Annotated in this window: 28 protein-coding genes and 1 pseudogene; 15 read left to right on the top strand and 14 right to left on the bottom strand. The window is 72.5% G+C overall.

The window, feature by feature from the left end; translation table 11 throughout:
* Positions 1-48: 48 nt before the first annotated feature.
* The 4 genes from JGS39_RS16695 to JGS39_RS16680 are packed head-to-tail and all read left to right on the top strand — an operon-like array spanning position 49 to position 10068.
* A complete protein-coding gene (locus JGS39_RS16695; RefSeq protein WP_219569894.1) occupies positions 49-1041 on the top strand; it encodes an acyl-ACP desaturase in 993 nt (330 codons plus the stop codon).
* 50 nt (positions 1042-1091) lie between these two features.
* Positions 1092-8396: a non-ribosomal peptide synthetase gene (locus JGS39_RS16690; protein ID WP_308120465.1), complete on the top strand. Its 7305-nt coding sequence runs from the start codon at positions 1092-1094 to the stop codon at positions 8394-8396.
* A 1-nt stretch (position 8397) separates the two neighbouring features.
* Entirely contained in the window at positions 8398-9582 is a 1185-nt protein-coding gene (locus tag JGS39_RS16685) for an FAD-dependent monooxygenase (RefSeq protein ID WP_219569893.1), read from the top strand.
* Positions 9583-9633: 51 nt separating this feature from the next.
* A complete protein-coding gene (locus tag JGS39_RS16680) occupies positions 9634-10068 on the top strand; it encodes a nuclear transport factor 2 family protein (RefSeq protein ID WP_219569892.1) in 435 nt (144 codons plus the stop codon).
* Between the two features lie 69 nt (positions 10069-10137).
* Here JGS39_RS16680 and JGS39_RS16675 read toward each other — a convergent pair whose 3' ends face one another.
* The 9 genes from JGS39_RS16675 to JGS39_RS16635 form a co-directional block, all read right to left on the bottom strand.
* On the bottom strand, positions 10138-12525 hold the full coding sequence (locus JGS39_RS16675; protein ID WP_308120463.1) for an acyl-CoA dehydrogenase family protein: 2388 nt from the start codon (positions 12523-12525) through the stop codon (positions 10138-10140).
* On the bottom strand, positions 12522-12749 hold the full coding sequence (locus JGS39_RS40915; RefSeq protein WP_264302716.1) for an acyl carrier protein: 228 nt from the start codon (positions 12747-12749) through the stop codon (positions 12522-12524). The genes JGS39_RS16675 and JGS39_RS40915 overlap by 4 nt, the downstream gene beginning before the upstream one ends.
* Before the next feature lie 399 nt (positions 12750-13148).
* On the bottom strand, positions 13149-14876 hold the full coding sequence (locus tag JGS39_RS16665) for an acyl-CoA dehydrogenase family protein (protein WP_219569891.1): 1728 nt from the start codon (positions 14874-14876) through the stop codon (positions 13149-13151).
* Positions 14873-15727: an acyl-CoA thioesterase family protein gene (locus tag JGS39_RS16660; protein WP_219569890.1), complete on the bottom strand. Its 855-nt coding sequence runs from the start codon at positions 15725-15727 to the stop codon at positions 14873-14875. The genes JGS39_RS16665 and JGS39_RS16660 overlap by 4 nt, the downstream gene beginning before the upstream one ends.
* A gap of 7 nt (positions 15728-15734) precedes the next feature.
* Positions 15735-16001 (bottom strand): MoaD/ThiS family protein, encoded by a 267-nt coding sequence (locus tag JGS39_RS16655; protein ID WP_219569889.1) that lies wholly within the window; start codon positions 15999-16001, stop codon positions 15735-15737.
* The gene (locus JGS39_RS16650; RefSeq protein ID WP_219569888.1) at positions 15998-17782 is read right to left on the bottom strand and encodes a fatty acyl-AMP ligase; all 1785 of its coding nucleotides are present in this window, start codon (positions 17780-17782) and stop codon (positions 15998-16000) included. Before JGS39_RS16650 ends, JGS39_RS16655 begins: the two co-directional genes overlap by 4 nt.
* Entirely contained in the window at positions 17766-18116 is a 351-nt protein-coding gene (locus JGS39_RS40910) for a ferredoxin family protein (RefSeq protein ID WP_219569887.1), read from the bottom strand. The genes JGS39_RS16650 and JGS39_RS40910 overlap by 17 nt, the downstream gene beginning before the upstream one ends.
* On the bottom strand, positions 18113-19063 hold the full coding sequence (locus tag JGS39_RS16640; protein WP_219569886.1) for a hypothetical protein: 951 nt from the start codon (positions 19061-19063) through the stop codon (positions 18113-18115). Before JGS39_RS16640 ends, JGS39_RS40910 begins: the two co-directional genes overlap by 4 nt.
* Positions 19060-19233, bottom strand: a complete 174-nt coding sequence (locus JGS39_RS16635; protein WP_219569885.1) for a hypothetical protein — start codon at positions 19231-19233, stop codon at positions 19060-19062. Before JGS39_RS16635 ends, JGS39_RS16640 begins: the two co-directional genes overlap by 4 nt.
* A gap of 148 nt (positions 19234-19381) precedes the next feature.
* On the opposite strand from JGS39_RS16635, the gene JGS39_RS16630 reads away from it, so the two are divergent.
* A complete protein-coding gene (locus JGS39_RS16630) occupies positions 19382-20239 on the top strand; it encodes an alpha/beta hydrolase (RefSeq protein ID WP_219569884.1) in 858 nt (285 codons plus the stop codon).
* Positions 20236-21015, top strand: coding sequence for an enoyl-ACP reductase FabI (gene fabI / locus JGS39_RS16625; protein WP_219569883.1), 780 nt, complete (start codon positions 20236-20238; stop codon positions 21013-21015). The genes JGS39_RS16630 and fabI overlap by 4 nt, the downstream gene beginning before the upstream one ends.
* Positions 21016-21079: 64 nt before the next feature.
* Here fabI and JGS39_RS16620 read toward each other — a convergent pair whose 3' ends face one another.
* Positions 21080-21721, bottom strand: a complete 642-nt coding sequence (locus tag JGS39_RS16620; protein ID WP_219569882.1) for a TetR/AcrR family transcriptional regulator — start codon at positions 21719-21721, stop codon at positions 21080-21082.
* 170 nt (positions 21722-21891) lie between these two features.
* Between JGS39_RS16620 and JGS39_RS16615 the strand changes: the two genes are divergently transcribed.
* The 4 genes from JGS39_RS16615 (at position 21892) to JGS39_RS16600 (ending at position 36354) form a co-directional block, all read left to right on the top strand.
* Positions 21892-23739: a fatty acyl-AMP ligase gene (locus JGS39_RS16615; protein ID WP_219569881.1), complete on the top strand. Its 1848-nt coding sequence runs from the start codon at positions 21892-21894 to the stop codon at positions 23737-23739.
* Between the two features lie 186 nt (positions 23740-23925).
* Positions 23926-32847, top strand: coding sequence for an HAD-IIIC family phosphatase (locus tag JGS39_RS16610; protein ID WP_308120461.1), 8922 nt, complete (start codon positions 23926-23928; stop codon positions 32845-32847).
* A 34-nt stretch (positions 32848-32881) separates the two neighbouring features.
* Positions 32882-35281, top strand: coding sequence for a thioester reductase domain-containing protein (locus tag JGS39_RS16605; protein ID WP_219569879.1), 2400 nt, complete (start codon positions 32882-32884; stop codon positions 35279-35281).
* Positions 35278-36354 (top strand): alpha/beta hydrolase, encoded by a 1077-nt coding sequence (locus tag JGS39_RS16600; protein ID WP_219569878.1) that lies wholly within the window; start codon positions 35278-35280, stop codon positions 36352-36354. The genes JGS39_RS16605 and JGS39_RS16600 overlap by 4 nt, the downstream gene beginning before the upstream one ends.
* 83 nt (positions 36355-36437) lie before the next feature.
* Here JGS39_RS16600 and JGS39_RS16595 read toward each other — a convergent pair whose 3' ends face one another.
* The gene (locus JGS39_RS16595; RefSeq protein WP_219569877.1) at positions 36438-37373 is read right to left on the bottom strand and encodes an alpha/beta hydrolase; all 936 of its coding nucleotides are present in this window, start codon (positions 37371-37373) and stop codon (positions 36438-36440) included.
* Between the two features lie 107 nt (positions 37374-37480).
* On the opposite strand from JGS39_RS16595, the gene JGS39_RS16590 reads away from it, so the two are divergent.
* Positions 37481-37960 (top strand): hypothetical protein, encoded by a 480-nt coding sequence (locus tag JGS39_RS16590; RefSeq protein ID WP_219569876.1) that lies wholly within the window; start codon positions 37481-37483, stop codon positions 37958-37960.
* 36 nt (positions 37961-37996) lie between these two features.
* Here JGS39_RS16590 and JGS39_RS16585 read toward each other — a convergent pair whose 3' ends face one another.
* Positions 37997-38620, bottom strand: coding sequence for a VOC family protein (locus JGS39_RS16585; protein WP_219569875.1), 624 nt, complete (start codon positions 38618-38620; stop codon positions 37997-37999).
* 334 nt (positions 38621-38954) lie between these two features.
* On the opposite strand from JGS39_RS16585, the pseudogene JGS39_RS16580 reads away from it, so the two are divergent.
* Positions 38955-40424: pseudogene (locus JGS39_RS16580) on the top strand (class I adenylate-forming enzyme family protein); the annotation flags it as partial.
* A 109-nt stretch (positions 40425-40533) separates the two neighbouring features.
* On the opposite strand, the gene JGS39_RS16575 reads toward JGS39_RS16580, so the two are convergent.
* Positions 40534-41811: a M6 family metalloprotease domain-containing protein gene (locus tag JGS39_RS16575; RefSeq protein ID WP_219569873.1), complete on the bottom strand. Its 1278-nt coding sequence runs from the start codon at positions 41809-41811 to the stop codon at positions 40534-40536.
* 269 nt (positions 41812-42080) lie between these two features.
* Here JGS39_RS16575 and JGS39_RS16570 point away from each other — a divergent pair, with 269 nt between their 5' ends.
* Together JGS39_RS16570 and JGS39_RS16565 are read left to right on the top strand one after the other, a co-directional pair.
* Entirely contained in the window at positions 42081-42743 is a 663-nt protein-coding gene (locus tag JGS39_RS16570; protein WP_219569872.1) for a TetR/AcrR family transcriptional regulator, read from the top strand.
* Positions 42744-42967: 224 nt separating this feature from the next.
* Positions 42968-44500 (top strand): MFS transporter, encoded by a 1533-nt coding sequence (locus JGS39_RS16565; RefSeq protein WP_219569871.1) that lies wholly within the window; start codon positions 42968-42970, stop codon positions 44498-44500.
* Positions 44501-44615: 115 nt separating this feature from the next.
* On the opposite strand, the gene JGS39_RS16560 is transcribed toward JGS39_RS16565, so the two are convergent.
* The gene (locus JGS39_RS16560) at positions 44616-45128 is read right to left on the bottom strand and encodes a MarR family winged helix-turn-helix transcriptional regulator (protein ID WP_219569870.1); all 513 of its coding nucleotides are present in this window, start codon (positions 45126-45128) and stop codon (positions 44616-44618) included.
* A 135-nt stretch (positions 45129-45263) separates the two neighbouring features.
* Between JGS39_RS16560 and JGS39_RS16555 the strand changes: the two genes are divergently transcribed.
* Positions 45264-46046 (top strand): dioxygenase family protein, encoded by a 783-nt coding sequence (locus tag JGS39_RS16555; protein WP_219569869.1) that lies wholly within the window; start codon positions 45264-45266, stop codon positions 46044-46046.
* Positions 46047-46215: the final 169 nt, after the last annotated feature.

Raw genomic sequence — 46215 nt, 5'->3', positions numbered from 1 at the left:
CGCCCGGCCTCCATCCCTTCCTGACTGACGAGACGAACAGAGAGCGCAATGCCATCCAGCGACCTTTCCGCCCGTCCCGACCCTTCGGACCGTTCCGCAGCTCGGGCCGAGAGCTCCCTGCTGGCCGAGCTCCAGCCCGTGGTGGAAAGCAATCTCCACCGCCACCTGGACGTCGCCAAGGAGTGGTTCCCGCACGAGTACATCCCGTGGGGCGAAGGCCGGGACTTCGAGGGGCCGCTCGGCGGTGAGGCATGGACCCAGGACGAGGCGAAGCTCCCGGAGGTGGCCCGGACCTCGCTCGTGGTCAACCTCCTGACCGAGGACAACCTGCCCGGCTACCACTTCGCGGTGGCCGAGTTCGGCAAGGACGGGGCCTGGGGCAACTGGGTCAACCGCTGGACGGCCGAGGAGGCCAGGCACGGCATCGCCCTGCGCGACTACCTCCTCGCAACCCGGGCCGTCGACCCCAGGGCCCTGGAGCGGGCCCGGATGGCACACATGTCGGCGGGATACGACCGCCCCGACGGCTTCAGTGCCCTGCACGCGATCGCGTACGCCTCCTTCCAGGAGCTCGCCACCCGGATCTCGCACCGCAACACCGGACATGTGAGCGCCGATCCGGTCTGCGACGCACTGCTCGCACGGATCGCGGCGGACGAGAACCTGCACATGGTCTTCTACCGGAACCTGGTCGACGCCGCGTTCGAGCTCGCTCCCGACAAGGCGATGGAAGCCGTACGCGATGTCGTGACCGGGTTCGAGATGCCCGGCTCGACGATCAAGGACTTCGGGCGCAAGTCCGCGGAGATCGCCATCGCGGGCATCTACGACCTGCGGCTGCACCACGACAGCGTGGTGATGCCGATCCTGCGCAATCTGCGTGTGTTCGAGCGCGGCGGGTTCGGCCCGGCCGGCGAGGCGGCACGCGAGGTACTCGCCGCGTTCGTGGCCCGGCTGGACAGCCAGGCCACGTCCTTCACGGACCGGCGCGAAGGCATCCGTGCCTCACGGGCCAAGCGAGCGGCCGCCGTCGCTGTCTGACGGACAAGATCCGGGACCGGTCGCGCCCGGAAGGTGTCGGTGTGCCCTGCGTGGCACCCGTACAGGACCAGGGGGAAGTCATCAGTACCGAGAACGTGCGGCTGTCGCCGTACCAGCGTGACATCTGGCTTGCGGAGTCCCGGACGCCGGGCACCCCGCAGTTCAACGGGGCCGTCTTCGAGCGGTTCACGGGCGCCGTCGACGGCGAGCTGCTGAGAGCGTGCTTCACCCGCGCCCTGGAGCGGCACGACGCCTTCCGGCTCAGATTCGACGAGTTCGACGGCGTGCCACGGCAGTGGATGGCCGACGCGCTGACCGACGACGGGGCGCCCGCTGTCGACCTGGTCGACCTCTCCGCCGGGCCCGACCCGGCCGCGGCATGCCGGGCCTGGCGCGAGGAGGCCATGGCCACCCCGTTCGAGCTCCGGCGCCGCAAGCTCTTCCGCGCGGCGCTGCTGCGGGAGGGCGCGGATGCGCTCCACCTGTTCCTGATGGGGCACCACCTGCTCGTCGACGGCCGGGGCGCGGAGATCCTGCACACCGAGGTGATGGAGGACTACGCCCGCCGGTCCCGCGGCCAGGAACCCCGCGACCGGGGCGCCGCCCCGTCGGTGCTCACCGCGGTCACCGGCCGGGACGCCTACTTCGGCTCCCCGGAGCAGGAGGACGACCGGGCCTTCCACCGCGCCGAACTCGCGGCGGCGGAACCCCGCTTCTTCACCCGGCGCACCAAGGACGGCGGGCCCGCCACCGGACTCCACACGTTCACCCTGCCGGGAGCGGTGGCCGACCGCATCAAGGAGAGCGGCAGCACCCCCTTCGCCTTCTTCGCCGCCGCGCTCGGCACCTGGCTCGCCCGGGTGCACCGCACCGAGCAAGCGGTGATCGGTGTGCCCCTGCTCAACCGGCGCAGCAGAACGGAGCTGACCGCGGTCGCCCAGTACGCCAACACGCTGCCCCTGCGCGTCGAGGTCCCCGACGGGAAGCCCCTGGCCGCGATAGCCACCGGCGTCCAGGACGCGGTGGGCCTGCTGCAGCAGCACCAGCGGCTGCCGATCGGGGACGTCCTGCGGGAGCTGCCGGCCGACGGCTCCCGGGAGCGCCGGCTCTTCGACGTCACGCTGACCTACATGACCCTGCGCAAGCCGCTGGACCTCGACGGCGTGGTACGCGGGGGAGCGGCGTTCACCGCGCCTCCGCACGACGACGAGGCGCTGGTCGTCAGCGTCGTGGGCACCCGCGGCCGGTCGGAGCTCCACGTCGAACTGCGCTACGCCACCGATGTGTTCGACGCCGACCTGCCCGTCGAGTCCTTCGTCGAGCACCTCACCTCGCTGATCGCCCACGGGCTCGACAAACCCGAACGGCCCGCCGGTGAGTTGCTGATGCTCAGCGAGCGCGAGCAGGACGAGATCCAGGGCTTCACCCGCGGCCCGCGCATCCCGTTCGCCGACGACACGACCCTGCACACCCTGTTCGAGGAGCAGGCCGCCCGGTACCCCGGCAGGGCCGCCGTACACGGAGCGGAGGGCGGGGAAGCGCTCGGCTACGCCGGACTCGACGCCATGGCCAACCAGGTGGCGCGGTCACTGCGGGCGCGGGGGACAGGCGTCGGCCACCGGGTCGCCGTACTGATGGAGCGCGGCCCCCGGATGCTCGCCGCCGTCCTCGGAATCCTCAAGTCGGGTGCGGCGTACGTCCCGGTGGACCCGGGACATCCCGCGCGGCGTATCGCCTTCATCCTGGAGGACAGCGCCGCCAGGGCCGTGGTGACGGACTCCGCCGACAGCGGGGTACCGGTGCCCGAGGGAACCGAGGTGTGCCCGGTCGGTGAGCTGCTGCAAGGCCCGTCGGACGCGGTGGCGGCCGGGGCCGGCGCCCGCGATCTCGCCTACGTCATCTACACCTCGGGCTCGACGGGACGCCCCAAGGGCGTGATGGTCGAGCACCGTTCGGTGATCAACCGGCTGGCGTGGATGCAGCGCGCGTTCCCGCTCGGCGCGGACGACGTCCTGCTGCAGAAGACGCCCGTCTCCTTCGACGTATCGGTGTGGGAGCTTTTCTGGTGGGCCGTCGAAGGCGCCTCCGTGGCGCTGCTGCCGCCGGACGGCGAGAAGGACCCGCGGCAGATCCTGCACACGGTCGAACAGCAGCGGGTCACCGTCGCGCACTTCGTGCCCTCGATGCTGGGACCCTTCCTCGACCTGCTGGAGGAGTCGGACGGGCTGCGCGCCCGGGCCGGTTCGCTGCGCCATGTCTTCTGCAGCGGCGAGGCCCTGACCCCCGGCCACGTGGAGCAGTTCCACCGGGTCTTCGGCGGCGAGGGCGCACCCGTCCTGGTCAATCTGTACGGGCCCACCGAAGCCACCGTCGACGTCTCCGCGCAGGTCTGTCCCGCGCCGGACGGGCCCGCCGTCCCACGGGTTCCCATCGGGCGGCCGATCGACAACATCGAGCTGCACGTCCTGGACCGGGGCGGCGAGCCGCAGCCCGTGGGCGTGCCGGGCGAGCTGTGCGTCAGCGGCGTCGGCCTGGCCCGCGGATACCTCGGCCGGCCCGAACTGACCCGGGAGAAGTTCGTCGAGGCGCCCTTCGTCGACGGCGGCCGGATGTACCGCACCGGCGACCTCGCCCGCTGGCTGGGCGACGGCACCCTGGAGTACCTCGGCCGGATCGACGGGCAGGTGAAGATCCGCGGCAACCGCATCGAGCTGGGCGAGGTCCAGGACGCCCTGTCCCGCATACCCGGCGTGCGGTACGCCGCCGTCACGGACCACACGGCCCCGGGGCGAGGCACGTTCCTGGTCGGCCACTACGTGTCCGGGAACGAGCTGGAGACGGCGTTCCTGCGCGGCCGGCTGGCCGAGGAACTCCCCGAGGTCATGATCCCGGGGCGGTTCCGGCGGATCGACGCGATCCCCCTGACGCCCAACGGCAAGCTGGACCGGCGCAGGCTCGCCGCCCCGGACGCCGAGCCCGCCGGAGAGCCGGGCGCGGCGCCCCGTAACGGGAATGAGGCGGTGCTCGCCGCGGTCTGGGCCGAGGTGCTCGGGGTGCGGCAGGTCGGGATCCACGACGACTACTACGCCCTCGGCGGCGACTCCCTCCTGATGCTCCGCATCCGCGCGCTGGCCGAGCGCCAGGGCGTCCACTTCTCCCTGAGCGACCTCGTGCGGAACCCGACGGTTGCCGGCCTCGCGGCGCACTCCAGCGAGGCGTCCGGGCCCGCGGCCGGCCCGGTCCCCTTCGCGCTCGTCCCGCACGTGGACCGGGCGCGCCTCGGGGACGCGGCCGACGCCTGGCCGCTGACCCGGCTGCAGCTGGGGCTCGTCTACCACAGCCGCCGGGACGAGCGCTCCGCCGTCTACCACGACGTCTTCCGGTACCGCCTGGCCATGGAGTGGGACGAGGCACGCTTCCAGGACGCCTTCGCGCGTCTGGTCGCCCGCCATCCCGCGCTGCGCTCCTCCTTCGACCTCGGCGGGCTCACCGAGCCGCTCCAGATCGTGCACACGAGCGCGCCGGGCGGCCTGGAGATCGCCGACCTGCGGGGGCGCGAGGACGCCGAAGCGGAGGCGGAGATCCGCCGGCACATCGAGGAACGGCGGTTCCACCCGTACACGTTCAACCGGCCGCCGCTCTACCTCTTCCGCGCCCATGTGCACGACGACGGCGTCGACCTGGTCCTCAGCTTCCACCACGCGCTGCTCGACGGAGGAAGCGTCGCGAACCTGCTGCGGGAGCTCCTCCAGGACTACCTGCACACGCTCGGCGCGGACATCGCCCCGGTCCCGGACGGCGAACTGCCCACCGCGGCCCACCATGTGCGCGGCGAACGCGAGGCGGAGGCGGACCCCGCCGCCCGCGCGTACTGGCAGCAGCGCCTGGCGGGAGCGGAGGTGCTCCGGCTCGACGGCTTCGCACCGTCCGAAGCGCCGCGCGGCGAGGCACAGGTGGTCCATCAGCTCGTGCTGCCCGACGGGCTGACCCGGCAGGTCCGTGCCCTGGCCAGGGAGCACGCCCTGCCGCTGAAGTCCGTGCTGCTGGCCGCCCACTGCCTGACGCTGCGGCTGTTCTCCGGGCTCGACGACTTCACCACCGGCGTGATCACGCACGGGCGGCCGGAGTACGCGGACGCCGAACGCATGGTGGGCCTCTTCCTCAACACCGTCCCGGTACGCCTCGGCGCCGACGGGGCCGGGGGCAGCCGGCTCGACGTGGTCCGGGAGCTCCACCGCCAGGAGTCCGAGGGCCAGGCCCATCAGCGCTACCCGCTGAGCGCCATGCAGGCGGACCACGGCGGAGGCCCGGTCCTGCACACCGCGTTCAACTACGTGCACTTCCATGTGCTCTCCGACGTGCTGCGTCTTCCCGACGTGCGTCTGGAGGAGTTCACGACGTGGGAGGAGACCGACTTCCAGCTCCTGGTCAACGCCTTCCTCCATCCGCAGGACGGCACGATCGGCCTGCGCATCGACGGCGACGGCCACAGCATCACCCCGGCCCAGGCCGAACTGTTCGGGGACACCTACACCGAGGTGCTGCGCAGCCTCGTCACCGGCCCCGGCGAGCCACCCGACTTCGCGTTCATGGCCGGTACGCAGCAGAGCGCGACCCCCACCGCCGACGCATTCACCGACGACGTCGTACGGCTCTTCGACCGGCAGGCGGACCGGAACCCCGACGCACCCGCCGTCACCACGGGCGACCGCACCTGGACCTACCGCGAACTGCGGGCGTCCGCCGAGCGGGTGGCCCGCCGGCTGACCGCCCTCGGGGCCCGGCCCGGCGCCCGGATCGGCATCGCGATGGACCGCTCACCGGAGACCGTCGCCGCCATTCTCGGCACCGCCAGGGCCGGCGCCGCCTGTGTGCCGCTGGACACCGCCTACCCCGAGGCGCGGATCGCCGCCATGGTGGAGCAGGCCGAGCCGTTCCGGATCATCGCCCGCACGGCGGACGCGGCACTCCTGCCGGACCCGGAACTGCTGCTGGCCGCGGAGTCGCTCTTCGGCCCGGAGCCGGCAGCCACCACCGACGGGCAGGCGGGAGTGCTGCCGGACGCGATCGGCCCCGACAGCACCGCGTACATCCTGTTCACCTCGGGCTCCACGGGCCGCCCCAAGGGCGTGGTGATGCCCCACCGCTCCCTGGCCGCCCTGATCGGCTGGCAGATCCGGGCGGAGAGCGCCTCCGCCGGCCGGACCACCGTGCAGTACGCGCCGCTCAGCTTCGACGTCTCCTTCCAGGAGATCTACTCCACGCTCTGCGCGGGCGGCACGCTGCGCCTGGTCACGGAGGAGGAACGGCGCGACATGCCGGCGCTGCTGCGCCTGCTCGACGAGGCCGGCGTCGAACGGATCTTCCTGCCGTACGTGGCGCTGCAGCAGCTCGCCGAGGCGTCCGGGGCCCTCGGCATCGTCCCGCGAGCGCTGCGTGTGATCGTGTCCTCCGGTGAGCAGCTGAGGGTCACCGACGAGATCCGGGCCTTCGTCGCCGCGCTGCCGGGAGCGATCCTGGAGAACCAGTACGGGCCCACCGAGTCGCACGTGGTGACCCGCCACACCATGACCGGGGACCCGGCAGGCTTTCCCGCACTCGTCCCGATCGGCACCCCCGTCACCGGCGCCGGGGTACGGGTCCTCGACCCGCTGGGCCGCCCCGTTCCGACGGGTGTGAAGGGCGAGCTGTACCTGACCGGAGCGGCGCTCGCCGACGGCTATCTCGGGGCCGCCCCGCTGACTGCCGAACGGTTCGTGCGCATCTCCGGGCCCGACGGCGAGGTCACCGCCTACCGAACCGGTGACCTGGGACGCGTCCTGCCCGGCGGCGTCCTCGCCTACGCGGGCCGGGCCGACACCCAGGTGAAGATCCGCGGCTACCGCGTCGAGCCCGCCGAGGCCGAGGTCGCCCTCATCGGCCTCGCGGCACGCCACCCGGGCCTCGACGTCCGGCAGGCCGCGGTGGTCGCCCGGAGCGGGGCGGACGGACGCACCGGACTGGTGGCCTTCCTCTCCGGCGACGCCGAGCGGACGGACCTGAACGTCCTGCGTACCGAACTGCGTTCGCTGCTGCCCGAGTTCATGGTCCCGCAGCACTTCGAGTGGCTGGACGCGCTGCCGCTGACCCCGAGCGGCAAGCGTGACGACAAGGCGCTGCGGGCCCGGCCGCTGACCAGGCCGACCGCCGGCGACGGCGACGAACCCCGGGACGCGTACGAACGAACCCTGGTGGAGATGCTCGGTGAACTCCTCGGCCTCGAACGGATCGGTGTCCATGACGACATCTTCACGCTGGGCGCCACCTCCCTCACCACGATGCGGCTCGTCGTGCTGATCGAGCAGCGGTACGGCGTCCCGATCCCGATATCCGCCTTCATCACGGCGCCGACGGTGGCCGCGGTGGCGGGGCTGCTGCGCAAGGGCGGCGCCACGCCCGGCTTCGACCCGCTGGTGCCGATCCGCCGGGCCGGCAGCAGGCCGCCGGTCTTCCTGGTCCACCCCATGGGCGGCAACGTGCTCTGCTACGTACCCTTCGCCCGTCATCTGCCGGACGACCAGCCGCTCTACGCCTTCCAGGCGTCCGGCGGCGACCCGGGCACCGAGCCCCTGCGCACGATGCAGGCGATCGCCGCGCACTACGTCGCCGCCATGCGCCGGGTCCAGCCCGAGGGTCCGTACGTCATCGGCGGCTGGTCCTTCGGCGGCTTCGTGGCCTTCGAGATGGCGCGACAGCTGCGGGCCGCGGGGCATGAGGTCGCCAGGGTGATCCTCCTGGACACCGTGGCCCTCGGCCCGGCGGATCAGCACAGGGCGTTCACCGACGAGGCGCTGCTCGGCTGGTTCTTCTGGGAACTGCTGCTGCTCGGCCGTGGCGGCGACTCTCCCCTGGAGGCCATTCCCGCCGAACTCACCACCCTTGAGGAGAAGTTCGACTTCATCGCCACAGTCGCCGCCGACGAGGGCATCCTGCCCGCCGACAGCAAGGGCTCGCTCGTCGGGCGCCTCTTCGGGGTGTACGAGGCCAACTGGCGCGCGACACAGCACTACCGGCCCGGACCGGTGGCGGACGACGTCACCCTGATCCGGGCCGTCGAGCCGCTGCCGCAGGTCCTCCACGCGATGCACGGCGCGGGCAGTACGCAGCACAAGGACCCCGCCAACGGGTGGCACAGCATGACCACCGGCCGGGTCGAGGTCATTCAGGTGCCGGGCGACCACCTCTCCCTCATGGAGGAGCCGCACGTGGCCGAAGTCGCAAACATCGTAGGCAAGTTGGCGCGGACCGGGAGCGGCGGCGATCCGCACCCCGCGGGCCAGGTGCCCGCTCCCCGTACCGCAGAGAAGGGACACTGACGTGGCACAGCGAACCAGCCCCCGGGCCATAGTGATCGGAGCCGGCATCGGAGGGCTCGCGACCGCCGTGGCCCTGCGCCGGGTCGGCGTCGACGTGGAGGTGTACGAGCGCGCACCCGATCTGCGCCCCGCCGGATTCGGTATCTCCGTGATGAGCAACGCCGTGGCTGCCCTGCGCGCCCTCGGGATCGACCTCGGTCTGGAGAAGCGCGGGCAGACGATCCTGCACACCGGGATCATGACGGACAAGGGCCGGACCCTGCGGTCCCTGCCGGTCGAGACCGCCGGCGACCGGCTCGGCGCGCCCAGCGTCGCGATGTACCGGGGCGACCTGCAGGCCGCCCTGCTCGACGCCCTCGGAGGAATGCCCATCGAGGTGGGCGCGGCCGCCACCGGGTACGAGATCACCGGGGACGGCGTACGGGTCCGCTTCGAGGACGGCAGGGAAGCCACCGGTGACCTCCTGATCGGCGCCGACGGCATCAACTCCGCGGTGCGCCGCCGGCGTACCGGTGACGACAGCGGCCCCCGGTACGGCGGATTCCTCTGCTGGCTCTCCGTCACCCCCTTCGCCCACCCGAAGATCACGAAGGGGTTCAACGCCCACTACTGGGGCCTCGGCAAGCGCTTCGGCATCCACGACGTGGGCCAGGGGCGGGCCTACTGGTGGGGCACCCTGAACATGTCGGCCGAAGCGGCCGGCGGCTGGGACGGCGACAAGGACCCCATCGTGCGCGCCTACGCCGGATGGGCCGACGAGGTGTGCGAGGCCATCTCGACCACCCCGGCCGAGGACATCGTCGCCGTACCGGCACAGGACCGCCCGTTCCTCGAGAACTGGGGCGAGGGCCCGGTGACCCTCCTGGGCGATGCCGCACACCCGATGCTCCCCAGCCTGGGCCAGGGCGGCAGCACGGCCATCGAGGACGCCGTGGTCCTCGCCCAGTGCCTGGCCGCGGGCACGGACACCGTCGCCTCGCTGCGCAGGTACGAGAACCTGCGGCGTGAGCGCACCCGGGAGATGGTCGAGGTCTCCCGCAAGTTCGGCGGCTTCGAGCAGCTGGAGAACCCCGCCCTGCGCGTCGTGCGCGACCTGTATCTGCGCCACGCACCCCAGTCCGTGCTGTTCAAGCCCTTCCAGCGGGCCCTGACGCCCCAGTTGCTGGATGACGCCCCGGCGAACTGACGAAGCACTCGCCGCCCGCACGACCGATCAGCGACAACCCGAGGAGAACCGATGACCCAGGCCGCCGAACGAACCCAGGAAGCCCTCGACGCCAAGAGCGTGGTGCACCGCTACCTCCAGGGCCTGCGTGAGCGCGACGCGGCGGTGATCTCCGGCGTCGTCGCCGCCGACGCCGTCTACCGCATACCCGGCAGCCATCCGGTGGCGGGGACCTGGACCGGGCTGGGCGAGATCGCCGAGAAGTTCCTGATCCCCATGGGAGAGCGCTTCGACCCGACGGCCGAGTACGCGGTCGACATCCTCCACGTGATCGCCGAGGGCGACGAGGTCTCGGTCGAGTGCGTCACCCGGGCCACGACCCGCGACGGTGCCCCGTACGTCCTGGACATCAGTGCGCAGTTCACCGTCAGGGAGGGAAAGATCCGGAGCATGCGGGAGTACTTCGACACCGAGTACTTCGGACGGACCCTCTTCGGCCGGGCCTGAGACGGACCCGCTCCGGCCCGGCCGGGCCGGAGCGGACTCCTTCTGCCATCCGCCGCCCCGGCGGCGGTGTCACGGGCGGCGGGCCGCGATCAGCCTGATACCGAGGGCATGGTCCTCCCAGGCCGTACGGACATGGCCCAGGCCCGCAGCCCGCAGCAGGCCCTCGACCTCACCGTCCGCGGGCGCCGTCCCGCCCGTGACGGCGAGGCCGAGGTGTACCGCCGCTGCCCCCAGAGGCCGCTTCGGCAGGAGCGGGCACGGCAGGACGATCCACCCGCCGCGCATCAGCGCGGCAGCGCCGGCGGCGACGGCCGGGCGCAGACCGTCGCCGGGCAGCCCGGCGACGGGAAGCCAGACGAGCGCGAGCCGGTCGTCCTCCTCGAAGCCGGCCGGATCACCGACCCGTACCCGTACCTGCCCGCAGGGTGTGGGAGCGGGCAACTGCTGGGGCTCCAGCGCGAGTACCGGAAGTCCGGGAATCTGGCGCGACAGCTCGACGGCGGACCGGCCTCCGTCACCGGCCGCACAGCCGACCCGCGCACCGGGCAGATCCAGCATCGCGGGCAGTCCTTCCAGCTGTCCCAGCAGGGAGTCGACCAGGGCCTCCGCGAGCGCCGGTGCCTCGCCGCCGCACCCGGGAGCCGGCTCGTCCTGCGGGGTCCCCGCCCCGGACCGGAGCCGGGCGCCCCCGGTCACCGCGCGCCGCAGCCGTGCGGCGAACGCGGAGGCGCGCGGGCCGCCTATGAGCACGCGCTCCAGGCCCTCGGCGGCCACATAGCGGCCCTCGCCGTCCCGCCGTACCAGCGCCGCGTCCGCGAGAACCTCCAGCAGCCCCTCGGCAAGGCCCACGGGCAGGGTCCCGGCGGCCTCCTTCGCCGTGCACGGCCTGAGCAGCCGGGCCAGCAGCCCGGTCCGTTCCGCGACGGCACACGCCAGCAGCGCCCACGCCTGCGCGGCCGGCTCCGCGAGCCGCCCGCCGAGGAGGTCCGAGGGTCCCTGCGGCAGGGCGTCGGGCGCCGCCCCGGAACACACCGCGGCCCACAGCGTGTGGGCGCGGCCGAGCAGTGCGGCCGCCTCGGCACGGGGGCCCGGACCGACGGCTTCGAGGCCCGCCGCCGACAGCACCTCGCGCAAGGGGCCGGCCGGTTCGCCGGGCCCGTCGAACGCGACGGCGGCGTGCAGCGCCCACCACGAGTCAGCCAGCCGGGCGACCATGCGCTCGGCGGCCTCCTGACGCACCCGCTTTCCCTCCAGGCCGACGATCGAACGCTGGCCCAGCTGGATGAGGAGCGTCTCCTGGGAACCCTGACCGGAGACCAGACCCAGGACGTCACGCATGAAGCGTTCCCACGGGAACGTGGCCATGTACGCCTCGCCGCCCTGGAGCCCCATCACCAACTGGCCGACACGCAAAGCGCTTTCGGCGGTCCGGTGCTTGGCGACGGTGGCGAGTTCGTCGAAGTGCGGGTCGCGGGCGGCCGAGCGGGTGCCGTCCAGCGCCCGGTAGACGCTCGCCCGTGCGCTCTGCAGCAGCATGTGCATCTCGCCGACCGAGCGCTCCACATTGGTGTAGTCGAGGACCGGGCGCCCGCCGCGCCTGCGCGCGGCCAGTGACTCCACACAGTTCTCCACCACCGCGTCCAGGGCGCCGAGCACCCCGCACGCACTCATCGTGCGGCGGATGCGCGCGTACGTGTTGAGTTCGCTGAGCGCGTCGGCCCGCCACACGAGCCGCCACGGCGGCAGCCGCACGTCGTGCAGGAGTACCTGGCCCAGGCCCATCGTGTGCAGGCCCATGGTGTCGAGCGGGACCGGGGTGACACCCGGATCGTCCTTCTCGACCACGAAGGCGAGCATGTCGTTGGACGCCTCGTCGCGCAGGAACAGGATGAACAGGTCGGCGAACGCGGCCCCGGCGAGGAACCGCTTGGCGCCGTTGAGCACCCAGGTGTCGCCTTCGAGGCGCGCGGTGGACGTGTAGTCGTACGGGTCCCGGTTCTCGTAGGCGCCCTGCACGCCGAAGCGCCGGCCGGCCACGAGGTCGGGCACATAGCGCTCGATCAGTTCGGGGGTTCCGCTGGACAGGATCAGCTCGGTGATCTCGACGGTGATGTCGAGCAGCACGGCGAATCCCGGATCGCGCGAGAGACGGGCGATCTCCTCGACCACCACACCCCAGGCGAGCTTGTCCCGTCCGTCGCCCCCGGCCTCGGCCGGCAACGAGAACCGCATCAGGCCGAGCTCGCCCGCCTGCTCGAACACGCGGTTGTCGAGCGGCCGGCGGGCGTGGTTACGGAAGTGCGAGCCTGGGTTGGCGACGTCCAGCACGAATCCGGCGAACCTGCGCCGGGCCTCGGACCGGACCTCCTCCACCTGTGCGTCGAGGGTGCGGTGCGGTCCGTGGCGGTTCTCGCCACCCCGGTTCATGACATCGGCGGCGCGGGCCCGGGCCGTCACGCGGTCGCCCCGGCCGCCGGGCCGGGGACCGGGGCGTCCGCCAGGGCCCGGACGATGTCGTCGAGGGTCTCGTCGCCGAGGAAACGGGTCAGCGGCACATGGACACCGGTGTGTTCCTCGGCCTCCACGGAGAGCTGGGCCGCGGTGAGGGAGTCGATGCCCAGTTCGCCCAGCGGCAGGCCGGCCGGGAACGGTTCGTCGAGGCCCAGCAGATCGGCGATCAGCGACGACAGCCAGGTGGAGAGGGGCTCGGTCGCGGGGTCCGCAGGGTCGGTGCGCGCGGTGGTGATGGCTTACTCCTAGGGTCTCTTGTTTGGGTCGGGCCGGATCAGGGAGCGGGGTCCGGTGCGTGCAGCCGCAAGGCGGAGGGGAGTCACTGCGGAGCATCGGCGACCGACGACAACGCCGCAGATGCGCGAGCCGGGGCCCGCGAGCCCGGCATGACCCGAACGACAGGCCCTAAGGGCTGTCCCGCAATTCCTGGCGGGCGCACGACGACAGCTACGGCACCTCGCCGCGTTGTCGAAACGCCCGAATACATCCAGTATGCGGGCGCCTCTCCGCCTTGCGATGCACCGCATCTGACGCCGTGCGCTGATCCACCAGGAATTGCGGGACAGCCCTTAGCTTCGGTCGGGCGTGGGATCACGGTGCTGCGGTGCGAGCCGCATCGGTACGAGGGAGAACGCCCGGTCCTCGTCGTCGAGTTCTTCGAGCCGGCGCACCAGCACGTCCTCGGCCTCCGGGTCGGGCGGGACCGGCAGGCCGAGCCGCGCCACGACGCGGCGCAGCGCGAGCGAGAGCCAGGCCCGCTCGGTGGCCAGGCCGCCGAGCGCCGCACGGCGCTGGAGCCAGGTGTGGACGCAGCAGGCCGCCGCGTGGACCAGGCAGTGCCGGCGGGCGGCCTCGTAGGCCTCGGCCGTCCGCAGGGTGCCGAGCCCGGCGAACTCCTCCCGGGTCTCGTCACGGACCCGCAGGATCGTTCGCGCCAGGGCGGCGAGCCGGGGATCGTCGGCCAGCTCCTCGACCGCCTCGTCCAGGAGGTCGACGACCTCGTCGGCGCCGCCGAAGGTGAGCGAGGGGCGCAGCTCCCGCGGCGCGGGCGACACCACCGGCTCGCCGAACCCGAAGAGCAGCGGAAGCGGCAGCGTCGCGGGTGACCGGCGGCGCCGGGCCGCACCGCTCAACTGGGCCCGGACCGTGTCCAGCTGGACCAGTTCGGTGCCCTCGAACACCGGGGTGACCGCGATATCGCGCAGCAGCTTCTGGAAGGCGCCGCCCGCGGCTCCCTGGCGCAGGTGGGCGCGTGCGCTGAGCACCTCCGCGCACGCGGTCACGGTGTCCACGCACAGCTGCGGCACGACGTACTTGGCCACCGCGGACCAGAGCGCCATGCGCTGCCGCGCGACGTCGAGACCGCGCGCGGCGGACAGCTCGGTGCACTCCGCGACCAGCAGATCGGCGAAGCCCCGGGCGAGCAGGGAGCGGACCGGCGCCATGGCGAGGGCCGGGCGGCCGTAGAGCATCCGCCCACGGGCGTGGCGCAGCGCGATCCGCAGTGCCGTGTCGGCCGCGCCGAGGCTGCTCGCGCCGACCAGGGTCCGGGTGAACTGCAGCATTCCGGAGACCATCTCGATGCCGCGGCCGGGCCGGCCGAGCACGGCCCCGGCGCCGACCTGGCAGCCGCTGAGGGCGAAGCCGCTCAGGTCATGGCCGCGCAGCCCGTGGGTGCGTACCTTGTCGAGCCGCTTCACGGTGGTGGCGTCGAGGGCGTCGAAGTCGAGCAGGAACAGCCCGTACGACGGATCGGATGCGGCGAGGACGGTGGCGAACGAGGAGCACCGGCCGTTGCCGACCAGCCACTTCTCTCCGTCGAGCACATACCCGCCGGGGGCGGGGACCGCGCGCGTGCCGGTGGCGAGCAGGTCGCTGCCGGCCGCCTCCTCGCTGATGCCGGCGGTGCCCCGGGCGCGGCCGAGGACGAGCTCGGCGACCCTGCTCCGCTGGGTGTCGTCGCCCCAGGCCCATACCGGGGTCGCGGCGAGGAGCGTCGAGCCGAGACCGACGGAGACCGCCAGATCGCGCCGCGAGGTCGCGCGCACCACGCCCATCAGGGACTCGAACGAGCCGAGCCGGCCGCCTTCGGACACGGGGACCAGCTGCTCGTGCAGGCCGGCCGACCAGGCGGCCTCGTAGGACGCGGTGGGTTCCGCCTCCAGCTCGTCGGCCCGGACACCTTCGGCGAGCGAGATGCCGCTGCCCGGGTCGAAGGGGCAGCCGAGCGCCTGCTCCAGGTGTGCCGCGGCGTCGAACGTGGACAGTGCGTCCGTGGGTCCGGCCGACGAGGTCATATGCGCTCCACCACGACGGCGTACGGTCCGCCGTCCTCGATCCCGCTCCCGATCCCGCCCTCGTCATCCGCGAGCCACAGTTCATGGACGAACGCGAGCTCATCCCCGACCTGGTGGGCGGTCGTGCGGAGCTCGAACAGATCCCGGAACTGGCCGGCGCGCAGCCATGTCACGTCCACCCGGCGCAGCGGCGCGGCCAGCGCGCGTCGCAGCCCGGGAAGCGCCTTGCCGTGCCGCATCACGAGCTCCTCGCGGGCACCGGCGGCGAACCCGAGCGTCTCGGCCCAGTACCACTGGTCGGCGACTTCGCAGTGGTGCCGGTGCACCCGGAAGTGCGTTCTCCCCGAGGCGAGTTGCTCGCCGTCCCGCGCGAACCCGGCGCGCATGGCGCGGATCCGCGAACGGTGCGGGGTGCGCTCGGTCTCGTCGTCGTGGAAGGCGCCGGCGAGAGCGTCGGGCAGCAGCCGGGGCGCGCCGGAGAGCGCCTCGTCGCCGCTGAGCCGCAGCGGCACCGAAGCGGCCCGCGTGCGCACCGCGACACCGGACGGGCCTTCGAGGGTCATCTCCACCTCCAGCTGCGAGGCGCGCGGGCCGCGGACACGCGCGGTCACCTCGACGCGCGCCTCGTCGGCGTCGAGGAACCGCAGCGGGTGGACGTACTCCAACTGCCATGACCACAGCACGAATCCGACCCGGTGCTCATGCACCAGGGTGCGGTGGCTGCACACGTGGTCGCGCATCCAGCGGGTGCCCGCCTGGAAGGCGAGCCGTCCGACGGCGGTGGGCTGCAACTGGGCCGGGGTGAAGAGGCTCGCGTCGAGAACGGCCTCGTACGTGGAGCTGCGTGGCATCGCGGTCTCAGCCGCCGGAGACCGCGGTGACGATGTCGACCCGGTCGTCCTCGGCGGCGGCGCGCTCCAACTCGTTCTTCGTGAGCCGTTCGCCGTTGAGGGCGATCAGATGCGTCGGGCGCACCTCGCCCGTCCGGTCGAGCAGCACCTCGCCCAGGCGGGGATAGCGCTCGGTCAGCGCGGTCAGACCGGCCCGCACGGTCCCGCCGCCGACCTCGATCTCGTTCTCGTACTCCGTGAAGCGGAGCAGTACGCCCCTGACCTTGATGATCACCGGCCGGTCCCTTCGTCGGTGCCGTTGCTGTTGCGGGTGGGTGCCTGCCAGCGGGCGAGTTCCTGGAGTTCACCGGCGAGGTAGGCCCGGCGCGCCAGCCAGCGCTGCACCTTGCCGCTGGAGGTCTTGGGGATGCTCCGCGGCGCCGTCAGGACGACGGCGTGCGGCGGGACGCTCAACTCCCGTGACACCGCCCGCCGGATGCCGTCGACGGCCGCCCGGTACCGTTCCTCGTCGCCGGCGTCGGCCTCGTAGACCACCACCAGCCGCTCGGTTCCTCCCGCGGTGTCCTCCACCGCGAACGCGGCTCCGCAGTTGCGGCGGATTCCGGGGACCCCGGCCTCGCAGACCCGCTCGATGTCGACCGGGTCGAGGTTGCGGCCGTTGACGATGACCAGGTCCTTCAGGCGTCCCGCCACGAAGAGCTCGCCGCTGCGGACGAACCCGAGGTCGCCGGTGCGCAGGTACGGGCCGTCCCCGGTCACCGTCGTCGCGCCGAACGTCTCGGCGCTCTCCTGCGGGCGCCGCCAGTAGCCGTCGGCGACACCGGGCGAGTCGACCCAGATCTCGCCGACCGTGCCGTCCGCCAGCGGCTCACGGGTGTCCGGGTCGGCGATCAGCAGCCGGGTGCCGGGGCCGGGGTGGCCGCAGCCGACCAGCGAACGGGAGCTCTGTGCCGGTCCGGCGGGTGCGGCCGTGCCCTGTGTCTCCAGCGCGTCCCGGGCTACCTCCACCGAGCGCCAGCCGTCCAGCGGTTTGCCGCCGGTCACGAACAGCGTGGCCTCGGCGAGGCCGTAGCAGGGATAGAAGGACTCGCCCCGGAAGCCGCTCGGTCCGAAGCGCTCCGTGAACCGTGCCATCGTCTCGGGGCGCACCGGCTCGGCACCCGTGAAGGAGAGCTCGACGCCGGACAGGTCGAGGCCCGCCACATCGTCGTCCGTCGCCCGCCGGACACAGAGGTCGTACGCGAAGTTCGGGGCTCCGGTGATCGTCGCGCCGTACCGGGACAGCATGCGCAGCCAGGACAGCGGGCGGCGCAGAAAGGTCACCGGCGACATGAGCGTCACCGGTATCCCGGCGTACAGCGGGGTGAGGAGGCCGCCGATCAGTCCCATGTCGTGGTACGGCGGCAGCCAGAGGCCTCCCGAGCTGCCCGGGTGGATTCCGAACCCGCGCTCGATCTCCCGGCAGTTGGCCAGCAGCTGGGCGTGGCTGAGCATGACGCCACGTGGGAGCGCCGTCGAGCCGGAGGTGTACTGGAGCAGCGCGAGGCGGTCCGGAGGGATCGCCGGAGACGGCCCTTCGGCGCCGATCCCGGCGTCCGCCCCGGCCGGGGCGTCGGTCGTGATCAGGCGGGGAGCGCGGCCGTCGAGCGTCGTCGCCAGCCAGTCCGTCATCAGGGGCGCGATGTCCGAGGTGGTCAGGACGACATCGGATCCGGTGTCCCGGATGATCGCGGCGAGCCGCGGCAGCGTACGTGTCAGGCGGGCCGGGTCCGGCGGGAACGCGGGCACCGCGGGCACGCCCGCGCAGAAGCAGCCGAACAGGCCCGCGAGGTAGTCGAGGCCCGGCGCGAAGAGCAGCAGCGCCGGGTCGGGCCGCCCCCGGGTGGCTTCCAGAAGGCTCGCCGAGACCGCCAGGGCCCGCCGGTGGAGCTCGCCGTAGGTGATCTCCTCGGCCGATCCGTCCTCGCCGACGAACCGGTAGGCGACGACATCGGGCTGCCGCTGTGCCCGCTCACGCAGCAGCGAGGCGAGGCTGTGGTCACCGGCTGGGAACACCGGGAGCCTGTTCCGCCGGAAGCGATGCCCACTTGCCGGGCATCCCCAGCCACTTCTCGCCGTCGGGCAGCGGTTGCACGCGCGTGGTGGCCAGGGGGAGTCCGGCCGAGAGCCGGGCGTTCCACTCCAGGGCCGGCATGAGCTCGGGGGGCAGTTCGTCCTCCGGGTAGATCGCGTCGGCGGGGCACGCCTCGACGCAGTTCCCGCAGTCGATGCACTCCTCGGGATCGATGACGAGGAACGTCCCGCCCTCACGGAAGCAGGCGACGGGACAGTAGGTGATGCACTCCGTGAACTTGCAGTGGACGCACTGCTCGGTGACCACATGTGTCACGGCAGGTCCTTCACGGCCGTGTCCGGTATGACGGTCTGCCCCGCGGCGGCCGCGGTGAGCAGTCCGGCGTGCCGGTCCAGGAAGAGGTGTCCGGCGTCGAGACCGAGTTCGTAGGCCTTGACCAGGCCCTCCGGGGTCGCCGCGGCGTAGTCGACGCCCAGCAGCTTGAGGTCGTCGTCCGGTTTGATCACCAGGACCCGGGCCTCGTCCAGGACGGAGCCGTCGGCGATCTCCTCGGAGGCGTACAGGTCGCGGAAGAGCGGGAAGGGGTCGCTGCCGATCGCGATGAGCACGTCGACGCCCTTGGCCGCGACCTCCCGCGCCGGACAGGCGCAGGTGTACGACGCGTCCACGTAGGCCTCCCCGTCGACCTCGGCGGGCACGGCCCAGGCGTGCAGCATGCGCGTCGAGGCGTAGGAGACCGCTTCGTAGTTGTCCGCCGTCAGCCGGAGCTCCGCGCCACCGGCCGCGGCGTGGGAGGAGAACACGGCAGCGGACAGGTTCTTCTCGACCCAGCTCCGGTCCCCGGTGAAGATGTTGCGCAGGAGCTGCTTGCCGAGCGCCTTGGCCTCCGGGCCCTGGGTGACCTCCGCCGCCTCCGCGTTGGTGACCTTGCTGGTGGCGAGGAGGAACTCGGGGGCCCCGGGGCGGAAGAGCCCCTCGCGCATCGCGGGACCGTGCTCCTTGATGCTGTCGAGCGCGACGCTGCTCATGCCCTTCTCGGTCGCGGCCCGGGCGGCGCCGATCCAGTAGTCCACGCCGACCTCCACCGCCCGGCCGGTCGCGGCGAGACCACCGGACAGGCCGGAGGACGAGGCGGTGCCGTACACGTCCGCGCGCAGCCCGCGTGCCTCGAAGGCCGACAGCACTCCGTGGCTGTACACGCCCTTGAGCATGCCCGAGGCGACGGCGATGCCGATGCGCTCCGTGGTGTCCGCGTCGGTCATGGCAGCAGCCCCTTCTCGAGCTCCGGTGTGGTGGCGGGGACGGGCGCGGGGCAGTCCGTCAGGAGCTGCGCGTCGATCAGGCCGTCCAGATGGTCCTTGATCCACTGGTTCGGGCCGGGGCCCGTGTCGATCACTTCGCCCGTGCGGGGAGAGGGGTGCGGGAGCGTCATACCGACCTCCAAGGGGGAGAGTGGACTGGGCAGACGTTAGCACGACCGTCCGTGCAGTTTTCTAGTCCCGTGAGCGTGCCGGCTGTAAATATGAGCGAACGATCGTGCTAACATCTCGCCGCATGATGATCGATCTGGAGGGCGTGGAATGGATCCCGCTACGGCAGTCGTAGGTGCGGCCCTGAGTGACAGGGGCGAGGAGGTCTTCGATCTCTTCCGGCGGCCGAAAGGCCGCAGCAGGACCCGGCCCGACGAGCGCGCGGCCATCGAGAGCGCGCGGACGAGCGAGCTGACCGTCAACGGCAAGGTGGCGGTCGTCTACCGCTGGGGCAGCGGCGAGCGCCCGGTGCTCCTCGTCCACGGCTGGGAGTCGCGGGCATCGCGCTACGCGAAGGCCGTCGCCCGGCTGCTGGAGCTGGGCTACAGCCCGGTGTCCTTCGACGCGCCGGGCCACGGAGAGGCCACCGGAGACTCCACGACCCTGCTGGAGTACCGCGACATCATCACCGAACTCCACCGTGTGCACGGGGATTTCGAGGCTGTCGTGGCGCACTCCTTCGGTGTCACCGCGACCTTCTTCTCCCTGCGTCACGGGGTGCGCGCCGGCCGGATCGTGGCGATCAGCACGGTCCCCGACTTCACGTACCTCGTCGACGCGTTCAGCACCGGGATGGGGCTCGAGCCGCATCTCAAGGAGGAGCTCCGGGGGCGTATCGAACGGGATGTGTACCCGGGCGAGGCGGACATGTGGACCCGCTTCTCGGTCTTCCACGAGGCCGCGAGCGTGCGGATCCCGCTTCTCGTCATCCATGACGAGGAGGACGGCATGGTCGACGCCGGCCAGGGGAGGCGGGTCGCCGAGGCTTTCGGTGCCCGCCTGGTCACGACCCGCAGGTTCGGGCACCGGCGCATTCTCGGCGCGCCCCAAGTCGTCGACGAAATAGCGAACTTCATGACCTCCGACGTCACGGAGGCCGGACGGAAGACCGAGGTGGCAACGGGATGAGCGGAATACTCGCCGGCAAGCGCGTTCTGGTGACCGGGGTCCTGATGGAGTCCTCGATCGCCTTTCACACCGCCCGGCTCGCCCAGGAGCAGGGCGCCGAGGTGGTCCTCACCGGGTACGGCCGGCTCAGCCTGGTCGAACGCATCGCCAAGCGCCTGCCCCGGCCGGCGCCCCTGATCGAGCTCGACGTCCAGGACAAGGGGCACCTCGACAGCCTCGCGGACCGGATCCGGGAGAGCGTCGGCCAGGACGCCCGCCTCGACGGTGTGGTGCACTCCATCGCCTTCGCGCCGCAGGACGCGCTCGGGGGCAACTTCCTGGAGACCGGCTGGGATTCCGTCGCGACCGCCGTCGAGGTGTCCGCGTACTCGCTGAAGGCCCTGGCCGTGGCCTGTCTGCCCCTGATGGAGGAGCGGGGCGGGTCGATCGTGGGGCTGGACTTCGACGCGCAGACCGCCTGGCCCGCGTACGACTGGATGGGGGTGGCCAAGGCGGCCCTGGAGTCCACCTCGCGCTATGTCGCCCGGGATCTCGGGCCGCGGGGCATCCGCTGCAACCTGGTCGCGGCGGGGCCGGTCAAGACGATGGCGGCCAAGTCCATCCCGGGGTTCGAGACGTTCCGCGAAGTGTGGAACACGCGCTCGCCCATCGGCTGGGACCTGTCCGACCCCGAGCCGGCGGCCCGTGGAGTCGTCGCGCTGCTCTCGGACTGGTTCCCCCGGACGACGGGCGAGATCGTGCACGTCGACGGAGGGGTGCACGCCATCGGGGCATGAGGCCGTCCGCGGCGGCCCCTCCACGCCCCGCTGCCGCCATGGCGGGGGGAGGGTCGTCGTGGGGTCAGGAGGCGGGGAGCATCGATGCGTCGGTCGCCACGGCGCGCAGGCGGTTCAGGATGCCCTTGGATGCCTTGTCGTAGCAGGTGAACTCGTTGTGCAGGACGGATTCGGCGTTCGCCATCTCCATCAGCGCGACGAGCTCGAACGTGAGCTGGGCCGCGTCGGCCTCCTTCTCGACCTCGCCCGACTGCTGCGCTTCGCCCACGGTCTGTTCGACGAAGGTGAACCAGTTGGCGCGGGCCGAGGCGAGCGTGTCGTGGACCTTGCCCTCGCGGGCGTCGTACTCGGCCGTGACCGAGTAGAAGAAGCAGCCGCCGGGGAAGACCCGCCGCCGCGAGTAGTCGAGCCAGCCGGTGCACACCTGCCACAGGCGGTCGAGCCCCGGGGGCAGGTCGCGGGCCGGCTGCACGACGTGCTCCAGGTAGACCTTGATGGCCGCCCGGACCGTGGCGAGCTGCAGGTCCTCCTTGGAGCCGAACAGGGCGAACACGCCGCTCTTGCTGAGCTTCAGCTCGGTCGAGAGGCGTCCCAGCGAGAGCCCCTCCAGACCTTCGACGGAGGCGATCTCCACAGCACGTTTGAGGACCAGCTGCCGCGTCTGGTTCCCGCGTGCGATCCGCCCGTCGGTGTGTGTCTCTGCCATGCCCTCTGCCAATCCCCTGGGCCAGACCCTCTTGGTGCCGCCGCGGAGTCCATTGTACCGATTAAGTAGACGACCGTGCGGTCAGTATGTAAGGGTGTAGATGGACGAACGATCGTGCTGTCAGTTCGCTGTCCGCTGTTCATGTGTCGTGCCGGGGGGAAGGACAAAGGATGGCCGGGCCGTTCCGTTCCATGGTCGACGTGCTGCTGGCGCAGGCGTCGGCGCAGCCCGACAGGGTCGCCTTTCGCTTTCTGACCGACGGGGACTGCGACGGCGGGGCCGAGGAGTGGACCTATGGCCGGCTGGCCCGGCGTTCCCGGGCGATCGGCGGCCACCTGCAGGAGCGTGGCCTCGCCGGATCCCGGGCCGTCCTGCTCTACCCGCCGGGCCTCGAGTTCATCGCCGCCTACCTGGGCTGCCTGTCGGCCGGGATCGTCGCGGTGCCGGGGCTGCCCCCGCAGGGCCGGTCGCAGAGCCGGCGCGCCCTCGGGCGGATACGGCGCCTGATCGCCGACGCGGACGCCAAGGCGGTCCTGGGCACCGGACAGATCCTCTCCGCGCTCGAAGCCATGGCCGACCAACTGCCGGAACTCGACACCGCGTTCCGCATCGCGACGGAGGACATCCCGGACGAGGCCGAGGCCTCCTGGCGGGAGAGCGACATCGCGCCCGACTCGGTGGCCTTCCTGCAGTACACGTCGGGCTCCACCTCCGCGCCGCGCGGGGTGATGGTGACCCACCGGAACCTGATGGACAACCAGCGCGTCCTGTCCCGGGGCATGGGGCACACGCCCGAGACGGTCGAGGAGTGGGGAGGCGAGCTCTATGTCAGCTGGCTTCCCGTCTACCACGACCTCGGGCTCATCGCGCCCGTACTGAACAACCTCTACATGGGCGGGACTTCCACGCTCTTCTCCCCGCTGCACTTCCTCCAGCAGCCCGAGCGCTGGCTGACCGCGGTGTCGCGGTACCGGGCGCACACCAGCGGAGGCCCCAACTTCGCGTACGAACTGTGTCTGCGCGATGCCACCCCCGAGCTCCTCGACCGCCTCGATCTGAGCCGGTGGCGGGTGGCGCTGAACGCGGCCGAGCCGATACGGGCCGCGGCGAAGGTGTCGGCGAACCGCCCGAGGGTGTCGCTGAACAGCCGGTGGCGGGTGGCGCTGAACGCGGCCGAGCCGATACGGGCCGCGACACTCGGGCGGTTCGCCGACACCTTCGCCGCGGCCGGGTTCCGCCGTGAGGCGCTGCACCCGGGCTACGGGCTCGCCGAGGCGACCCTGATGGTGAGCGGCGGGCCGGTGGGACGGGAGCCGAGGACGGCCGGGCGGCCCGGGTCCGAAGCGCGGTCGGGCGGTGCGGCGGGCGGGGACCTGGTGAGCTGCGGCCCGCCGGGCGCGGGTCTGACGGTCGTCATCGCCGACGGCGAGCGGCAACAGGAGTGCCCCGAGGGTGAGATCGGTGAGATCTGGGTCGCCGGGGAGAGCGTCACGGGCGGCTACTGGCGCAACGTCCGGGCGACCAGGGAGGTGTTCGGGGCCTGCCTGAAGGACGGCAGGGACGGCTTCCTGCGCACCGGCGATCTGGGCTTCATGCGGGACGGGGAGCTGTACGTCACCGGGCGGCTCAAGGACCTGCTGGTGATCGACGGGCGCAATCACTACCCGCAGGACCTGGAGCTGTCGGTGGAGACGGCCCATCCGGCGATCCGGCCGGGCTGCATCGCGGCGTTCTCCGTCGAGGACGGGACGGGCGGCGAACACCCCGTAGTCGTGGCGGAGACGACGGAGACGACAGGTTCCCGGTGCGCCGAGATCGAGGCGGCGGTACGCGGCGTGATCGGTGAGGCCCATGGCCTCTCGCTCCGGCAGACCGTCCTGATCCGCCCCGGCACCATCCCCAAGACGTCCAGCGGCAAGATCCAGCGCAAGGTCTGCAGGACGGCCTACCTCGACGGAACCCTGGACACCGTCGGTGAGCCGCTGCCGGCCGCCGGTCCGGCCGGCCCGATGTCCTGACCCGTGTCCGTGAGGTCCTGTCCGGCCCGCGATGCCGGCCCGCACTGAAGAAGTCCCGAGACCGAGCCTGCGAAGACGGGTGCCCAGATGCCTGCGAACGAGTCTGCGAAGGCGGGTGCCCGGATGCCTGCGAACGAGCCTGCCGAATCCCCGGCCGGAGCACTCCTGAAGACACCGTCTGACGGTGTGTCCGACGCGCCCGGCGTGTCCGGGGGCTCCGCCGACAGCGTGTCCGGCAGCCCGGCCGATCCCGCCGTGCGCCCCCTCACCGACCCCACGCCCGAGGACATCGAGGCATGGCTGGCGGAGGCCGTCTCCCGTACGGCCGGCATCGAGCCGGCACAGGTCGGGCTGGACCGGCCGATGGCCGACTTCGGCCTCGGATCGCGCGAGTTGATGACGCTGGGCGTGCGCCTCTCCAGGGCTCTCGGCCGAGCGCTGGACCCGACACTCGTCTACGACCACCCCACCATCGCGTCGATCGCCCGGGCGGTCTCGCACGCCGGACCCGGCCTGCCGTCCGCGGCCGGGCGGCCGGTCCCCGCACGCGAGACGCCCGCAGCCGGGCCGGCCGCGGCGCACGGGCCCGCCGGACAGGTGGCCCCGGAGGCCGACGCCGTGGCGGTCGTCTCGATGGCCTGCCGCTTTCCCGGCGCTGAGGATCCGCAGGCACTGTGGCGGCTGCTGGACTCCGGCGTGGACGCCGTCTCGGACGCCCCGGCCGGCCGATGGGACGCCGAGGCGCTCCACGACCCCGATCCGGAGGCCGTGGGCAAGGCGTACTCGCTGCGGGGCGGGTTCCTCACCGGCATCGACCGCTTCGACGCGGAGTTCTTCGGCATCCCGCCCCAGGAGGCGGCCGCGATGGACCCCCAGCAGCGGCTGCTGCTCCAGACCGCCTGGGAGACGCTCGAAAGGGCCGGGATACTGCCCGCGTCCCTGAACGGCAGCTCCACCGGCGTCTACGTCGGCCTGTACGGGAGCGGATATCTGGGTGCGGCCCGGATGGAACAACTGGACGGGTACGTCGGCACCGGTACGTCGTCCGCCGTGGCCTCCGGCCGGATCGCGTACCAGCTCGGCCTCCAGGGGCCGGCCCTCACGGTCGACACCGCCTGCTCCTCCTCGCTGGTGGCCCTCCATCTGGCGGCGCGCGCGCTGCTCGACGGCTCGTGCGACCTGGCCCTGGCAGGCGGGGCGACGCTGATGGTCAGCCCGCGTGGCCATGTCGAGTTCAGCAGGCTCGGCGGACTGTCGGCGTCCGGGCAGTGCCGGCCGTTCGCCCAGGACGCCGACGGCGTCGTGTGGGGCGAGGGCTGCGGCCTCGTGCTGCTGAAACGGCTCGGCGACGCGCGACGCGACGGCGACCGGGTGCTCGCGGTCATCAGGGGCTCCGCCGTCAACCAGGACGGCCGCAGCCAGGGGCTGAGCGCCCCCAGCGGCCCGGCGCAGGAGCGAGTCGTCCGGGCCGCGCTCGACGCCGCCGGTCTGCTCCCCGGCGACCTGGACTACGTCGAGACGCACGGCACGGGCACCGCGCTGGGCGACCCCATCGAGGGCCGGGCGCTGGCCCGGGTCTTCGGTTCCGGCCGCCCCGCGGACCGGCCGCTCCTCGTGGGCTCGCTGAAGTCCCACATCGGCCACGCGCAGGCCGCCGCGGGCATCGGCGGCGTCATCAAGGCGGTGCTGGCGCTGCAGCACGAACGGCTGCCGGCCTCGCTGCACGCCGAGACCCCGACCGAGCAGATCGACTGGGCGGCCGGCGGCCTCGAACTGTGCAGCCGTTCACGGCCATGGCCGCGCGGCGCCCGGACCCGCCGCGCGGGGGTCAGCGCCTTCGGCATCAGCGGCACCAACGCCCACGTGATCCTCGAAGAGGCGCCGGAGGCCCTGGCCTTGTCCGGCGACGGTCGGGAGGCCCAGGCCCAGGCCCAGGCCCAGGCCCAGGCCCAGGCCCAGGCCCTTGCCTTGTCCGGCGACGGGGCGGAGGCCAAGCCCTCGTCCGGCGACGACCCGCGGGCCGTGGCCTCGTCCGGCGACGGCCAGGACGCCCCCGAGCCGCCCGCCGTGCTGTTCCCGCTGTCGGCCCGCACGATGCCCGCGCTGCGCGGGCAGGCCGAGCGGCTCCTCGACGCCCTGACGGCCGATCCCTCGTTGCCGTTGCCTGCCCTTGCCCGGACCCTCGCGCACCACCGCACGCACTTCGAGCAGCGCGCGGTCGTCGTCGCGCGTCGGCGGGAAGAACTGCTGAGCGGGCTGCGTGCCCTGGCCGCCGGAGAGGCCGCGCCGGAACTGGTCAGTGCGCCCCGGCAGCCGCTCGCCCGGGGCAAGGTGGCCTTCGTCTTCCCCGGTCAGGGCAGCCAGTGGACCGGGATGGCGCGAGATCTGCTCGACCGGTCCCCGCTGTTCGCCGACGAGATCGACCGCTGCGACGCCGCACTGCGCCCCCACACCGGGTGGTCCGTCCTCGCGGTGCTGCGCGGTGACGCCGGGGCGCCGTCGCTCGACCGGGTCGATGTCGTCCAGCCGGCGCTGTTCGCCGTCATGGTCTCGCTCGCGGCGGTGTGGCGGGCCCGGGGGGTACGGCCGGACGCCGTCGTGGGCCACAGCCAGGGCGAGGCCGCCGCGGCCTGCGTGGCCGGAGCGATCGGTCTGAACGACGCGGCGGCCGTGGTGGCGCTGCGCGCCCAGGCCCTGACGTCGCTTGCGGGTAGCGGCGGGATGGCCGTGGTGACCCTGCCGCAGGCGGACGTCGAGGCGCGCCTGGCGGAGTGGGACGGGCGGCTGTCCGTGGCCGCGGTCAACAGCGGTACGTCGACGGTGGTGGCCGGTGACACGGAGCCGCTGGAGGCCCTCCTCGCCGGGCTGGAACGGGAGCAAGTGTTCGTCCGCCGGCTGGCCGTCGACTACGCCTCGCACAGCGCGCAGGTCGAGCCCGTGCGCGCGTCCCTCCTCGCCGACCTGGAAGGCATCACCACCCACCCCACACCCATCGCCTGGTACTCCACGGTCCTGGCCGGACCGGTCCCCGACGAGCCGCTGGAGGCCGGCTACTGGTACCGCAACCTGCGCGAGCCCGTCCGCTACGCCCGCACCGTCGCGCGCATGGCGGCCGACGGCTACCGGCACTTCGTCGAGCTGAGCCCGCACCCGGCGCTGGTCACCGCCACCCGGGCCGTCGTCGAGGAGACCGGCCGCGACCTGCTCGCCGTCGGCTCCCTGCTGCGTGACGAGGACGGGCCCGCCTGCCTGGACCGGGCCGCGGCCGAACTGCACGCCGCGGGCGTGGAGATCAACTGGCGGCGCCTCGTGCCCGGCGGACCCGCGGCGGACCTGCCGACGTACGCCTGGGACGCGCGACGCCACTGGACCGAGGCCGCACCGTCAGGTCCGGCCGGTTGGGACGGGACGCCACTCGTCGACGTACACGTCGAGTCCAGCGACGAGCCGGACCGGCACCTCTTCGACACCCTGGTCGACCTGCGCGATCCGCGGTTCGCCTACCTGACCGGCCACCAGGTCGCCGGGACCGTCCGGCTGCCCGCCGCCGCCTTTCTCGAAATGGCTCTCGAAGCGGCGTCATCGCTCCAGGAGACGGCCGAAGTCCAGCTGGCTGACGTCGTGTTCGAGGAACCGCTCCCGTTGGAGGCGGACCTGCCCGTCCGGCTGCAACTGGTCCTGCGGCCCGCCGACGCGCACGGCGTCCGGGACTTCGCCATCGCCTCGCGGCGGACCGGTGACCGGCGGACGCCCTGGGTACGGCATGCCGGCGGCCGGGCCGTACCCCTGACCGCCGGGGCCGGGGCGGACGCCGCCATGTCCCTGTCCGAGCTGCGGGAACACTGCGCCGAGCCGGCGGACGTGCCCGGTACCTATGCCGGTCTGGCGGCTCTCGGGATCGACTACGGGCCGTCCTTCCGCCTCCTGGAGGAGGGCTGGAGCGGACGGACCCGGGCGCTCGGACGGCTGGCGAGGACACCCGGCGCGGGGCATCTGCTGCACCCCGCGCTTCTCGACGCGGCCTTCCACACCGCCGCTCTGGTGGGGGACGCCCCCTCGGGCCGGGCCTTCGTGCCGCGCAGGACCGGGCGCCTGCGCTTCACCGGACGGCGTACCGCACCCGTCTGGGCGGCCTGCCGGCTGCGTGCCGTGGACGGGGACACCGTCACGCTCGACCTGCACCTCCTCGACCGGGACGGGCAAACCGTGCTGGAGATAGCGGAGTTCGAGCTGGCCGCGCTGTCCCCGCTGGACGGAGCACTCTTCGAGGTGTGCTGGCAGCCCCGGCCCGCCGCGCGGGAGCAGCCGGCCCGGGGAAGCTGGCTGATCCTGGCCGACGACTCGGGCGTGGCGGACGACCTCTCCCGCCGCCTCGGCACCACCCCGCACGTGGTCGTCCGTGCGGGCGGGGCCTACGCCGTCGACGCGCCGGGGCGCTGCACGGCCGACCCACAGGACCCGCGGCAGCTGGCACGGCTGCTCGACGAGGCCTTCGCCGCGGAGCCGCCTGAGCGGGTGGTCCATCTGGCAGGGCTGGACGCCCCGTTGGTCGACTCGGACGCGACGGCGGCGGAGGCCGCCCGGCTGTGCTGCGTCAGCACCCTGAACCTGGTCCGGGCGCTCGTGGAACGCTCGCACGGCCGGTCCCCGCGCCTGTTCCTGGTGACCCGCGGCAGCCAGGCCGCCACCGGCAGCACGGATGTGACCCATCCTCAGCAGGCGCTCGGCTGGGGTTTCGGAACCACGGTGGCGCAGGAGCATCCGGAGCTGGACACCACGCTGATCGACCTGCCGGCCCACGGGGGCGAGGAAGCGCTGTGGACCCAGCTGTGGCACGCGGACGACGAACGTCTCGTCGCCCTTCGGGACAGCGGCCGGCTCGTGCCGAGGCTGGTGCACACGAGCCCCGACCGGTCGGGCCCGGGAGCGGTCCGGCCCGACGGCACGTATCTGATCACCGGCGGTCTCGGCGGCCTCGGCCGGGTCGTGGCCGGCCGCCTGGTTCGTCAAGGGGTTCGCCGGCTGGCCCTGTTGAGCCGGGGCACACCCGATGCGGGCACGGCACGGTGGATAGCCGCGCTGCGGGAGGACGGGGTCACCGTCCGGCTCGTACGGGCCGATGTCGCCGACCGGGAGGGCCTGCGAGCTGCCCTCGACGCGCTGCGTGCGGCCTGCGGTCCGGTCACCGGTGTCATCCATGCCGCCGGTGTGCTCGACGACGCCACGCTGCCCGGCCTGACGCCGGAGCGCATCGGACGCGTGCTGGCACCCAAGGTGCTCGGCACCGCGCTGCTGACCGAGCTGGTGCCCGAAGCGGAGTCGCTGGTCCTGTTCTCGTCGGCGGCCGGCCTGCTCGGCTCGGCCGGTCAGGGCCCGTACTCCGCGGCGAACGCCTTCATGGACGCCTGGGCGCACCATCTCGCGCTCGCCGGGCGGCCGGCCCTGAGCCTCGACTGGGGTATCTGGGCGGAGGCCGGCCTGGTCGCCGCATCGGCGACGCGCACGGCCGCGGCCGGCGGGTCGGGGCTCGTGGCCTTCTCCTCGCAGCAGGGCGGCGAGCTGTTCGACCGGGTGCTGCCCACCGCCCGGCGACAGCTGGTGCCGCTCTCGCTCGACCGGGAGGCGTTCGCCCGCGACCCGGGCCTGGCCCGCTCGCGTCCGCTCCTGCACGGCGTTATCGCGCCTCCCACCGGACTGCGGGACGCCTCCGGGATGTTGCCCGACCGGATGCCGGCCGCTGGGACGGAGGAGGAGCAGATCGCCTTCCTCGAAGCCCATGTGCGCTCCAGGATCGGTGAGTTGACGGGTCACACCGCCACGGACGTCCCGGCTGGAGGCCTGAAGGAACTAGGGCTCGACTCCCTCATGATCGTACGGCTGCGCAACACGCTCAGCCGTGAGGCCGGGGTCGAGCTGGCCGCCTCGGCGATGTTCTCCGCGGCCGACAGTCACGCTCTCGCCAAGGAGCTGTACGCGGCGCTGGCCGGGCGGGCCACCTCCCCGGAGCCCGCCGGGCGGACCGAGGCAGGCGACGACCAGGCGGTGCCCGAGGCCGAACTGAAGCCGGCCACCCGTGATGTGGTCCGGCTGCTGCGCGCGGCCCAGCACGGCACCCCGAGCGCGGCGCACTCCATCGGTCTCGCGTTCCGGCTCACCGGGCCGACCACGCGCCGGCAGCTCGCGGGCATCCTCGCGCGCCTCGCGGGACGCCATGCCGCGTTGCGTACCGGAATCCTCAACGGCCCTGGATCCGAGCGGCAGTTGCGGGTGGAGCGGGCCCCGGACCGTCCTCTGCTGCGATGGTCGGATCAGGCACCCGACGAGGAGTGGGAAGCCGGGGACCGGCTGAGCGAGCTGCTCGCTCCTCCCTTCGACCTGACGGCCGCACCCCTGTGGCGGTTCGAGCTGATCGATCGCGCCGGCGTGGAGCAGACCCTGCTGATCGGGGCCCACCACGCGGTGAGCGATCTGCAGTCGCTGCTGCTCGTGGCCGCCGAGATCGATGCCGAACTGTCCGGTACGCCGCTCGGCGACGCGGTCTCCAACCGCGATGTCGACCTGCTGCTCGCGGCACAGGCGGCGTCCCCGGACGCGTCACGGTCCGGCGCCGGGCCGGACGGTGCGGCGGCTGCCTGGCGGGACGCGTTCACCGGCAGCCGCCGACTCGATCTGACGCTCACCCGGGCCCGGCCGGAGGTGCGCTCCTTCCGGTCGGGCAGCCTGACCGTGGAGATTCCCGAGGGCCTCATGGACCGGGTGGCGTCCCGGGCACGACAGCTCGGGATCACTCCGGCCGCCTTCTGCCTGGGCGCCCTGACGGTGCTCCTCGCCCGCGAGCGGCAGCGGGACCGGTTCGTGCTGGCCGTCCCGGTCGACACCCGCATCCATGCCGACGCGGCCGGCGCGGTCGGCTTCTTCGGCGTGCCGGTGCCGTTCCCGGCCGAGGCCCGGCCTGGCGAGCGGATCGACGAGGTTCTCCGCCGCACGGACGGCCGCCTCGAACGGGTCCTCGCGAAGGGCGCCATGTTCTCCGACACCCTGCCGGTGCTCGCCGCCCAGGGGCTGCACCGGGAGAACGCCCCGATGGTCGAGGTCTACTTCAACTACGTACGGTCCACGGCGGAACTCGGCCGTCTCGAAGTCCTCCCGGCCGGCACCGGCCACTCCGACCTCGACCTCATGATCATCATGATGCCGGACGCCGGCCGGCTCCGCTTCGACCACAACCTGGACATCATCGACGGGGCGGCCTGCGCCGGGCTCGCCGCCGACTTCCTCCGGCTGCTCGACGAGGCGGCCGACGACCCTGCCGCTCCGGCCCGGGCAGCGCTCCCGGCGCCGGCCGCCGCCGCACCGCATCCGGCCGTACCGCACCTTGCCGCGCCCCACCCGGCCGCACCGTCCGAGGCCGGGGACGCGGGCGGCAACGAGGCCGGGAACGTGGGCGGCAACGAGGCCCGGGACGTGGGCGGGGAAGCGCCCGGGACCGTACCCGGGGGCCCGCCGCCGGTGCGGCCCGGCTCGCTCGCCGTCGCGGCCACCTTCGCGCTGGGCGACCTGCCGCTGCTGTGCGAAGCGGCTCTGGCCGACGGCGTGTCCGACGACCCGCAGGCCACCGCGCCCCAGGTCGCCGAGGCGCCGTACCACCATGTGCTGGCAGCCCTCAAGGACCCTTCCGGCGTCTTCACGGAGGCCTCGACGGAGCTCGGTGCCGTCCTGCTGCGGGCATCCGACCTGGAACGGTTCGGGCCGGTGAACGACGCGCTGCTCGACGAGCTCCGCACGGAGTACGCGGCGGCCCTGCGGGCGCTGTCCGAGCGGACGCGACTGCCGTTGATCGTCGGGTTCCTGCCGTCCGCCCGGCCGGACGACCGCCACGAGCGATGGGAGCGCGAGGTTGCCTCCCTGCTGTCGGACCTGCCCGGCATCGCGGTCCTGCACCCCGACGACTGGACCCGCCGCCACGCCGTCGAGGACCGGTTCGACGGCAGGACGGACGAGCTGGCACACCTGCCGTTCAGCCCCGAGTTCCAGGCAGCCGTGGCCCTCACCGTGGCCGACGTCGCCACCGCGGTCCGCCGTCCACCGCCCAAGGTGATCGCGGTGGACGGCGACGAGACGCTGTGGGGCGGGGTGGCCGGGGAGAGCGGGCCGGAGAGCGTGGACCTCGGCGGCGCCCGCGCCCTCCTGGCCCGCAGACTGCTCCAGTGGCGGGCAGCCGGGGTCCTGCTCGTCCTGGTCAGCAACAACGACGAGGACACCGTGCGCGCCGTGCTCGATCGGCCGGACAGTCTGCTGCGCGCGGAGCACTTCAGCGTGCTCGACGCCGGATGGGGCCGCAAGGCCGGCCGGCTGGAGGCCGCGGCGCGGGCCCTGAACCTCGGCCTCGACAGCTTCCTCTACCTCGACGACAACCCGGCCGAGATCGCCGCCATGCGGTCCGCCCTGCCCGAGGTGCTCTCCGTCTCCTGCCCCGCGGGCGGCGAACTGGAGTCGTTCCTGGCCGTGTTGTGGCCCCTGGTGCCCGCGGCGGCCACGGTGGAGGACGCGTTGCGCGCGGGCTTCTACGAGCAGGAGCGGGCCCGGGACGCCGCCCGGGAGCAAGCGGGCTTCGAGACGTTCCTCGACCAGTTGGAGCTGGACCTCGACATCCGGCCCCTGGAGGAGCCCGGCAGCCTGCGAGCCGCCCAGCTCATCCGTCGTACCAACCAGTTCACCCTGCGCGCGCGGTCGGCGGACGGGGGCGACCTGGGGCGATGGCAGGAGCAGGGCGAGGTCTGGACCGTCGCGGCCCGCGACCGGTTCGGCGACTACGGCCGGATCGGCCTGCTGGCCCTGCGCCCGGACGGCGACCGGCTGGAGGTCCTGGCCTGGCTGCTCAGCTGCCGGGTGCTCGGCCGCGGAGTGGAGGAGCGGGTGCTCCAGTGGCTGGCGGGCCGTGCCGAGGGACTCGGCTGCGCCACCGTCCGCATGACGGCGGACCACACCCCGCGCAACGTACCGGCGCGCCGCCTGGTCGCGGCGCTCGGCGGAGGCGACCCGGAAGGCCGCCCGGAGGCCGCGACCACCCCGGAGCGGCTGCGCGCGTTCCGGTCGTGGCGGCAGTGATGACACCAGGCAGTGCACACCTGAGAGGCGCACCATGGGGGAAGTGAACGAGGACGTGCCACGACGCCGCCCAAGTACCGGGCAGCAGCGGGCGGATGAGGCGGCCGAGCGGGGCGGAGGCCGGCTGACGGTGTCCGATCTGCTGGCCAGGGTCCGGCCGGCAACGGCCCCGGCGGCCCCGACGTCCTCGGCAACGGCCCCGGCGGCTTCGGCGACGGCCCCGACGGACGCCGGGCCGTCAGCCGAGGGGGTGGCGGCCGCTCCGACGGCCGGTGGGGAGGTGGCGCGGCTGGCCGAGATCATCGCGGCCGAGGCGGCCCGCCTGCTGCCGGGCGGGGCGATGGGGCCCGACACCGACTTCTTCGACGCGGGCGGAACGTCGGTCGACGCGGTGGCGCTCGTCGCCGGCCTGGCCCGGGACTTCGGCGTGGAACTCAGCCTCGACGACGTGTTCGCCGACGCCAGACCGCGCCGCCTCGCCGCACGCGCGCTCCCGGCGGAAGGGTCCGCACCGCGGGCGTTGCCGGCCCTGACGCACGGAGCCCGGGCCCATACCCATCCCGGTACCCACCCCAGTGCCCATCCCGATACCCGTACCGATGCCGGCACAGATGCGGACCTCGAACTGATCCTGGCCGACCTCGCCCTCGCCGACGGTCTGCCCTGGGCCCGCCGGCCGGAGGCCGTTCCGCCCCGCAAGGTCCTGCTGACCGGGGCGACCGGCTTCCTGGGCGGCCACATGCTCCTCGATCTGCTGCGGCACAGCGACGCACACGTGTTCTGCCTGGTGCGCGCGGCCGACGAGACCGAAGGCACCGAACGGCTCGGCGCGGCGCTCAAGCGGTTCTCCCTGCCCTGGTCCGGTGAGATCCGCCGACGGGTGACGGTCCTGCCGGGCGACCTCCGCCTGCCGCGCCTCGGTCTGGCGGACGAACGCTGGGACGAACTGGCCGGGGAGCTGGACTCCGTCGTGAGCGTGGCCGCGGCGGTCGACTTCCTGCGCGGCTATCCGTCGTTGCGGCAGAGCAACGTGATCGGGCCCCTGACGCTCGCGGAACTGGCGGCAACCGGACGGCCGAAGCCGCTGCACCACATCTCCTCGATCGCGGTCTTCAACGAGATCGGCATCGAGTCCATGGGAGAGGACGACCCCGTCGCGCACATCGACGGCCTGGTCGCCGGATACGACAAGTCGAAGTGGGCCGCGGAGGCCGCGCTCCGGCGGGCCCGCGAACACGGTCTCGTGGTCACACTGCTGCGGCCGGGCGGCATCGGCGGGCACACCAGGACGGGGGCCAGCAACCCCCAGGACCTCAGCAGCGGCATGATGTCCGTGTTCAGCCGGTTCCGTACGGTGCCCGCGTTCAGCCATCTCAACGCCGCACCGGTGGACTGGGTGAGCCGGGTGGCGGTCGCCGCGATCTGCGAGCCCGACGCCTGGGGCTACAACTACCACCTCAGCGGTACGCCGAACTCCCTGCCGGACGTGGTCCATGACATGAAGCTCGGCGGCATGAACGTGCGCGTCCAGGACTGGGACGAATGGCGGCTCGACGTCATGGCCCGGCTGCGGGACGAACCGATCGCGGAACTCGACTTCCTGGCAAGGGTCCTGGCGAGTCCCACCGCCGTGAAACTGTGCGAGGCGACCCTGATGGGCCCGGCGGCCACCGGTGAGCGCACCGAGGCGTTCGTCGCCGCGCAGAACCTGCCCGCCTCGACCCGGTACGGCATGCAGGAGCAGCTGAAGACCTTCGAACGGCTGGCCGGGGACGGCCTCGCCCGGCTCCCGGACCGTGCCGACCAGCCCTATCTGTGGTTCCCCGAGACGATGCGGGGCAGCCTGGGCCCGGTCGGCGGCCCCGCGGACACCCCGTGCTCCGCGGCGTTCACCCTGTCCATCGTGAGCATGTACCAACTGGTCAAGGAGCGCCGGGTGGACGTCAGGGGCGAGCTCTCCTGCTCCCTCCTGCACCCGGAACCCCTCGTGGTCGAGCAGGGCGATGTGTGGGTCCGTCCCGAGGAAGGCATCCCGCTGGTGCACGGTGTGCACCATCCGCTGCTCCGCTACCGCTTGCGGTTGCGTGACGCCGAGGGCGGGGGGTGGTGGCTGGAGGGCAGGAAGTCCGCGCACGCGCGGCGTGACCTGTGGCGCCAGACGCGCGCGTTGACGATCGAGCTCGGGCGCGAGGACGAACCCGCGATGCTGGAGGGCGAGATCGTCGTGCCCTCCGACAGTTACGTACGGGACCAGGTCGACGGCATCCGCGTCGATCCACGCCTGTCCAGCCAGGAGAAGCGGCTCGCCAAGCTGAGCTGGCTCGCCTGGTTCGGCCTGGAGATCGGCCGCGGACTGCTCGGCCCCTTCGCCCGGGTCGGCGCGGACCTGCTCGACCTACGCCGGCACCCGACCCCGACGGAGCGCAAGCGATGATCCTGCGGCCCCTGTACACACGCCTCGACGAGACCGTCGTCGAGGAGATCCCCTTCCGCGCGGGCGACGGCACCCGGCTGGGGCTCACCCGGGTCGGGACCGGCCGCGGGGACCGGCCCGCGGTGCTGCTCCTGCACGGCCACACGGCCTCGTCGGACATGTTCCTGCAACCGGAGACCCGCAACCTCGTCGACGTGCTCCTCGACGAGGGGTACGAACCGTGGCTGCTCGACTGGCGGGGCAGTTGCCGGCTGCCGTACAACGAGACCGGCCGCCGCTACACGTACGACGATGTCGCGCTGTACGACATCCCCGCCGCGGTCGCGTACATCCGCCAACAGATAGGCGACCGGCCGCTGTTCGCCGTCGCGCACTGCATCGGCGCGCTCTCGCTCTCGATGAGCATGACCGCGGGGCTGGTGCCGGGCCTCGCGGGCGTGGTCGCGCAGGGGGTGTTCCTGACGCCCAAGCTGGCGGCCCGGACCTCGCTGAAGATGACGATGGCAGGCGAGCTGTTCCGGTCCCGCTTCGACCACATCCCGGTGGACTTCCGCAAGGTCGGGTTCTGGTCGCGCTACACCCCGCTGTTCGCCCTGGCGTCGAAGGGGGCGAGCTGTCCCGACCCCACCTGTCAGATCCTGTCCAACTCGGCCTGGTGCGTGGGCGCGTCACTGTTCGTGCACGAGAACCTGTCGGACGCCACCCATGAACGCCTGGCGCAGCTCCTCGGCCCGGCGCCGCTGTGGATCCTGCCGCACCTGCGACGGGTCGCGCTGGCCCGCAGTGTGGTGCGCTGGAATCAGGGGGACGACCGGTACCGGGCGCTGCCCGAGAACGCCCTGGATCAGGCCGGCCGGATCGACTGCCCCGTACTGCTGGTCTCCGGCAGCGAGAACGGCATGTGGCTGGACTCCCAGAAGCTCTGCCACGAGGTGCTCGCCGCCCGGCAGCCACAACTGGACGTGCGGTACGAGGAGATCCCGGGCTACGGCCACTTCGACACGTTCGTCGGCCGGGGCGCCGCACTGGACGTGTTCGGGCACATCCTGGATTTCCTCGACGCACACGCCTGACGGTGCGCGGGGGCACCGGCGGCGTGCGGGGGCCAGGCGGCCGTGCGGGCAGCGCCGTCAGGTGCCGGCCCGCACGGCCGCGATCACTGGGTCGCGGCCGCTTCGCTGTCCGCGGCTGCTTTGCTGTCCGCGTCCGCGTCCGCTTCGGTGGCCGCGTCGGTGGAACGGTCCGGCCCGTGCTCGACGAAGTCCAGGACGGTGCGCACGACCTCCGGATCGCCCAGGATCCGGCGGTGCCCGAGTCCGCTCGTGATGATCAGCCGCGCCTGCCCGCCGAACGCGGCGGCGAGCCGGCGCCCCTGCTTCACGCTGATCCTCGTGTCGTCCTCGTCATGGATGATCAGGAGCGGGGGCTCCAGGTCCGTGACCGTGTTCACGGCGGAGAACGGTGTCAGCTCGGCCGGCATGCCGGGGAAGAGGTTCTTCGCGACGCGCTGGTGCAGCTGCGCCTTCAGCGGTTGGCGCAGCTTGAGGGCGGAGGAGAACTCCTCGATCAGGTAGTCGTAGTCGCAGACCCCGCTGATGGTGACGACCCGCTTCGCCGTCACCCCGCCCTGCAACGCGAAGAACGAGCCCAGGGCGCCGAGCGAGTGCGCGACCACGGCCTCGAACTCGCCGTACTCGTTCTGGAGTCCGGTGATGATGTCGCGGTACTCGAGAATCGTGGTGCTGCGGCCGGTGGCGTCGCCGTGGCCGGGCGCGTCGAAGGTGATGACGCTGTAGCCGCGTTCGAGGAGGCCGGGGACGAAGTCCGCGAGGCGCGAGCCGCGCGACTGCCAGCCGTGAACCAGGAGGACGGGCCTTTCGCCGTCGCCCCACCGGTAGGTCACCGCGAGCTTGCCGTTGACCTTCAGCCGCCGGACGTCCGCCTTGCCGAACAGCTCCCGTTCCGAGTTCCGCATTCTGCTCCGGGCCAGTGGCATGTGGAACAGGGCGTAGGTCCCCGCCCCCGCGAGTCCGCCCGAGACCCGGGACACGGTGTTGAGCGCGGCGCTGGCGAGTGTCTCGGTGTGGACCATGCCCAGTACTCCTCGATAGGTATCCGGAGCATGATAAGTTAGCACGAACGACCGTGCTTTTATAGGTGGGGGGAAGTCCACAGCCCCGCTCTCACGAGGAGAACACCATGTCGGCCACCCTCTGGTTCACACCGTGGAAGCCCGGCCCCGCAGCGGACATCGCGCCCGGAGTGAACGGTCAGAGTGACGGGAAGGGCCGGAGCGGCGGGAGTGACGGGGGTACGGACGGCGCGGCCGTCGTCAGCGTCACCGAGTTCACCCCGCACCGGCCGTTGACCGCGCTCGGCGTCACCGTGGAGGGGATCGCCCTGCGGCGGATCTGGCAGGACCTGGAGGGCGCGGTCGGCCTGTGGCTGTGGGTGGATCCCGATCCGTTCCGGCCGCGGTCGGGCTCGATCTCCGTCTGGCGTACGGAGCGGGATCTGCATGCCTTCGTGGGACGCCGCGACCACATGAGGATCGTGCGCTCCTACCGGAACCGGGGCAGCATGCGCGCGACCACCTGGCAGACCGACGGCTTCGACATGGATGCCACCCAGGAAGCCGCCCGGGCCCTGCTCTCCGGCCGCTCCGCGTGGCCCGCCTGACACCCGGCCCGGCGTCCGCGCGCCCGGTCGGTGCGATCAGGGCGCGGTCGTCAGGGAGACGGCCTCCCAGCCGAACCCGTCCGGGTCGGTGAAGGCGCCGGAGTCGCCCACGAGGGCCAGACGGTGCGAACCCGTGCCGTCGACGGGGACGCCGACGTCCTTGGCCAGGGCCCGGCGCCCGTACAGAGCCAGCTTGACGGGGCCGTCCTGGGTGTCGAACTCGACGTACTTGCTGCCGAAGCTCTTGGCCACGGTGAGGCCGCGCTCGACGTAGAAGCGCTTGCCGGCGGTCACGCTGTCGACGCCCAGCAGGAGGATCAGCTGGTCGATCCGTCCGGTGGCCGGGGCGGTGTCCTTCTTCGCGGTGGTCGCGATCTTCCAGATGGTTCCGTCAGGGGCCCGGACGACGCCGCCGTAGCCCCAGAAGGACTTCGTGGCGTGCTTCAGCGCCGTGGCGCCCTCGGCGAGGGCGGCGTCGACGAAGCCGCGGACGTCGGCCGGCTGGGAGACCGTGAGCGACAGCGAGAATCCGCGGAATCCGGTCGTGGGAGCGTCCGAGGCGCGCAGTCCCACCCGGGTGTCCAGGCCGAGGGCGGAGTAGAAGCGGTGGGCGGCGGCGGTGTCGGCCACCTCAAGGGTGAGGGCTTCGATGAAGGTCATGTGTTTCACGCTAAGCGCGGCTCCGCCACCGGTGCTTCTCGATCCCTGACCGGTTCGGCCACCGGCCTCGCGGGCACCGCGTACGGCCCCGGGGTGTCAGCCGGTGACGGTGAAGGAAAGCGAAGTCGGCGTCCGCTCGCTGTGTGCCTTGAACATCTGGGCGCGCACCTCGTTGCGCGGCTTTCGGCCTTGGCCGCCCCGGGGCGTTTTCGCACTTTTCGGGGACAGGAACGGCTGACCGCGACGCGGCGCCCGTCGGGTGCCGGGCGGCGGGGTACGGAGGGCGTCCTTGACGGGTTGTGGGGGCGGGCCTAGCGTCGCCAAGATCGTGAGCATGCGCCCAGAAAGGCCGTTCGTGCCTCATCCCGGTCGGACCCCGGTCACACCTCCCTCGCCCGCCGAATCCGAGTCCGTGGCCGAGTCCGTGGCCGCGGCCACGGCGGCGGCCCGTGTGCACGCCGCACTGGCCGGTCCCGGCGGTCCGTTCGCCGTGGTGCGGGCCGAGGACGGGCCGCAGGCGGGCTCACTGATGTACGCGGACGGGCCCAGGACGCTCCGTGAGTTCGTGGAGACCACATGGGCGTTCGGGGACCGGCCGTTCCTGATGTCGGGGGTCGCGGGGGAGCGCGGCTACGCGTACGGGGAGTTCTTCGCCGCCGCGTCCGCGCTGGCTTGCCGGCTGAGCGATACGTACGGGCTCCGGCCGGGCGACCGGGCCGTGGTGGCGATGCGCAACCGTCCGGAGTGGCAGATCGCGTTCTGGGCCGCCCAGCTGGCCGGCCTGGTCGCCGTCCCGCTGGACCCGCGGTGGACGGAGGCCGAGTTCACGTTCGCGCTCGACGACTCCGGGCCCCGGGTGCTGCTGGTCGACGGCGAACGGCTGCCGCCGGTCGCGGACTGGGCGCGGAAGGCCGGGGCGCGCGTGGTCGTGTTCCACGCCGAGGACCACCGCCGCGCCCCGGAGGACCACGTCGAGCGGTACGAGGACCTGCCGGCGCCCGATCCGCTCGCCGCGCCGCCCGAAGTCGAGGCCCGGCCCGAGGACGACGCGACGATCCTCTACGCCCCGCGTGCCACCGGCAGGCCCCAGGGGATCGTCGCCACCCAGCTCGCCCAGGCGGGCGCCGCGCGCAACCCGCGGTTCCACGCCGCGACCTCCGCGCTCGGGCGGGGAGCCGTCCCGGGGCAGGAGTCCGCGCCCGTCACGCTGCTGACGTTCCCGTTCTTCCACGTCGCCGCGCTCAGCAGCCTCTACGCCGCGATGTCGGCAGGCGGCTCCGTCGTCCTAATGGGCGACTGGGACGCGGAGGAGGCGCTGCGGCTGATCCGGGAGCACCGCGTCACGAACTACGCCGGGACGCCGGAAACCGCCCTGGACCTGCTCGCCGAGGCCGACCGGACGGGAGACCGGCCGGAGAGCCTCCGGATGCTCGACACCGGCGGGTCCGCGCCGCCGCACGACCTGGTCGCGCGGCTGGCCGCCCGCGGGGAGCGGATCGAGCCGTACAACGGGTACGGGCCGGCCGAGACCGGCGGCGCGGTCATGGCGAACTCCGGCGCCGAGTACCGGCTCCATCCGGGCAGCGCGGGGCGGCCGACGCCGAGCACGGAGGTGCGGATCGCCGGTCCGGCGGGCGAGGCGCTGCCCGAGGGGGAGACCGGCGAGTTGTGGCTCCGCGGCCAGGCGCTGGCCCGTGGGTACTGGCGGGACGAGGAGGCCACGGCGAAGGCGTTCACCGGCGGCTGGTTCCGTACCGGCGACCTGGCGGTGATCCATGACGGACGGGCCGACGTCGTCGGCCGGAAGGCAGAGAGCGCGGAGGCGTAAGCGACGGCGGGAAGCCCGCGGCCATCGGGGGAGACGGCCGGAGGCGGGTGCGGAGGCGGGTGCGGAGGCGGGTGCAGAGGCGAGTTCAGAGGCGGGTGATGCGTACCCGGTAGTCGCCCTTGGAGTCCTTGTCGAGCACCGAGATGCTGATCCCGTTGGCCCGGTCGGTGAAGGACTGACCGGGCTGGAACGGGGCGTCGGAGAGTTCGGCGTGGACGTTGGGCAGCCGGGTGCAGCCGCTGCTGTCCTTCGTGCTGTCCGTGACCGACACGGGCCCCTGACCGGTGTCGACGTCCGAGCTCACCTTGTAGATCAGCACGCCCGGCCGGCACACCTCCTGGTCGTTGCCGGCCTGGGTCCGCACCTCCACCGCGTAGCCGGACTCGGCGGTCAGCGGTACGAACGCCAGCTTCGTGCCGCCATGGGTGGCCAGCGGCTCCAGGACGTGGTCGCTGGTGCCGGGCCGGGCGGCGCAGCTGATCTGGCTGTTGTCGAGCCAGCCGAGCTTCCACTTGTGCCAGCCCAGCAGGTCGTTGTTGGCGCCCCAGTCCTCGGACATGATGTCCCAGTGCCCGACCGAGCCCCCGCCCTCCATCGTGTAGAGGTCGGGCAGGCCGAAGACATGGCCGTTCTCGTGCGGCAGGACGCGGTAGCCGGTCTGGGGGTACGAGCCCGAGCCGTCGTCCTGGCGGCTGTAGACGAAGGACGTGTTGGAGAGCGGGACGCCGTCCGCGTACGGGGCGTCGTCGTTGCCGGAGAAGGTCACGGACAGCACCGTGTCCAGGGCCGAGGGGCCGGCGTTCGGAGTGACCAGGATGTTGACCAGGTCGTATGCGGTGAAGTCCACCATCGGGTCGGCGGCGGCGACGATGTCCCGGACGAGGTGGCGGTAGCCCGGTTCGTACGGTGACCCGCGCTCGATGCCGTACTCCGCGAACGGCAGCGGCATCCGCAGCCAGGTCTTCACCGGCGCTTCGGGTACATAGGTGAGCCGCCCGTAGGAGCTGGTGCGGAACCAGTCCGTGGTCTGCGGGAAGAACTCGGCGAGCCGGTCCATGGCCGGCTCCTTCCCCGGCGCGTCGGGGAAGTCGATCATCAGGTTCAACGCGTGGACCTGGCCGGTGGAACGGGCGTAGCCCGGCTGCGTGGGCATGCCCTCCGACATCTGCACCCCCATGGCCGCCGTTATCCGGCACGGGCCGAGCCCCGCCGCCTGGCTGGTGGTCATCGGACCGGCGGAGGCCCGGCTGGGCAGGGGGAGGGTGCTGCTCGCCGAGGCGAGGGAGGCGATGACCAGGGCCGTTGCTGCCCCGAGGGCCACCGGGTGGCGGTGCTTGCGTATCCGGTGGCGGGGCTGCTGCATAGAGGCGCCTTCGGGTCCGCGGCAGTCGGCCGACCCCGACTGCGCTCTGTCGATCAGCATTGGCCGGGCGGTGCGGCGCCGCGCGTTGGGTGCGCCGATCGGTTGGTTTTTTCCCTTCGCTGCATGTGGCGCAGGTCACATCGGCCCGGGAAATAACCGGGGATCGTTTCCCCGTTTGCACTGGTGTTCCCTGCGAAACGGGGAGGCGGTCCCCGGTTACATGGAGGGGTCGCCGGAGTTACGAACACCGGAAGAGAAGGAGTGCCGCCGTGGACACCGTCACCCGCACCGCAGCCGGAACCGCGCAGCCGCGTACGCCCAAACCGAGGGCCGACGCGCTGCGCAACCGGGAGCGGATCGTGACGGCGGCGCGCGAGATGTTCGTCGAGTTCGGCCCCGATGTGCCGCTCGACGAGGTCGCCCGCCGCGCCGGCGTCGGCAACGCCACCCTCTACCGGAACTTCCCCGACCGGGCAGCACTGACCCATGAGGTCGTCCTCGCGGTCACCTCCCGTACCACCGACCGTGCCGAGGAGGCCGCGAACGAGGAGCGGGATCCCTTCGTCGCGCTCAGCCGCTTCGTGCACGCGGCGGCCGACGAACGGATCGGGGCCCTGTGTCCCATGCTGTCCGGCGGTTTCGACAAGGACCATCCCGAACTGCTCGCCGAGCGCCGGCGCCTCGAAGAGGCCGTCGAAGGACTCGTCGAGCGCGCCATGTCCGCGGGGCGCCTGCGTACCGACATCGCCGTCGGTGACGTACTGGTCGCCCTCTCCCAGCTCACCCGGCCGCTGCCGGGCATCGCCTGCCTGAACATCGACCGGTTCACCCACCGCCACATCCAGCTGTTCCTGGACGGACTGGAGACCCCGGCCCGGTCCGTACTCCCCGGAACGGCGGCGACCTTGGAGGACCTGCGGCGTCAGGCCTGACCGGCGCGCCGGGCTCCTGAACCGGACGCCCGGCCCCGTGTCCGCGACACCGCGACCCCCTCCTCCCTCTTCTTCCTGACCACAGTCCGGCCAGCCCAGCCAGCCCAGCCAGCCCAGCCAGTCCGGCCAGTCCGGCCAGTCCGGCCCTCGCTTTCGCCCGGCCCTCACCGAACGCACGGTTCACGACCTCGCGCGCTCTCGCGCGTCCTTAGGTGGCTACTCCCATGTCAAAAACAGCTGATATCCGACTCCCGGACCCCAGTCGCTGGAAAGCGCTGGCGTTCATCGCACTCGCGCAGTTGATGGTCGTGCTCGACGCCACCATCGTGAACATCGCGCTTCCGCACGCCCAGACGGACCTCGGCATCACCGATGCCAACAAGCAGTGGGTCATCACGGCCTACGCACTCGCCTTCGGCGGACTGCTGCTCTTCGGGGGCCGGATCGCCGACCTCTGGGGCCGCAAGCGCACCTTCGTCGTCGGTCTGATCGGCTTCGCGCTGGCGTCCGCCCTCGGTGGCGCGGCGCAGAACCAGGGCATGCTGTTCGGCTCCCGCGCCCTTCAGGGTGTGTTCGGCGCGCTGCTCGCCCCGGCGGCCCTCTCGCTGCTCGCGGTGATGTTCACCGATGCCAAGGAGCGCGCCAAGGCGTTCGGCATCTACGGGGCGATCGCCGGTGGCGGTGGCGCCGTCGGCCTGATCCTCGGCGGTTTCCTCACCCAGACGCTGAACTGGCGCTGGACGTTCTTCGTCAACATCCCGTTCGCGATCGTCGCCGCAGCCGGTGCGTACTTCGTGATCCGCGAGCCGGCCGGCAGCCGTAACCGCTCGTCGCTCGACATCCCCGGCGTCGTCCTGTCCGCCCTGGGCCTGGTCGCGCTGGTCTACGGGTTCACCCGCGCCGAGTCCAGTGGCTGGTCGGACACGCTGACCATCGGCACGTTCGTCGCCTCCGCGGTGCTGCTGCTCGCCTTCGTCCTGGTCGAGTCCAAGGTCAAGTCGCCGCTGCTCCCGCTGCGCGTCGTGATGGACCGCAACCGCGGTGGCGTCTACCTGTCGCTGGGTCTGGCCGTCATCGCGATGTTCGGCCTGTTCCTGTTCCTCACGTACTACCTCCAGGTCGTCAAGGGCTACTCGCCGATCAAGACGGGCTTCGCCTTCATGCCGATGATCGTCGGCATGATCACCGGCTCGACGCAGATCGGCGCCCGGCTGATGACGCGGGTCCCGGCCCGTCTGCTGATGGCCCCCGGCTTCCTGCTCGCGGGCGTCGGCATGCTGCTGCTGACGCAGCTGGAGATCGACTCGTCCTACGCGGCGGTCATCCTGCCGGGCCAGCTCCTGCTGGGTCTCGGCATGGGTACGGCGTTCATGCCCGCCATGTCGCTGGCCACGCACGGCATCGAGCCGCGTGACGCGGGTGTCGCCTCCGCGATGGTCAACACCTCGCAGCAGGTCGGCGGTGCGATCGGCACCGCGCTGCTCAACACCATCGCCGCCTCGGCCGCCACGGCGTACGCCACCTCGCACGCCGCGCTCGGCGCCACCGACCCGGAGCAGCTGAAGCTCCAGTCGATGGTGCACGGCTTCACCGGCGCCATCTGGTGGGCCGTCGGCATCCTGGTGGTGGCCGCCGCGATCGCGGGGACCTTCATCAACGCCGGCCGTCCGTCGGCCACCACGACGTCCGGGGGCACCGGCTCCGGTGACGCCGAGGGCGTCGAGGACGAGTTCAAGATCCCGGTCGTCGCGCACTGAGCGCCCGTCCGTGAGGTTCCGTCACTCCCGTGACGGGGCGTGAAGCGAGTTCTGCCCCGGTTCCGTATCCACGGAGCCGGGGCAGAGGCGTGTGCGGGGGAGCGCGCGGGTGTGGTCAGCGGAGCCAGGGGAGGTCCGCGTCGGTGCCTTCCGGCTGTAGCCCGGCTGCCATGACCTGCATGATCTCGCCGAGCGTGCGTACCTGCTCGGGCGTGAGCCGGTCGAACATCGCCTGGCGTACGGCGCTGACGTGGCCGGGGGCCGAGCGGCGGAGCATCTCGTAGCCCTCCTGGGTGAGGACCGCGTTCTGGCCTCGCTTGTCGGACGGGCAGTCCTCGCGGCGCACCCATCCGCTCTTCTCCAGCCGGGCGACGGCGTGCGAGAGCCGGGAGCGGGTGATCTTGGCGTTCTTGGCCAGTTCGGTCATCCGCAGCTGACGGCGGGGCGCCTGGGCGAGCTGGACGAGCAGCCCGTAGTAGATGTGCGGCATGCCGGCATCGCGTTGCAACTGGCGGTCGAGGTGATCCTCCAGGAGCGTGGTGGCGTGCAGGTAGGCACGCCAGACGCGCTGTTCTTCGTCGGTGAGCCAGCGCGGCCCACCGGTGGATGCCGTGGTCATGTACTCCACTGTACGACCTTTTCTTGAAAGTTGAACTAGATAGAGCTAAGGTCTCCAGAGATAGGAACTTGAAGATTAAAGAAAAGTCCCTGTCGAAAGTCCTGGTAGAAGACTTACCTTGAGTAGCAGTGGATGGGGAGTGCCATGACAGTCACCGCGGAGCGCATGCCCGCCCTCTATCTCTCCCACGGCGCACCGCCGCTGGCCGACGACCCGGTCTGGCCCGGCGAGCTGGCCGCCTGGTCCGCCGGTCTGCCGCGCCCCACCGCCATCCTCATGGTCTCCGCCCACTGGGAGGAGGCCCCGCTCGCACTGGGAGCCACCGAGACGGTCCCGCTCGTCTACGACTTCTGGGGCTTCCCCGAGCACTACTACCAGGTGCGGTACGCCGCGCCGGGCGCCCCCGCACTGGCCGAGAGCGTCCGCAAGCTGCTGCGCGGCGCCGGTACGCCGGTCCAGGACATCCCGGACCGCGGCCTCGACCACGGGGCGTACGTCCCGCTGGTGGAGATGTTCCCCGGGGCCGACATCCCGGTCCTGCAGATCTCCATGCCGACGCTGGAACCGCAGAAACTGATGGACATCGGGCGCAAGCTCGCGCCGCTGCGCGACGAGGGCGTCCTGATCGTCGGCAGCGGCTTCTTCACGCACAACCTGGCCGCGCTGCGGCATACGGGCGGCGGCGTGCCCGGCTGGTCCGCGGAGTTCGACGACTGGGGACACCGCGCGCTCCAGGCGCAGGACATCGACGCGCTGCTGGACTTCGAGCACAAGTCCCCGGCAGGCCGCCTCGCCCACCCGCGCACCGAGCACTTCGCCCCCCTCTTCGTCACGCTCGGGGCCGCGGAGCAGGAGCTGGGGCAGGGACGCAGCGTGATCGACGGGTTCTGGATGGGGCTGGCCAAGCGCTCGGTGCAGTTCGGCTGAGCCGGGCGCGCCCGGGCCCGCCCCGGCTCAGCCGGGCGCGCGGGAGAAGGCCGACTGAGCCGCCCCGCCCGGGCCTGCCCCGGGCGGGGCGGGTGCCGGGGTGCCGGGCCCCGCGAGCCCGGCATGATCCAGACGGGAGGCCTAGGGCACGCCCTAGGTGTTCTGTCCA

The sequence above is a fragment of the Streptomyces poriferorum genome (assembly GCF_019399235.1).
GTDB lineage: Bacteria > Actinomycetota > Actinomycetes > Streptomycetales > Streptomycetaceae > Streptomyces > Streptomyces poriferorum.
Note: the sequence above shows the minus strand (reverse complement) of the source record. Positions and strands in the feature narration are given on the sequence as shown.

Bases quoted from the DNA above. Each gene is read 5' to 3' on its own strand.
- JGS39_RS16590 (WP_219569876.1), top strand. From the start codon at position 37,481: ATGTCGGCCACCCTCTGGTTCACACCGTGGAAGCCCGGCCCCGCAGCG.
- JGS39_RS16555 (WP_219569869.1), top strand. From the start codon at position 45,264: ATGACAGTCACCGCGGAGCGCATGCCCGCCCTCTATCTCTCCCACGGC.
- JGS39_RS16640 (WP_219569886.1), bottom strand. From the start codon at position 19,063: ATGACCGACGCGGACACCACGGAGCGCATCGGCATCGCCGTCGCCTCG.
- JGS39_RS16615 (WP_219569881.1), top strand. From the start codon at position 21,892: ATGGCCGGGCCGTTCCGTTCCATGGTCGACGTGCTGCTGGCGCAGGCG.
- JGS39_RS16630 (WP_219569884.1), top strand. From the start codon at position 19,382: ATGGATCCCGCTACGGCAGTCGTAGGTGCGGCCCTGAGTGACAGGGGC.
- JGS39_RS16575 (WP_219569873.1), bottom strand. From the start codon at position 41,811: ATGCAGCAGCCCCGCCACCGGATACGCAAGCACCGCCACCCGGTGGCC.
- JGS39_RS16600 (WP_219569878.1), top strand. From the start codon at position 35,278: ATGATCCTGCGGCCCCTGTACACACGCCTCGACGAGACCGTCGTCGAG.
- JGS39_RS16695 (WP_219569894.1), top strand. From the start codon at position 49: ATGCCATCCAGCGACCTTTCCGCCCGTCCCGACCCTTCGGACCGTTCC.
- JGS39_RS16620 (WP_219569882.1), bottom strand. From the start codon at position 21,721: ATGGCAGAGACACACACCGACGGGCGGATCGCACGCGGGAACCAGACG.
- JGS39_RS16665 (WP_219569891.1), bottom strand. From the start codon at position 14,876: ATGACCTCGTCGGCCGGACCCACGGACGCACTGTCCACGTTCGACGCC.
- JGS39_RS16660 (WP_219569890.1), bottom strand. From the start codon at position 15,727: ATGCCACGCAGCTCCACGTACGAGGCCGTTCTCGACGCGAGCCTCTTC.
- JGS39_RS16585 (WP_219569875.1), bottom strand. From the start codon at position 38,620: ATGACCTTCATCGAAGCCCTCACCCTTGAGGTGGCCGACACCGCCGCC.
- fabI (WP_219569883.1), top strand. From the start codon at position 20,236: ATGAGCGGAATACTCGCCGGCAAGCGCGTTCTGGTGACCGGGGTCCTG.
- JGS39_RS16680 (WP_219569892.1), top strand. From the start codon at position 9,634: ATGACCCAGGCCGCCGAACGAACCCAGGAAGCCCTCGACGCCAAGAGC.
- JGS39_RS16565 (WP_219569871.1), top strand. From the start codon at position 42,968: ATGTCAAAAACAGCTGATATCCGACTCCCGGACCCCAGTCGCTGGAAA.
- JGS39_RS16595 (WP_219569877.1), bottom strand. From the start codon at position 37,373: ATGGTCCACACCGAGACACTCGCCAGCGCCGCGCTCAACACCGTGTCC.
- JGS39_RS16635 (WP_219569885.1), bottom strand. From the start codon at position 19,233: ATGACGCTCCCGCACCCCTCTCCCCGCACGGGCGAAGTGATCGACACG.
- JGS39_RS16605 (WP_219569879.1), top strand. From the start codon at position 32,882: ATGGGGGAAGTGAACGAGGACGTGCCACGACGCCGCCCAAGTACCGGG.